The 57,671-nt window shown below is 59.8% G+C and carries 42 protein-coding genes, 2 tRNA genes and 1 pseudogene (1 of these 45 running past the window's edge); 26 read left to right on the top strand and 19 right to left on the bottom strand.

Annotation, left to right across the window (positions count from 1 at the left end; translation table 11 throughout):
- The 4 genes from hflC to CXF97_RS08010 all read left to right on the top strand — a co-directional run.
- Nucleotides 1–70 carry the 3' portion of a protease modulator HflC gene (hflC, locus tag CXF97_RS08025; protein WP_016771945.1) on the top strand. 800 nt of this gene lie to the left of the window's left edge, so 70 of the gene's 870 nt are visible here — the last part of the coding sequence; its start codon lies off the left edge, out of view; it ends in the stop codon at nt 68–70.
- Nucleotides 71–383: 313 nt separating this feature from the next.
- Complete coding sequence (locus CXF97_RS08020; RefSeq protein ID WP_016771944.1) at nt 384–1,571, top strand: ATP phosphoribosyltransferase regulatory subunit; 1,188 nt, start codon at nt 384–386, stop codon at nt 1,569–1,571.
- Between the two features lie 54 nt (nt 1,572–1,625).
- Nucleotides 1,626–2,915, top strand: coding sequence for an adenylosuccinate synthase (locus tag CXF97_RS08015; protein WP_101157743.1), 1,290 nt, complete (start codon nt 1,626–1,628; stop codon nt 2,913–2,915).
- Between the two features lie 138 nt (nt 2,916–3,053).
- Nucleotides 3,054–4,988, top strand: coding sequence for a methyl-accepting chemotaxis protein (locus CXF97_RS08010; RefSeq protein ID WP_101157741.1), 1,935 nt, complete (start codon nt 3,054–3,056; stop codon nt 4,986–4,988).
- Between the two features lie 78 nt (nt 4,989–5,066).
- On the opposite strand, the gene CXF97_RS08005 is transcribed toward CXF97_RS08010, so the two are convergent.
- The 4 genes from CXF97_RS08005 to CXF97_RS07990 form a co-directional block, all read right to left on the bottom strand.
- On the bottom strand, nt 5,067–6,632 hold the full coding sequence (locus CXF97_RS08005) for an iron ABC transporter permease (protein WP_101157739.1): 1,566 nt from the start codon (nt 6,630–6,632) through the stop codon (nt 5,067–5,069).
- Nucleotides 6,632–7,642, bottom strand: coding sequence for an extracellular solute-binding protein (locus CXF97_RS08000; RefSeq protein WP_101157737.1), 1,011 nt, complete (start codon nt 7,640–7,642; stop codon nt 6,632–6,634). Before CXF97_RS08000 ends, CXF97_RS08005 begins: the two co-directional genes overlap by 1 nt.
- A 185-nt stretch (nt 7,643–7,827) precedes the next feature.
- Nucleotides 7,828–7,914, bottom strand: a tRNA-Leu gene (locus tag CXF97_RS07995).
- Nucleotides 7,915–8,094: 180 nt separating this feature from the next.
- A tRNA-Leu gene (locus tag CXF97_RS07990) sits at nt 8,095–8,181 on the bottom strand.
- Between the two features lie 225 nt (nt 8,182–8,406).
- Between CXF97_RS07990 and rnr the strand changes: the two genes are divergently transcribed.
- The 7 genes from rnr (at nt 8,407) to dnaB (ending at nt 15,692) form a co-directional block, all read left to right on the top strand.
- Complete coding sequence (rnr, locus tag CXF97_RS07985; RefSeq protein WP_101157735.1) at nt 8,407–11,037, top strand: ribonuclease R; 2,631 nt, start codon at nt 8,407–8,409, stop codon at nt 11,035–11,037.
- On the top strand, nt 11,034–11,801 hold the full coding sequence (rlmB, locus tag CXF97_RS07980; RefSeq protein WP_095180954.1) for a 23S rRNA (guanosine(2251)-2'-O)-methyltransferase RlmB: 768 nt from the start codon (nt 11,034–11,036) through the stop codon (nt 11,799–11,801). The genes rnr and rlmB overlap by 4 nt, the downstream gene beginning before the upstream one ends.
- 296 nt (nt 11,802–12,097) lie before the next feature.
- The gene (gene rpsF / locus CXF97_RS07975; protein ID WP_016771938.1) at nt 12,098–12,520 is read left to right on the top strand and encodes a 30S ribosomal protein S6; all 423 of its coding nucleotides are present in this window, start codon (nt 12,098–12,100) and stop codon (nt 12,518–12,520) included.
- A 29-nt stretch (nt 12,521–12,549) separates the two neighbouring features.
- Nucleotides 12,550–12,780 carry a 30S ribosomal protein S18 gene (rpsR, locus tag CXF97_RS07970; RefSeq protein WP_002551829.1) on the top strand — a complete coding sequence of 77 codons (231 nt, stop codon included), beginning with the start codon at nt 12,550–12,552 and terminating at the stop codon, nt 12,778–12,780.
- Nucleotides 12,781–12,816: 36 nt separating this feature from the next.
- The gene (locus tag CXF97_RS07965) at nt 12,817–13,710 is read left to right on the top strand and encodes a hypothetical protein (protein WP_016771937.1); all 894 of its coding nucleotides are present in this window, start codon (nt 12,817–12,819) and stop codon (nt 13,708–13,710) included.
- A gap of 18 nt (nt 13,711–13,728) precedes the next feature.
- Nucleotides 13,729–14,175 carry a 50S ribosomal protein L9 gene (rplI, locus tag CXF97_RS07960; protein ID WP_003221136.1) on the top strand — a complete coding sequence of 149 codons (447 nt, stop codon included), beginning with the start codon at nt 13,729–13,731 and terminating at the stop codon, nt 14,173–14,175.
- 119 nt (nt 14,176–14,294) lie between these two features.
- On the top strand, nt 14,295–15,692 hold the full coding sequence (dnaB, locus tag CXF97_RS07955) for a replicative DNA helicase (protein ID WP_101157733.1): 1,398 nt from the start codon (nt 14,295–14,297) through the stop codon (nt 15,690–15,692).
- A 38-nt stretch (nt 15,693–15,730) separates the two neighbouring features.
- Here dnaB and CXF97_RS07950 read toward each other — a convergent pair whose 3' ends face one another.
- The 4 genes from CXF97_RS07950 to CXF97_RS07935 form a co-directional block, all read right to left on the bottom strand.
- Entirely contained in the window at nt 15,731–19,246 is a 3,516-nt protein-coding gene (locus CXF97_RS07950; protein WP_157830872.1) for an NEL-type E3 ubiquitin ligase domain-containing protein, read from the bottom strand.
- Nucleotides 19,183–20,169 carry a hypothetical protein gene (locus CXF97_RS07945; protein ID WP_157830871.1) on the bottom strand — a complete coding sequence of 329 codons (987 nt, stop codon included), beginning with the start codon at nt 20,167–20,169 and terminating at the stop codon, nt 19,183–19,185. Before CXF97_RS07945 ends, CXF97_RS07950 begins: the two co-directional genes overlap by 64 nt.
- A 281-nt stretch (nt 20,170–20,450) precedes the next feature.
- Nucleotides 20,451–23,048 carry a hypothetical protein gene (locus CXF97_RS07940; RefSeq protein ID WP_256589728.1) on the bottom strand — a complete coding sequence of 866 codons (2,598 nt, stop codon included), beginning with the start codon at nt 23,046–23,048 and terminating at the stop codon, nt 20,451–20,453.
- Nucleotides 23,049–23,215: 167 nt separating this feature from the next.
- Nucleotides 23,216–25,660, bottom strand: a complete 2,445-nt coding sequence (locus tag CXF97_RS07935; protein ID WP_178081164.1) for a hypothetical protein — start codon at nt 25,658–25,660, stop codon at nt 23,216–23,218.
- 404 nt (nt 25,661–26,064) lie between these two features.
- Between CXF97_RS07935 and CXF97_RS07930 the strand changes: the two genes are divergently transcribed.
- From CXF97_RS07930 to CXF97_RS07915, 4 genes are all read left to right on the top strand, one after another.
- Nucleotides 26,065–28,377, top strand: a complete 2,313-nt coding sequence (locus tag CXF97_RS07930; protein ID WP_101157775.1) for a YgiQ family radical SAM protein — start codon at nt 26,065–26,067, stop codon at nt 28,375–28,377.
- Nucleotides 28,378–28,714: 337 nt separating this feature from the next.
- On the top strand, nt 28,715–31,990 hold the full coding sequence (locus CXF97_RS07925) for a DUF2126 domain-containing protein (RefSeq protein ID WP_101157725.1): 3,276 nt from the start codon (nt 28,715–28,717) through the stop codon (nt 31,988–31,990).
- An 88-nt stretch (nt 31,991–32,078) separates the two neighbouring features.
- Nucleotides 32,079–34,565: a circularly permuted type 2 ATP-grasp protein gene (locus CXF97_RS07920; protein WP_101157723.1), complete on the top strand. Its 2,487-nt coding sequence runs from the start codon at nt 32,079–32,081 to the stop codon at nt 34,563–34,565.
- Nucleotides 34,565–35,455, top strand: a complete 891-nt coding sequence (locus tag CXF97_RS07915) for a transglutaminase family protein (protein WP_101157722.1) — start codon at nt 34,565–34,567, stop codon at nt 35,453–35,455. Before CXF97_RS07920 ends, CXF97_RS07915 begins: the two co-directional genes overlap by 1 nt.
- 208 nt (nt 35,456–35,663) lie before the next feature.
- Here the strand turns inward: CXF97_RS07915 and CXF97_RS07910 are convergent, their stop codons facing one another.
- Both CXF97_RS07910 and CXF97_RS07905 read right to left on the bottom strand, forming a co-directional pair.
- Nucleotides 35,664–35,861, bottom strand: a complete 198-nt coding sequence (locus CXF97_RS07910) for a hypothetical protein (protein ID WP_101157720.1) — start codon at nt 35,859–35,861, stop codon at nt 35,664–35,666.
- Nucleotides 35,862–35,929: 68 nt separating this feature from the next.
- Nucleotides 35,930–36,517, bottom strand: coding sequence for a TIGR00730 family Rossman fold protein (locus CXF97_RS07905; RefSeq protein WP_101157718.1), 588 nt, complete (start codon nt 36,515–36,517; stop codon nt 35,930–35,932).
- 342 nt (nt 36,518–36,859) lie between these two features.
- Here CXF97_RS07905 and azu point away from each other — a divergent pair, with 342 nt between their 5' ends.
- Nucleotides 36,860–37,303, top strand: coding sequence for an azurin (gene azu / locus CXF97_RS07900; RefSeq protein WP_101157716.1), 444 nt, complete (start codon nt 36,860–36,862; stop codon nt 37,301–37,303).
- 173 nt (nt 37,304–37,476) lie between these two features.
- Here azu and nadE read toward each other — a convergent pair whose 3' ends face one another.
- A complete protein-coding gene (gene nadE, locus CXF97_RS07895) occupies nt 37,477–38,304 on the bottom strand; it encodes an ammonia-dependent NAD(+) synthetase (protein ID WP_101157714.1) in 828 nt (275 codons plus the stop codon).
- Nucleotides 38,305–38,308: 4 nt separating this feature from the next.
- On the bottom strand, nt 38,309–39,532 hold the full coding sequence (gene pncB, locus CXF97_RS07890; protein ID WP_101157712.1) for a nicotinate phosphoribosyltransferase: 1,224 nt from the start codon (nt 39,530–39,532) through the stop codon (nt 38,309–38,311).
- Between the two features lie 188 nt (nt 39,533–39,720).
- On the opposite strand from pncB, the gene CXF97_RS27950 reads away from it, so the two are divergent.
- Complete coding sequence (locus CXF97_RS27950; protein ID WP_157830869.1) at nt 39,721–40,017, top strand: hypothetical protein; 297 nt, start codon at nt 39,721–39,723, stop codon at nt 40,015–40,017.
- Between the two features lie 38 nt (nt 40,018–40,055).
- Here CXF97_RS27950 and CXF97_RS07875 read toward each other — a convergent pair whose 3' ends face one another.
- Nucleotides 40,056–41,462 carry a sodium:alanine symporter family protein gene (locus CXF97_RS07875; RefSeq protein ID WP_101157706.1) on the bottom strand — a complete coding sequence of 469 codons (1,407 nt, stop codon included), beginning with the start codon at nt 41,460–41,462 and terminating at the stop codon, nt 40,056–40,058.
- 174 nt (nt 41,463–41,636) lie between these two features.
- Here CXF97_RS07875 and CXF97_RS07870 point away from each other — a divergent pair.
- A pseudogene (locus tag CXF97_RS07870) lies at nt 41,637–42,450 on the top strand (helix-turn-helix domain-containing protein).
- Between the two features lie 80 nt (nt 42,451–42,530).
- On the opposite strand, the gene CXF97_RS07865 reads toward CXF97_RS07870, so the two are convergent.
- Nucleotides 42,531–43,430, bottom strand: coding sequence for a LysR family transcriptional regulator (locus CXF97_RS07865; RefSeq protein ID WP_101157705.1), 900 nt, complete (start codon nt 43,428–43,430; stop codon nt 42,531–42,533).
- 164 nt (nt 43,431–43,594) lie between these two features.
- Between CXF97_RS07865 and CXF97_RS07860 the strand changes: the two genes are divergently transcribed.
- From CXF97_RS07860 to CXF97_RS07820, 8 genes are all read left to right on the top strand, one after another.
- Nucleotides 43,595–45,085 carry an aldehyde dehydrogenase family protein gene (locus CXF97_RS07860; protein WP_101157703.1) on the top strand — a complete coding sequence of 497 codons (1,491 nt, stop codon included), beginning with the start codon at nt 43,595–43,597 and terminating at the stop codon, nt 45,083–45,085.
- A 147-nt stretch (nt 45,086–45,232) separates the two neighbouring features.
- Nucleotides 45,233–46,516: an FAD-binding oxidoreductase gene (locus CXF97_RS07855; protein ID WP_101157701.1), complete on the top strand. Its 1,284-nt coding sequence runs from the start codon at nt 45,233–45,235 to the stop codon at nt 46,514–46,516.
- Nucleotides 46,517–46,884: 368 nt separating this feature from the next.
- Nucleotides 46,885–48,018 (top strand): ABC transporter substrate-binding protein, encoded by a 1,134-nt coding sequence (locus CXF97_RS07850; RefSeq protein WP_101157699.1) that lies wholly within the window; start codon nt 46,885–46,887, stop codon nt 48,016–48,018.
- Nucleotides 48,019–48,193: 175 nt separating this feature from the next.
- Entirely contained in the window at nt 48,194–49,108 is a 915-nt protein-coding gene (locus CXF97_RS07845) for a branched-chain amino acid ABC transporter permease (protein WP_016771918.1), read from the top strand.
- Nucleotides 49,109–49,111: 3 nt separating this feature from the next.
- A complete protein-coding gene (gene livM / locus CXF97_RS07840) occupies nt 49,112–50,413 on the top strand; it encodes a high-affinity branched-chain amino acid ABC transporter permease LivM (RefSeq protein WP_016771917.1) in 1,302 nt (433 codons plus the stop codon).
- Nucleotides 50,410–51,282, top strand: coding sequence for an ABC transporter ATP-binding protein (locus CXF97_RS07835; protein ID WP_101157697.1), 873 nt, complete (start codon nt 50,410–50,412; stop codon nt 51,280–51,282). Before livM ends, CXF97_RS07835 begins: the two co-directional genes overlap by 4 nt.
- Nucleotides 51,279–51,995: an ABC transporter ATP-binding protein gene (locus tag CXF97_RS07830; protein ID WP_101157695.1), complete on the top strand. Its 717-nt coding sequence runs from the start codon at nt 51,279–51,281 to the stop codon at nt 51,993–51,995. The genes CXF97_RS07835 and CXF97_RS07830 overlap by 4 nt, the downstream gene beginning before the upstream one ends.
- 876 nt (nt 51,996–52,871) lie before the next feature.
- Nucleotides 52,872–53,636 (top strand): SDR family oxidoreductase, encoded by a 765-nt coding sequence (locus tag CXF97_RS07820; protein WP_101157692.1) that lies wholly within the window; start codon nt 52,872–52,874, stop codon nt 53,634–53,636.
- 120 nt (nt 53,637–53,756) lie between these two features.
- On the opposite strand, the gene CXF97_RS07815 is transcribed toward CXF97_RS07820, so the two are convergent.
- The 5 genes from CXF97_RS07815 to ureE all read right to left on the bottom strand — a co-directional run bounded on the left by CXF97_RS07815 (nt 53,757) and on the right by ureE (nt 57,483).
- A complete protein-coding gene (locus CXF97_RS07815; protein ID WP_101157690.1) occupies nt 53,757–54,890 on the bottom strand; it encodes an AGE family epimerase/isomerase in 1,134 nt (377 codons plus the stop codon).
- 182 nt (nt 54,891–55,072) lie between these two features.
- Nucleotides 55,073–55,645 carry a HupE/UreJ family protein gene (locus CXF97_RS07810; protein WP_101157688.1) on the bottom strand — a complete coding sequence of 191 codons (573 nt, stop codon included), beginning with the start codon at nt 55,643–55,645 and terminating at the stop codon, nt 55,073–55,075.
- 27 nt (nt 55,646–55,672) lie between these two features.
- Nucleotides 55,673–56,287 carry an urease accessory protein UreG gene (gene ureG, locus CXF97_RS07805; RefSeq protein ID WP_101157686.1) on the bottom strand — a complete coding sequence of 205 codons (615 nt, stop codon included), beginning with the start codon at nt 56,285–56,287 and terminating at the stop codon, nt 55,673–55,675.
- Nucleotides 56,288–56,311: 24 nt separating this feature from the next.
- Entirely contained in the window at nt 56,312–56,986 is a 675-nt protein-coding gene (locus CXF97_RS07800) for an urease accessory protein UreF (protein WP_101157684.1), read from the bottom strand.
- Nucleotides 56,983–57,483 (bottom strand): urease accessory protein UreE, encoded by a 501-nt coding sequence (ureE, locus tag CXF97_RS07795; protein ID WP_101157682.1) that lies wholly within the window; start codon nt 57,481–57,483, stop codon nt 56,983–56,985. The genes CXF97_RS07800 and ureE overlap by 4 nt, the downstream gene beginning before the upstream one ends.
- Between the last annotated feature and the right edge of the window lie 188 nt (nt 57,484–57,671).

The raw sequence follows: 57,671 nt of genomic DNA, 5'->3' as shown, positions 1-57,671 counted from the left end.
CAAATCCGACGTCCTGGTCCTCGACCCAAGCAGCGACTTCTTCCGCTACCTGGAAAAAGCCAAACCTTGACACGGCGTTGACCTGAATCATTCCGCCCGGCGGCTAAAACCTCGGGCGGGGTGATCCTTTCGGAAAACGTGTGTATGATGCGGCAGCCGGGAAATTCCCGGCTTTTTTGCGTCTGCACGTTTGATTGCTGTTTTTGTTGCAGGCATCGGGTTTGAACGGCCCGAGCGTTTTTCGAGGAAAGTGATGGGCGAAGCCAGTAACAGGCCTTTCGCTGCGTCGTTCATGCGCGTGCGTTTTGAACGCCCCGGTCATTTTCTGCTTCACTCAAGGCTCGCCCTCGTGCTGGCCGCCCGGATCAAAGGGGAATGGCGTAATGGCAACGGTAGACCGCTGGCTGCTGCCAGATGGCATCGAAGAAGTACTGCCACCGGAGGCGGCGCGCATTGAAGTCGCGCGTCGTCAGGTGTTGGATCTGTTCCAGAGCTGGGGTTACGAATTCGTCGTGACTCCCCATATCGAGTACCTGGAATCCCTGCTGACCGGCGCGGGCCAGGACCTGGATCTGCGTACCTTCAAGGTCATCGACCCGCAATCGGGCCGGCAGATGGGTTTCCGTGCCGATATCACGCCGCAGGTTGCGCGCATCGATGCGCACACTCTGCGCCGCGAAGGCCCTAGCCGTCTGTGCTACGCCGGCAGCGTACTGCACGCCCAGCCACGTGCATTGTCCTCCTCGCGCAGCCCGATCCAGTTGGGCGCCGAGTTGTACGGCGACGCCAGCCCGAGCAGCGACGTCGAAGTCATCAGTCTGATGCTGGCCATGCTGCAACTGGCCGATGTACCGGACGTGCACATGGACCTCGGACATGTTGGCATCTACCGTGGTCTGGCGCGCGCCGCGGGTCTGTCCGGTGAAGTCGAGCAGCAGCTGTTCGACGCCCTGCAGCGCAAGGCCATCGATGAAGTGATTACCCTGACCGAAGGCCTGCCGGCCGATCTGTCCGGCATGCTGCGCGCATTGGTTGATCTGTGCGGTGGGCGGGAAGTGTTGAGCGCTGCCCGCGAGCGTCTGGCCAATGCGCCCGCGCCGGTTCTGGCGGCGCTGGAAGACTTGCTGGCGATCGCCGAGCGTCTGTCCGTGCGCTTCCCGCAGCTGCCGCTGTATTTCGACCTCGGCGAGTTGCGCGGCTACCACTACCACACCGGTGTGGTGTTCGCCGTGTTCGTGCCCGGCGTTGGCCAGTCCATCGCTCAGGGCGGTCGTTACGATGACATCGGCGCCGACTTCGGTCGCGCCCGTCCGGCGACTGGTTTCTCTACCGATTTGAAAACCCTGGTGACCCTGGGGCGTGCTGAGATCGAGCTACCGTCTGGCGGTATCTGGATGCCTGACAGTACGGATGCGGCACTCTGGCAGCAGGTTTGCCAGTTGCGCAGTGAGGGTCAGCGTGTCGTTCAGGCCTTGCCTGGACAACCTTTGGCCGCCGCCCGTGATGCGGACTGCGACCGGCAATTGATTCAGCAGAACGGGCTTTGGCAAGTATCGCCACTGGCTTCTTGAGTTTTCCTGCCGGCCATCGCCGGCACCAAGTTTGCGCGAATGAGGACAAGTGTTATGGGTAAGAATGTCGTAGTCCTGGGCACCCAGTGGGGTGATGAGGGCAAAGGCAAGATCGTTGATCTGCTGACCGAACATGCTGCCGCCGTAGTGCGCTACCAGGGTGGCCACAACGCGGGCCACACGCTGGTGATCGACGGCGAGAAAACCGTTTTGCACCTGATTCCGTCGGGCGTGCTGCGCGAAGGCGTGCAATGCCTGATCGGCAACGGCGTGGTGGTTGCACCTGACGCCCTGCTGCGCGAGATCACCAAGCTGGAAGAGAAAGGCGTACCGGTGCGCGAGCGCCTGCGCATCAGCCCGTCCTGCCCGCTGATCCTGTCCTTCCACGTCGCGCTGGACCAGGCTCGTGAAAAGGCCCGTGGCGAGCTGAAGATCGGCACCACCGGTCGCGGCATCGGCCCTGCTTACGAAGATAAAGTTGCCCGTCGTGGCCTGCGTGTCGGCGACCTGCTGAACATGCCGCGCTTCGAAGACAAGCTGCGTGAGCTGGTGGATTACCACAACTTCATGCTGGTCGGTTACTACAAAGAGCCAGCCATCGAGTTCGAAAAAACTCTGGCCGAGTGCAAAGAATACGCTGAGCTGCTCAAGCCGCTGATGCTCGACGTGACTGCCGAACTGCACGACCTGCGTCGCGCCGGCAAGGACATCATGTTCGAAGGCGCACAAGGTTCGTTGCTCGACATCGACCACGGCACCTACCCGTACGTGACCAGCTCCAACACCACCGCTGGTGGCGTAGCGACCGGTTCGGGCGTTGGTCCGATGTTCCTCGATTACATCCTGGGCATCACCAAGGCGTACACCACCCGCGTCGGTTCCGGCCCGTTCCCGACCGAACTGTTCGATGACGTGGGTGCGCACCTGGCCAAGCAAGGCCACGAGTTCGGCGCCACCACCGGCCGTGCCCGTCGTTGTGGCTGGTTCGACGCCGTCATCCTGCGTCGCGCGATCGACGTGAATAGCATCTCGGGCATCTGCCTGACCAAGCTGGACGTACTCGACGGTCTGCAAACCATCAACATCTGCGTTGGCTACAAAGACGCGCAGGGCAACGCAGTTGCTCCGACTGACGCAGACAGCTACGTCGGCCTGCAGCCGGTGTACGAAGAAGTGCCGGGCTGGAGCGAGTCGACCGTGGGTGCCAAGACCCTGGAAGAGCTGCCGGCCAATGCTCGCGCCTACATCAAGCGCGTCGAAGAGTTGATCGGCGCACCGATCGACATTATTTCGACGGGCCCGGACCGCAACGAAACCATCGTTCTGCGTCATCCGTTTGCTTGATAAGTCGTTGATGTAGAAAACAAAGGCCCCTTAATCGGGGCCTTTGTCGTTTATGCCTGTTGGACGGCATGACCTTTGCTGTAAATCTGGCTACAAGAGTGCCATCAAATTAATGGCGTCAACGTAGAGGGATTTAAAGTGTCAGCCGTTCTCTCACTGTTACAAAGCCGTTTGCTGCGACCGGTGTTCGTTACCCTTGGTATCGCCCTTTTGGTGCAGGTGTTGGTGGCCGTTGCCCTGACGCGGAGCACCGTCACGGCGCTGGAAGCCGATCTGGCCGTGCGCCTGGGAGCCGACAGTCAAAAGCTCTCCGGTGAGCTGGAGCAGGCCGGGCGTGAAGTCACTTCCAGTCTTGATGCTTTGTCGGCCAGCACTCGTCAGCGTCTGACCGCCGGTTTGTCTGCGCGCCTCAAAGAAGAGCAGGCGCAACTGCGTGCCACGCTGGAAAAGGATCTGAAGGATTCGGCTAACGACATGGCGCAGTTGCTTGCGTCCGTAGCGCCACGTGCCATGTGGGACAGTGACGTACCAACGCTATCGGAGTTCGCTCGCCGCGCCCAGCGCAACCCCAACGTGCTGTTCGTCGTCTATGACGACGCCACTGGCCAGCACCTGACCCGTTACCTCAATCGTGAAAACCCGATCAACAAGGCCTTGCTGGAAAAAGGTCAGGGCGAGCGTGCGCTGGACAAAGTGCTGGATGCGGCGAAAAACGATCCATCGGTCTACTACCTCGAAGCCTCGATCAATCCCAATGGCGTGGAAATCGGCAAGGTGCTGATGGGTGTTTCCACGGCCTCGGTGGAAACTGATCTGGCCGAACTCGACAAACGCTTCCTGGCGCTGATTGCCAGCAGCGATCAACTGGTCGGCGACAGCCTCAAAGGTGCGGCGGCGGACAGCGCCAAAGCGATGCAGGCGCGCCTGCAATCGGCGCAAGCCACCGCCGGCGAAATGAAAGCCAACACCGCGCAAACCGTTCAGGAGGCAGCTGCGACATTGCGCTGGCGCATCGGCCTGGGCCTGGCACTGGTCGGTTGCGGCGTGCTGCTTTTGCTGGCCGTGGTGCTCGGTCATCGGGTAGTCAATCGCCTGAAAATGCTCAACGCGGCGATGGACGATCTGGCGGCGGGCGAGGGCGATCTGACCAAGCGTGTGCAGATCAACAGCAAGGATGAAATCGGCGACATGGCTTCGGCGGTCAACCGCTTTGTGGACAAGTTGCAGCCGATCGTGCGCGAGGCGGGCGATGTTGCTCAGCGCACCGGCGTCGAGATTGGCGCAATGACGCTGCGCAATGCCGGCGCTGATGCGGCAGCCGGCATGCAGCGCGATGAAGTTGCCGAGAGCCTGCGTGCGTTGTCGCAAATGGCCGACGAGGCGCAATCGGAAAGCCATGCGATGCAGGCCGCACTCAAGCAAGTGGTGGAAATCCGTCAAGCAACCGATGAAAACACCCGCACCTCGGCCAGGGTCGGCGGCCTGATCGAAGCGCTGGCCGGGCAGGTCGACACCGGGGCGAAAGTCATCGAGCGGCTGGCACAGCAGAGTGAGCAGATCGAAGTGGTGCTGACGGTGATCCACGGTATCGCCGAGCAAACCAACCTGCTGGCCTTGAACGCAGCGATTGAGGCGGCGCGCGCGGGAGAGACCGGGCGTGGGTTCGCCGTGGTCGCCGACGAAGTGCGTGCATTGGCGAGCAAGACACAAAGCTCGACGGGCGATATTCAGGCGCACATCGTCGCGTTGCAGCAGGGCGCACGGGAGGCGGTCGAGGCGATTGGCCAGGCGGGACGGCAGGCCAGTGAAGGATTGCTGGTGCTGCGTGACAGCGCACGACTGCAGCAATCGGTACAAGCCTCGGTTGAGCAAGTGCACGCGGCGATCGGCCTGGCAACGCAGGCGGCAGCGCATCAGGCGCAGGGGGCGCAGGCTGTACGTGGGCGAGTCGAGACGATTCATGCGCAGGCCGAGAAAGCGGCGCAGGCAGTGGTGGAGACGACGGCCAGTGGCAAGGTGCTGGATGGTCTGGCGGCGCAGCTCAAGGCGAGCTTGGGGCAGTTCAGGGCTTAAGATCAGAAGATCGCAGCCTGCGGCAGCTCCTACAGGGAAACGCACCATCCTGTAGGGGCTGCCGCAGGCTGCGATCTTTTAGCGGCTCAGATACATCCGCGTCGTCAACAGATACACCGGCAACCCGGAAACCAGAATCAACAACGCCGCATAAGGCGCCGCCGCCGCAAACTCGACATTCGCCGTATGCGCCCAGACCTCGGTCGCCAGCGTATTCAGTCCGGTCGGGCTGAGTAGCAATGTTGCGGTCAATTCTTTCATCGCATCAAGGAACACCAGCGCAAACGCCGCGCCCAGTGCCGGGAAAATAATCGGCAGGGTTATCCGGCAAAATGCCGTGAATGACGACGCGCCCAGCGTCCGCGCCGCTTCTTCGAGCTGCGGTGCAGCCTTGTTCAGCGCCGTACGAATCGGCGCTTGCGCCAATGGCAGAAACAGCAGCGCATAGGCGATCAGCAGCAGTCCCGAGGTCTGATACAGCACTGGCACGTAGTGCAGGGCGAAATACACCAGCGTCAGCGCAATCACCAACCCCGGCAGCGCGTGCAGCAGATACGGCAAACGTTCGGCCCAGATCGCCAACTGCCCTTTATAGCGCACCACCAGCAGGCCGACCGGCACGGCCAGCACCAGGCACAACGCCGCGCCACCCAGCGACAATGCCAGCGATGACAGCAGCGCTTCGGTGATCGCCGCTACCGGGAACGCCGCCGATGAGCCGACCGCCAGCCAGTAGGCCAGCATTCCCAGCGGAACGCCGCTGCCGATAATCGCCAGCACCAGGCAATACAACTGACCGAGCGCTGCCCACGGCCCAAGCTTGACCTGCTCAGCCCGCCGCGCCGCGCCCTGGCCGGTGCGCACATGCCGGCCCTTGCCGCGCACGCGCAACTCCAGCCACAACAGCAGCAGACACAGCGCCAGCAATACTGCCGAAAGCATTGCCGCGTTGGCGTTGCTGAATTCCAGCTCGAATTGCTGATAAATGGCCGTGGTAAAGGTTTGCAGGCCGATGATCGACAGTGCGCCGAATTCCACCAGCATGTGTAGCGCAATCAACAGTGAACCGGCCAGCAGGGATGGCCACAGCAGTGGCAGGGTGACGCGGAAAAACACGCCCCAGCGATTCTGCCCCAGCGTGCGTGCGGACTCTTCGAGAGAGGGATCGAGATTGCGCAGGGTTGCCGCGACCGGCAGAAAAATCAGTGGGTACTTCGACAGGCTCATCACCAGAATCGCCCCGCCGAGGCCTTCGAACTGCGCACTCAGCGACACCCAGGTAAAGCTGCTGACAAACGCCGGCACCGCAAACGGCAGGCACAGAACCACGCCCCATAACCGACGGCCCGACAGATTGCTGCGTTCCAGCAGCCACGCCAGCGACAGACCTATCACGGCGCAGGTAACCGTCACGCCGACCATCAGTGCCAAGGTGTTGCGCAACAGGCCGAACACATACGGGCGCCACAGCAAATGCAGCGCCTCGGCCCAGCCGGCCTGCCAGGCTTTCAGTCCGACATAGGCCAATGGCAGCAGGCTCATGACCACCAGTAGCAATACCGGCAGCACCAGCCAGATCGACGGCCGTTTGCGTCGTGGCACGTAACCCCCGCGCGCGGCGGGGGCCGATAACGATGCTGCCATCAGTTCAGACCAACTTCGCGTTCCAGTTCCAAGGCTTCTTCTGCGTTGCCCAGATCCGCCGGAGTGACGTTCGGCGCTTCCAGTTCGCTGAACGGCTTGAGGCCGCGATCCGATTCCATGCCTTTGTGCAGCGGATATTCGGCGGTGGTCTGAGTGATCACGCGCTGTCCTTCTTCGCTGGCCATGAAGGCGAGGAATTGCTGGGCTTCTCTTGGGTGTTTACTGGATTTCAGCACGGCAGCGCTGGACACGGTGATCAGACCGCCAGCGTCGCCGCCGGTGAAATAATGCAGCTTGGAATCCAGCTTGCCCTTCTCGCGCTGCAGGGCGAACCAGTAGTAGTTGTTCACCAGCACGGTGGCGACTTCACCATTTTCCACGGCTTTGAGCGCGACCATGTTGTTGCTGTACGTCTTGCCGAACGCGCGCAGGCCGGTCAGCCATTCTTCAGCAGCGTCACGACCGTGCAGTTTGATGATCGCAACGGCCTGTTCCTGGAAGGCACCACTGGTCGGGACGAAGCCGACCTTGCCTTGCCACTGTGGCTCGGAGAATTCCATCACCGATTTCGGCAGGTCTTTTTCATCGATCAGTTTCGGGTTGAACGCGACCACGCGTACGCGAGCGGTAACGCCTATCCACGTGCCGTTGGCGGCGACGTATCTTTCCGGCAGAACTGCCAGCGTGGCGTCATCGGCCTTGGCCAACAGGCCCTGTTCGCCGAGGTTGTTCAGTGGCGGCGATTCTTCGGTGTAGATCACGTCGGCGGGGGAGCGATCGCCTTCTTCGACGATCTGGCTGGCGAGCTGGTTGCTGCTGCCTTTGCGCACGTTGACGTGAATGCCGGTCTTGGCTTCGAAAGCCTTGGCAATCGCGTCGCCGACTTCCTTGTGCTGGCCGTTGTAGAGAGTCAGGGAAACCGCATCGGCAGCCTGGGTGAGGGGAGTGGCGAGTGCCAGGCCGAGGAGGGTGAAGGTCAGGCCTCGGCGCAGGGTATTTCGAAACGTCATTCGCAGGGTTCCTCACTGTCGCATTGCAAAAACTTGCAACAATGATAAACGATATTGTTTCTCAAGTGCGCCTTGTGGGGCGACTGGTGATCCTGTAGGGATGGCAAAATTCAGGAAGCCAGAAACGCAAAAACCCGCTTTCGCGGGTTTCTGTGAAATCCAAGGTCAGAACCTTGAATTTGAATTGGTGCCCAGAAGAAGACTCGAACTTCCACGACCGTAAGGTCACCAGCACCTGAAGCTGGCGTGTCTACCAATTTCACCATCTGGGCAATCATCGCAAGCGTTGCCGCTGTTGATGTGGCGCACTATACGGAGGCGTTTTTGATCTGTAAACCCCTGATTTGGTTTTAATAAATCAGCGTGAACAAAAGCTTTCCCGCACATGCAAAAAACCCGCTTTCGCGGGTTTTGTGTGAGTCTTGAAACTGATCTAGTCTCAAACTCGAAATTGGTGCCCAGGAGAAGACTCGAACTTCCACGACCGTAAGGTCACCAGCACCTGAAGCTGGCGTGTCTACCAATTTCACCACCTGGGCATCATCGAAAGCGCTTGTGCGTCGTCGATGGCGCGCACTATACGGAGCGTCTTTTTAACTGTAAACCCCTGCCGCAGAAAAAACTGAATTTTTTTACCAGCGGCGTTCAAAACGGTATCGGAGCGTCGATACAGGGCCTTGCAAAGCCTTATAGAAGCGGAAATTTCCCGTTTCCCGGCGCCTATGCCAAACTAACCCGCATATAGACAAGGTGAAAACTCTCTAATGGCCGATTGGCAGTCCCTCGATCCCGAGGCCGCTCGTGAAGCGGAAAAATACGAAAACCCTATTCCCAGCCGCGAACTGATCCTGGCGCACCTCGCCGATCGGGGTTCGCCTGCTGCCCGCGAGCAACTGGTCGAAGAGTTTGGTCTGACCACTGAAGACCAGATCGAGGCCCTGCGCCGCCGCTTGCGCGCCATGGAGCGCGACGCTCAATTGATCTACACCCGCCGTGGCACTTATGCGCCGGTGGACAAGCTCGACCTGATTCTCGGCCGCATCAGTGGTCACCGTGACGGTTTCGGCTTCCTGGTGCCGGACGATGGCAGCGACGACCTGTTCATGAGCCCGGCGCAAATGCGTCTGGTATTCGATGGTGACCGTGCGCTGGCTCGGGTTTCCGGGCTCGACCGTCGTGGTCGCCGCGAGGGCGTGATCGTTGAAGTAGTGTCCCGCGCGCACGAAACCATTGTTGGCCGCTACTTCGAAGAAGGCGGAATCGGTTTCGTGGTTGCCGACAATCCGAAAATCCAGCAGGAAGTACTTGTTACGCCGGGCCGCAACGCCAACGCTCAGATCGGTCAGTTCGTCGAGGTGAAAATCACCCACTGGCCGACGCCTCGTTTCCAGCCGCAAGGCGATGTGGTCGAAGTGGTCGGCAATTACATGGCGCCGGGCATGGAAATCGATGTCGCCCTGCGCACCTACGACATTCCGCACGTCTGGCCTGAAGCGGTTGTGAAGGAAGCCGCCAAGCTCAAGCCGGAAGTTGAAGAAAAGGACAAAGAGAAGCGCATCGACCTGCGCCATTTGCCGTTCGTCACCATCGACGGCGAAGATGCCCGCGACTTCGACGATGCGGTCTACTGCGAAGCCAAACCGGGCAAGCTGCGTCTGTTTTCCGGTGGCTGGAAGTTGTACGTGGCGATTGCCGACGTTTCCAGCTACGTGAAGATCGGCTCGGCGCTGGACAACGAAGCTCAGGTTCGCGGCAACTCGGTGTACTTCCCCGAGCGCGTGATTCCGATGCTGCCCGAGCAACTGTCCAACGGCCTGTGCTCGCTGAACCCGCAAGTTGATCGTCTGGCCATGGTCTGCGAGATGACCATCTCCAAGTCCGGCGAAATGACCGACTACTGCTTCTATGAGGCGGTGATCCATTCCCACGCTCGTCTGACCTATAACAAGGTCAGCGCGATGCTGGAAACGCCGAAGGCTACCGAAGCGCGCAAACTGCGCGGTGAGTACACCGACGTCGTGCCGCACCTCAAACAGCTCTACGCTTTGTACAAGGTGTTGCTTGCCGCCCGTCACGTCCGTGGCGCGATCGATTTTGAAACCCAGGAAACCCGGATTATCTTCGGCTCCGAGCGCAAGATCGCCGAAATCCGCCCGACCGTGCGCAACGATGCGCACAAGCTGATCGAGGAATGCATGCTGGCCGCCAACGTGGCCACCGCCGAATTCCTCAAGAAGCACGAAATTCCTGCGCTCTATCGCGTTCACGCCGGTCCGCCACCGGAGCGTCTGGAAAAACTGCGGGCTTTCCTGGGTGAGCTCGGCCTGTCCCTGCACAAAGGCAAGGACGGTCCGTCGCCAAAGGATTACCAGGCCTTGCTCGCCAGCATCAAGGACCGTCCGGATTTCCACCTGATCCAGACCGTGATGCTGCGTTCGTTGAGCCAGGCGGTGTACAGCGCTGAAAACGACGGCCACTTCGGCCTGAATTACGAAGCGTATACCCACTTCACCTCGCCGATCCGTCGTTATCCGGACCTGCTCACGCACCGCGCGATCCGCAGCGTGATCCATTCCAAACAGGACACCCCGCACGTCCGTCGTGCCGGTGCGATGACCATTCCGAAAGCGCGCATCTATCCGTACGACGAAGCGGCGCTGGAGCAACTCGGCGAGCAATGCTCGATGAGCGAACGCCGCGCCGACGAAGCGACCCGCGACGTAGTCAATTGGCTCAAGTGCGAGTTCATGAAAGATCGCGTCGGCGAGTCGTTCCCGGGCGTGATTACCGCCGTGACCGGTTTCGGCCTGTTCGTCGAGCTGACCGATATCTACGTCGAAGGCTTGGTGCATGTCACCGCGCTGCCGGGCGATTACTACCACTTCGATCCTGTGCATCACCGCTTGGCGGGCGAGCGCACCGGTCGCAGCTTCCGTCTTGGCGACACGGTTGAAGTGCGGGTCATGCGCGTCGACCTCGACGAGCGCAAGATCGACTTCGAAATGGCGGAGAAAACCATCAGCGCGCCGATCGGCCGCAAGAAACGTGGCACCGAAACCGCTGCGCCTGCTGCCAAGGCTGCGGAAGAAAAGGCACCAGCGAAAACCGCCAGCCGTCGTCCGGCCAAGGAAAAGGGTGCCGAAGCCTATCGCCCGAGCGATGCCGTGGCGAAAAACGCCGAGCTGCGCAAAAGCCGTGAATTGAAGAAGGCCTTGCTGGCCGATGCGAAAAACGGTGGTAAAGCGGCGTCCGGGGGAAAGACCGGGCGGTCGGCGCCTGACAGGGCGACCGACGGCAAGCCGGCCAAACCGAGCAAACACCGTAAGGGCCCGCCAAAAGCGGGTTCCGCTCCAGCCAAGAGTGGCGGGGCGCGTAAACCGAAGGCGAAGTCATGAGTCAGTTGGAAAAAATCTACGGCGTTCACGCGGTAGAAGCGTTATTGCGTCACCACCCCAAGCGCGTCAAGCAGATCTGGCTGGCGGAAAGCCGCAACGATCCGCGTGTGCAGACGCTGGTCGAGCTGGCCAACGAAAACCGTGTTCAGGTCGGTCAGGCCGAGCGTCGCGAAATGGATGCCTGGGTTGAAGGCGTGCATCAGGGCGTGGTTGCGGAAGTCAGTCCGAGCCAGGTCTGGGGCGAAGCAATGCTCGACGAGTTGCTCGATCGCACCGAAGGTGCGCCGTTGCTGCTGGTGCTCGACGGCGTAACCGATCCGCACAACCTCGGCGCCTGCCTGCGTTCGGCCGATGCGGCTGGTGCGCTGGCGGTGATCGTGCCGAAGGACAAGTCAGCCACGCTGACTCCGGTTGTACGTAAAGTCGCTTGTGGCGCTGCGGAAGTGATTCCGCTGGTGGCTGTGACCAACCTGGCGCGCACTCTGGAAAAACTCCAGCAGCGCGGCTTGTGGGTAGTCGGCACCGCTGGGGAAGCCGAGGTCAGCATTTATGACCAGGACCTGACCGGCCCGACCATCCTGATCATGGGCGCCGAAGGCAAAGGCATGCGTCGCCTGACCCGCGAGCACTGCGACTATCTGGTGAACCTGCCGATGGCTGGCAGCGTCAGCAGCCTCAACGTCTCGGTCGCCACTGGCGTGTGCCTGTTCGAAGCCCAGCGCCAGCGCGGCGCAAAAGCCAAGGCTACTGCGAAGAAGTCCTGACCTGCTGCAAATCCCCTGTAGGAGCTGTCGAGTGAAACGAGGCTGCGATCTTTTGATCTTGCTTTGAAAAAATCAAAGTCAAAAGATCGCAGCCTTCGGCAGCTCCTACACAAGTCGCCCGATGGTTGTTCAAATAATCACCAATTGCCTTGCGCCCCCGCAGTCCCTTCTCTACAATTGCGCCCCTTGCTGTGACGGCAGGCACGCATGTGCCCCGCGCCAGCAAGTCCATAAGTGTCATTCACTCCTTGTCTGACCGTTTTTGAGCGGCAGGCTACAACCCGTAAGGAGCATTCATGCGTCATTACGAAATCATCTTTCTGGTCCACCCGGATCAGAGCGAGCAAGTCGGCGGCATGGTTGAGCGTTACACCAAGCTGATCGAAGAAGACGGCGGCAAAATCCACCGTCTGGAAGATTGGGGCCGTCGTCAACTGGCCTACGCAATCAACAATGTTCACAAGGCTCACTACGTGATGCTGAACGTTGAGTGCACTGGCAAGGCCCTGGCCGAGCTGGAAGACAACTTCCGCTACAACGATGCAGTGATCCGTAACCTGGTCATCCGTCGCGACGAAGCCGTTACCGGCCAGTCCGAGATGCTCAAGGCTGAAGAAAACCGCAGTGAGCGCCGTGAGCGTCGCGACCGTCCTGAGCACGAAGGCGCCGAAGGCACCGACAGTGATGACAGCGACAACAGCGATAACGCTGACGAGTAATCCACGGACCTTATTAAGGAGCCTATCAAATGGCACGTTTCTTCCGTCGTCGTAAATTCTGCCGCTTCACCGCTGAAGACGTGAAAGAGATCGATTACAAAGATCTCAACACTCTGAAAGCTTACGTATCCGAGACCGGCAAAATCGTTCCAAGCCGCATCACCGGTACCAAAGCTCGTTATCAGCGTCAGCTGGCCACCGCTATCAAGCGCGCCCGCTTCCTGGCCCTGCTGGCCTACACCGACAGCCACGGCCGCTGAGACCGGGCAGTCGACAAGTAGCAAAGGATTGAATGCATGCGCGCCTTAGCTGAGTTCATCATGCGAGGCCGAATGCAGGCCACTCTCGTGGTGGCCGGATGTGCAACATTGCCGTTGTTGTATTGGTTGGGTGCTGCCGCCGGGAGCCTTGTGCTGCTGCGGCGCGGATTGACGGACGCCCTTGGCGTTCTGTCACTGGGACTGCTGCCGGCCTTGATCTGGTGGCTGTATGCCGACGACCCACGGGCACTTCTGGTGCTGCTGGGGTCTTCGGGGCTTGCGTTGGTTTTGCGCGCAAGCGAATCCTGGGTCCGCACGCTGCTGGTCAGCGTAGTGATCGGAGTGGTGTTTTCAGTGGTGCTCGGGGTCGCGTTTGCGGCCCAGATCGAGATGCTCGCACAGGCCCTTATAAAGGTCATGCCGGCACTCCTCGGTGAGACCTACAAGCAATTGTCGGTCGATGAGCAAGCGCGTTTTGCGTCCCTGATTGCACCGGTCCTGACCGGACTGATTGCGGCCTTGTTGCAGATCGTCAGCGTGCTGAGCCTGATTGTCGGGCGGCATTGGCAGGCGTTGTTGTACAACCCGGGTGGTTTTGGTCGCGAGTTTCGCGCCATCCGCATCCCGCTGGGGCCGGCGATGTTACTGCTGGCGTTGATGCTTCTGGGCCCGAATCTCGGTGCACAGATGGCCATGTTGACGCCGTTGTGCAGTGTACCGCTGGTGTTCGCCGGGCTGGCCCTGATTCACGGGCTGGTCGGGCAGAAGCGACTGGCCGGTTTCTGGCTGGTGGGGTTGTACGTCACGCTGCTGTTGTTCATGCAGCTGATCTATCCGTTGCTCGTGGTTCTGGCCATTGTTGACAGCCTGATTGATTTTCGCGGTCGTCATGTGTCGAAAGACACCGACAGCGCGAACGGTGAAGGTTAAAAGTTAGAGGATTTTCACATGCAACTGATCCTTCTGGAAAAAATCGCCAACCTGGGCAACCTGGGCGACAAAGTAAACGTTAAGGCCGGTTACGGCCGTAACTACCTGCTGCCTTTCGGCAAGGCTACCGCTGCGACCGCTGCCAACCTGGCTGCGTTCGAAGAGCGTCGCGCCGAGCTGGAAAAAGCCGCTGCAGACCGTAAGGCATCGGCTGAAAGCCGTGCTGCCCAACTGGCCGAGCTGGAAGTGACCATCACTGCCACCGCTGGCGACGAAGGCAAGCTGTTCGGTTCGATCGGTACTCACGACATCGCTGATGCACTGACCGCTTCCGGCGTTGAAGTGCAGAAGAGCGAAGTTCGTCTGCCGAACGGCACCATCCGCAACGTGGGTGAATTCGACGTGGCTGTGCACCTGCACGCCGAAGTTGAAGCCACCGTACGCGTTGTCGTGGTAGCAGCTTAAGCAACATCGATCGGCTGGCGGCTTGTCCGTCAGACGGTTAACATCGGGCACGATCCTGTTTACAGGTCGTGCCCTTTGTCTTTCTGAATTCCCTGCTTTTCACTAATACTCAAGTGGCCATGAACGATATCTCCGCTCCCGAGCAATACGATCTGCAAACCGCTGCCCTGAAGGTGCCGCCGCATTCCATCGAGGCCGAACAGGCTGTACTCGGTGGTCTGATGCTGGACAACAACGCCTGGGAACGCGTGCTTGATCAAGTCTCCGACGGCGATTTCTATCGACATGACCACCGCCTGATCTTCCGCGCGATCGCCAAACTGGCCGACCAGAACTCGCCGATCGACGTCGTGACCCTTGCCGAGCAACTGGACAAGGAAGGTCAGACATCGCAGGTGGGCGGCCTTGGCTATCTCGGTGAACTGGCGAAAAACACGCCGTCGGTCGCCAACATCAAGGCCTATGCGCAGATTGTCCGCCAACGTGCGACCTTGCGCCAACTGATCGGCATCAGCACCGAAATTGCCGACAGCGCGTTCAACCCTGAAGGCCGCACCGCCGAAGAAATCCTCGACGAAGCCGAACGGCAGATTTTCCAGATCGCCGAAGCGCGGCCAAAAACCGGCGGGCCGGTCGGTGTCAACGACTTGCTGACCAAGGCCATCGACCGTATCGATACCCTGTTCAACACTGCAGACGCGATCACCGGCCTCTCCACCGGTTACACCGATCTCGACGAGAAGACCAGCGGCTTGCAGCCGTCCGACCTGATCATCGTTGCCGGCCGTCCGTCGATGGGTAAAACCACCTTCGCGATGAACCTGGTGGAAAATGCCGTGTTGCGCAGCGAGAAGGCTGTCCTGGTTTACTCCCTCGAGATGCCAGGCGAATCGCTCATCATGCGTATGCTGTCCTCGCTCGGCCGTATCGACCAGACCAAGGTGCGTTCCGGCCAGCTCGAAGACGATGACTGGCCGCGCCTGACTTCGGCGGTCAATCTGCTTAACGATCGCAAACTGTTCATCGATGACACCGCCGGTATCAGCCCGTCGGAAATGCGCGCGCGGACCCGGCGTCTGGTGCGTGAACATGGCGACGTCGGTCTGATCATGATCGACTATCTGCAACTGATGCAGATCCCCGGTTCCAGCGGTGACAACCGCACCAACGAAATTTCCGAGATCTCGCGGTCCCTGAAAGCCCTGGCCAAGGAATTCAACTGCCCGGTGGTCGCCCTGTCGCAGCTCAACCGTTCCCTCGAACAGCGCCCCAACAAGCGCCCGGTGAACTCCGACTTGCGTGAATCGGGCGCAATCGAGCAGGACGCCGACGTGATCATGTTCGTTTACCGCGACGAGGTGTATCACCCGGAAACCGAGCACAAGGGCATCGCCGAAATCATCATCGGCAAGCAGCGTAACGGCCCGATCGGCTTTATCCGCCTGGCGTTCATCGGCAAATACACCCGTTTCGAAAACCTTGCGCCGGGCAGCTACAACTTCGACGACGACGAGTAAAAGGCTGGCCGAAACCCGTCGGCCAGCACTCGCCTCATTCAGCTCGCACTTGTGCCGGCGGCTTGCTCGTCAGCGACACTGGCCTTGTATTGCTCCAGTTCCTGGCGACTCAGTTTTTCCATCAGGGCCGCTTCCTCGATCATCCATTCTGCCTGCATCGTTTTTGATTGCGCGTCGTAGTCGGCGAACGACAATTCATTCGCCGAAAATGACTCGTCGAGGGCTGCCTGACGATCCTGGAACGGCTGGCGTTGGGTTTCGAAGTTTTCCTGAAATTTATGGGTCAGGTATGTTTGCCAGAACTCCCTCGAGACCAATGCCTGAAACTCCTCGGCTGAGTTATCCCGCGCAATGACGGTTTGGTAAGCACTTTCCATTTGCGCTTTGGAGACGCCCGCCAGGTGGGCAAACCCCATTTCTTCCGGTTGCCCGGGCAGTTGCAGGCGGTCTTTCAGACCATGGCGATAAAACAGCCTGATTTCGATTTCTTCCGGCACGTGTGGCGCAGGCATATTCGCGGCCTCGTTGGGCGTTCGGGCAGCGGCGATGGCTGCTTCGCGTTGGGCGATATCCGCCGAGGCGATCTTGTCGACCTCGTGCAAACGGAACAACGCTCTGTTCAGTTTGAACAGCTCCGGCCCCTGCGTTTTGTCACCGGCCCGGTCCACCGCACTGTGCATCATTGACAGTACTTCGAGGTTGGCGAAGGTGAATGCCGCCCGATCACAGCAGGCCGCTTCGCCTGCGCGATCGAAGACTTCGTTGCGCAAGCGTTCGGACTGCGGCGTGTTTTCGGTGATGCTGTCGATCAACCGCCAGACACGGCCCTGAAGTGCCAGGTGGCCGGTGGGGGTATCGAGCAGACGTTCTAGTGTGTTGAACAAACCGTCCGAGCGCGACTGGTCGCGCAGGGTTTGCCATTGGCGACTGCGGTTGGCCACTTGATCATCGGAGAATCCAGAGGTCCAGCGGTCTATCGGATCATTCATGACAACGCGAAACGGCGCAGGACGTACGATGGCCGTGCCGATGATGTTCCTTGCGCCTGTCAGCGGTGTCCCGGCTGCTCTCAGGCGATTGTTGTAGCGAAACAGGCGTGCGTCCGTCGCGTCCGACAGTGGGTTGTACGAAATATCGGTGACGTTGTTGACGCGCACGCTGTCCGCCAATTGATTATTTGGCGGCGCGATGACGGCGTCGGGAATTTCCGTGATTCGGTTGTGGTTCAGATTGACCGTGTCCAGCAGCGGCTGATTCATCAATCCCGTCGGGAAGGTTTCGATTCCTGTATGGGACAAATCGATGGAACGCAGGTCGACGATCCGGCTTAGATCGGGAACGATGCCCAGCTGCGGGTTATCCTGCAGCCCCAGTGCGCGCAGGGTGGTGCGATCCCCTAGCACCCGGGCAGTATCGACGTTCAGGGAAATATGGTTACTTTCCAGAAACAGACGCGTCAGACCCTGCATTTCGCCAATGGCCGGCGGTAGTTCACGCAGTTGGTTCCGCCCCATATCCAGCCAGCGTATGTGGCGGAAACGGGTGAGAAAACCTTCCGGTGAGGTGCTCAGGTTCATGTTCCTGAGCTTGAGCGAGCCGACGTGAGTGAAATCGACGTCAATGTCCGGCAGGCTTGGCAGACGCAGATCGCTGAGGTCCAGCTCGAGACCGATAGGAGTTCCGTCATTGGCGAGTTTTTGAGGCGTTTCGCGCCGCCAGCAACTGATAATTTTGTTGCTGGCGGTAACCCGGTCAGGGCGGGTTTGCGCATTGAGCGCCAGTTGGTCGGCGCGAATGTACCCGCCCAGATTGCCGCCGCCGGAAAAAACCCAATCGTCGAGCTGGCGTTTCAGTACTTTGAATTCTCGTTCGAGACTGCGCACTTTGGTGACTACGGTGTCCGCGTCGAGGCTCCACAGGTATTCCCTGCACTGCTTCATGTTCTTGCCTGGAAACAGCCGTTGGTAACGCTGCGCAACGGAGTTGTCACTATCGAAGTTGGGGTGAGCCAGCAGATGGGGAGCGACTGTGCTGACGCGGCGCCAAAACTCATCGAACTTCTTACCGTAACCGGCCGCAAAGCGGTTGCCTTTGAGTACAGTCGCGGCGTTGATTCGGGCGATCGCCAGCAACTGCTCTGCCGGCGGATCAAGGTAAGTCGGCGGCACTTCCTTCAAACGGTTGTTGCTCAAATCAAGGATGATCAGCTCGGTCTTGTCCTGCAACCCGCTAGGCCACTGGTCGATGCCCGTGTTATTGAGCAGCACTTGCCTTACCCGCGTCAGAGCGCTGAAATCAGGCATCGAACCGAGGGCCGAATTATCGCTCAGGTTGATCGCTTCGAGCTGACTCATGGCACTGAGGGCTGTCGCGCTGTCCTCCGTCAATTGCACACGGTTGCTGGCCAGATCCAGGTTGGTCAGGTTATGCATGGCAGAGATGGGGGCGGGCAGAGCTTCCAGCCCGCAGTGATTGATGACCAGGCGTTCGAGATTGGGGAAACCAGCCAGGAAGGTCTCGGCGTCGCCCGACCACGTAGCGGCATTGATAAACAGCGATTTGACATGGCTGAAGTCGGCGCTGAGTTTCGGCAGTGGCGCCTTGATCAGCGCAAGCCTCAGCGTGTGTGTCGAATCCAGCCAACAGGCTTTGATGATATCCCCGATACGGCGCGCCTGTATTTTTGCCGGTGCGTCAGCACCGGATGCGTCGGGCTGGCTGCCGTTGACATAAGCATCGAGTTGGGATTCCAGTGAATCCAGCGCTGCGACACGGCGTGCCAGTTGCGCTTTGCCGTCGTCGTTCAGAGCGAGGAGAAACGCGCGCAGCTGCTTTGGGTTTTTATCAGGGTAGACCCGCTGCACGCTGGCGGTTTCCGGCATGTCACTGGGGAGCCTGAATGCATCGGCCGCCGCGCTGTTGCCCAGTTCCGGCTGTTCGATCGCTACCCGTTGCCAAAAGTCTTCCAGTTTCGTCCAGTAGCCGGGCGGGAACGGATTGCCCTCCAGCAGCGTGACGCTATTGATACGGGCGAGCGCTTCGAACTGAACGGCGGGTGGATTGAGGTTCGCGTCCGGGACCGCGGTCAAACGGTTGTTGCGCAGGTCCAGGTGCGTCAGCCGGGACTGCTTGTGCAGACCGGCAGGCCACTGATCCAGTTGTGCGTTGCTCAGCTTCAGGGTTTTGAGATCGGGCATGGCGGAAAAGTCCGGCGTTTGACCCAATGGGTTGTCCGACAGATCGAGATGCTTGAGTTTGCTCAGCGAACCCAGTTCAGCAGTCGTTTGTTCGTTGAGGGCGATTCGGTTCGAACTCAGATCAAGGCTGTTCAGGCCGGGCATCCGTGCAAGTGATGCGGGCAGCGTGGCCAGGGTCGAGCCGCTGATGTGCAGCCCCTCCAGGCCGGAGAAATTGCCGAGCAAAGTACTCGCCGCTTCCGACCAGGCAACCGATTGCAGCGTCAGGTGCCGGACATGGCTGAAATCTGCTTTCAGCGCCGGCAGTGTGCCGCTGCCAGCCTCAAGCCATAAATGGCTCCGGTCTGGTGGCGCCAACAGCGCTTGAGGCTTTGCGCGATCTGCTGTGCATGGGTTGGCGAAGTGCCCGGTGGCGCTGCGTTGGCGGATTGCTGCAGCCAGGCATCCAGCTCGGTCTTGAGGGATTTGTAGGCGCTTTCGCGCTGGGTCAACCCACCAGAGACGTCATTGCCCAAGGACGTGATGAAACGACTGATTTCTTCGTCGGTGTGGTCCGGAAATAATTTTCGTGCCCGCGATTGCGGGCTGCGCAGGCGGTTCAGAGCCTGCGACAGCCGCGCACGCATGCCCGGGCGCGCAGGCACTTCAGCGCCGTCGCCACGCATCATGCCGCCGACGCCAGCTACGGTGGTACCCATCCAGCCTTGTATGGCATCGAATACAATCGGCTCCGAACGTCCCGGACGTGTTGCGACGTACAGGTTAGCGCGGTCACTGGCGACCGGGTCCTCGCTGCGCACGATACGCATCACGCTGGCTACGGGTGTCGAAGCGTCTGGATCGTGCAATACCTGATAAGCATGGTTATCGATCAGCGCATACAGCTTGCCGCCGAAGCGGTGCAGTCCGTCGATGGCCGGTTCCGCGTCGCGCAAAACCAGAGCCGTTCGAAACGCTGCCAGACGGCTATCGCTCAGCGCGAAGGTTACCGGTTCGAATTCTTCCAGCGGATACCACAATCCGCTGTCCGGATCGCGCAGCAGAATCGGGCCGGAAGCTTTCGATTCGCTGGGCAACCTGGCGCGGAACAGACCGCTGTCGGCATCCTGGGCGACCTGAACGGTGCCGATCTCGGCCACATCGACATAGTGTCGTCCCTTGAATATGCGCAAGCCCTCGGCATTGATTGCTGGCAGACCGACGGCGCCCATCACCCGATAGTCCTCCAGCGGCAGAACGGTTGCGCGTGATGTTTCGTTCGGCGTATTCGCTGGATGCATGGTGATCGTGGGCGCCGGTGTGATCCCATCGAGATCAGCGTCGCCTGCAGGCCGGGAGGATTGTGTTGGCAGGCCAGGGCTGTCCAAGCCTGGTCGCAATGTCGTATCGGGACGCGGTGTAGTCACGTCCGGCGTCGGTGTCGGGCGAACGTGGGTGTTGCCTGAAATATTGCCTTTGGGTGGCGGCTTGATTGGCATGGGTAACTTCCCTGTAATACTTGCCCGCCACTGCCGCAAACGGGCAGTGGCGGGTCGGTTCGGCGTCATTGCCGGGTTGAGAATCAGCGGGTTGCTGCGGCTGCTTCGGTGGCAAGGGCAAAAATCTTTTTTGCGGTCTTGCCATCGAAGGTCTGTCGCCAGATTGCGACGTGAGGCAGGCCGGCCTGCTCGTCGCGGCGTTGCGACTCGCTGCCGCGCTTGCTCTGTTCCAGGGTTTTCAGATGGCTGCCCCTGATCGTGAAATTCATTGGCTCACTGTTGTGTTTTTCATAATGAAAATGCGCCTCCCACAACGGCGCATCGTCAGCGCGATTGCTGATTGAGTAAACGTCGAGAAAGGATTTCCCTTTGCCTTTGCCCAGCTGTTTGCGGTCAACCGTTTTCAGTGCTTTGAGCTCGCCGTGATCGATCAGCCAGTTCAGGCGCATGATGTCCAGCACCTCCTTGTTCTTGTACATCCGCACCAGCACGCTTTGGCCATGCGCGGTCAGTGTGTCGGCAGCCGTTTGCAAGCGTTCGGCCAAACTCTGGATCTCGGCGTCCTCGGCTGCTGTATCGTGGTTTTGCAGGCGGCGTGACTGCTCGTTGAGCGGATCGATGGCTTTTTCCAGCTCTTCAATTATTTCCGTCGGATTGTCTTTAGCGGTTTCTTTGCTCCGTGCCTGGGCAATGTGCTTTTCAACGTCAACCAATAAGCGGTTGGCCTCGGCGATCAGTTCCGGTCGCGGAGTGCTGACGATAGGCGGACGAACAGGCAGCCATTCACCCTGCCTTTTCTCGTATCGTTCGACCAGGCCATTTGGCTGGAACGGATTGGAAACCTTGACGATAACGCTGCCGTCTGCGGCGGTTTCCGTGTCGCCAACCATTACTCGAGAGGTGCCGTGCCGTCGGGTGCGGAACACTTTCCTCATCGACGGCGGTCGGGCTGACACGTTATCGCTTGGCTTGGGCGGAATGAAATCGAAGTCGATGTTCTGATCCAGGCTGGGCAGCTCGATATTGCGGTTGGACGAGGCAAAGATTTCTTTCAAGCGAGTTTCGATGCCGGTCTCGAATTGATCGGTCAGCGCGAGGATCTCCCTGGCGTACTCGGCTTTGACGCTGTCTGCCGACAGCTCTGCTTCAAAGCGACCTCTTTCACCTCTTATCTGATCGAGGGTCAGCATCAGCGACAATGGCTGCGCGCCTTCGGGAATGTTGTGCAGATCGCCGGTGATGAGGTCGATGGAGTACAGCGAGCGCATGGTCACGTTTGGCGAATGGTCAGGCGTGCCTGCGAACAAGTGGACGTACAGGTTCAGCTTGTTGAAGTTGATGCGCTCGGCCGTGGCCACTTCATTACGGAGTTCTGCAAGTATCGGGGCCGCTCCTCGGTCAGCTTTCAGGATCAGCCCCATCACCACCTCCCGGTCTTCGAGAAGCTTCAGCTTTTTGTTCATGAAGCTGATGACTTTTATGCAGTTGTCAGCAGACAGCGTGGTGAACAGCGACTCGCCTCTGAAGTTCATGACCTTCATCAGTCGGTTCAGGTATTCCACATGATCCAGGCGAAGGGCGTGCAGCTCTTCGGCGAAAATCCCGTTGGCTTTGAGGTGAATCAACCACGATTTGTGATCGAGTATCGACTGCAAATTGTCAGCCTGCTTTTTGATGTGCCTGAGCAGGTGAACTTCAACGGCGATCAATGCTGCCGTTCGCCCTGCGCTGCCGCTCGGCAGAGCGTCTGCCTGCGCCGCGAGCACGTTATAGCGCTCCGCGGACTGGTTAATCTCGTTCATTCTGGTGACGAAAGGCTCATACCGTTGCAGCAGAATCGGGATCGCCTCATGGCGGCGCATGCCTCCAGGCAAGCCGGTGGAGACAGAAACCCAGGTGTCGTTGGCGTTGCGTGTGACGGCCCGCGATTCTCCACTACGGCTGGCGTGATAGATGTTGTCGCTATCACTGGCCACAGGATCTTTGGCATTAACGATACGCCAGACCTTTTGCACCGGCGTAGAGCCATCCTTATCAAGCATGACCTGATAAGCATGATCGTGGATGAGCGCGTAGCGTTTGCCGTCGTGTCGAAACAAACCGTCGATGTCGGGTTCGCTCGTACTGAAGTCCAGATCCGTGCGAAACGCTTGCAGGCCGACATCGGTAAGAGGGGCAGTAATGACTTCGTCGTTGTCGTTTGCCCGCCAGAATCCGCTATCGCCATCACGGTGCAAAACAGGGCCGGAAGGTTTCGATTCGCTTGCAAGATGAGCCCGGTACTGCCCGGTGTCGGCGTCTTTGGCGATCTGCACAATCCCGACATCGACCACGTCGACATATTGGCGGCCTTTGTGAATTCTGAAGCCCTCGATATTGGCTGCCGGCAAGCTGGCAGTGGCCATCACCCGATAATGCTCCAGCGGTAGAAAGGCTGCGCGTGGTGTTTCGTTCGGCGATGTCGAAGGGTGCACAGTAACGGTGGGAGCCTGGGTGATTGCGTCGTGGTCGTTGCTGCCTGTTGTCCTGGTCGGTCGGAATTGCGGATCGAACGAGGCAGCAGTTTCGAAGCCTGGCCGCACCGGTATGCCGGGGCGAAGATCAGCTGAATCCACTGCGGTATCCGACCGCTGATGCACCTGGGCGGTAATCGTTCTTTTTGGCGGTGTTTTGATTGGCATGTCTTACCTTCCTTGTAAAGTTTGCCAGCAGCTGTCCGATGCTGCTGGAGCTCGTGGCGTCATGGCCTGAGCGGGATTGCGAAGTGCTGGGTCGGATTCGTTACCGGCGAACGGTGCATCGATTATTTCTCGGTCGGGCGGTACTACGCCCGGCCGAGGAGCAGCCATCACATGACGCGATCGGTGGTGGTCGCCGCGAGGTCGAAAATTCTCTGCGCGGTGCGTCCGTCGAAGTAATGGCGCCAGATGGCGACGTGTTGCCGTCCCGCCTGCTCCTCTCTGCGTTGCGACACACTGCCCATTGCGCTTTGCTCAAGGGTTTTCAGGTGGGCGCCGCGCACGTTGAAGTTCAGAGCGGACGTGTCGACGGCAGGATAATGAAAATGCGCGTGCCAGAGTGGCGCGCCGGTATGGGCATCCGTCAGTACGTATATGTCGAGGTATTCTCTGTCCTGGCGCTTGCCCCGTTTCAGTCGGGTGGCGGTTTTTTGCGCCCGGATGTGGCCCCTGTCGATCAGATAAATCACCCGGTCGACGCAGAGAAAATTCTTGTCCTTGTAAATCCGGACGCGTATGTCTTCACCTGTAGTTCGCAGGCGCTGACTGTCCTGCTTAAGCTTTTGGATCAATGCCCCGGCATTGGCATCGCTGCGTTCGAACCGCTGTAGCTGCAGGGCCGTGTCATCCAGCGCTTTGGCCTTTTCTTCAAGCGTTTCGACAATGTTGTCCGGGTTGATTTTCCCCCGCTCTTCCCTGAGGGCAGTCTTTACGTGCGAGTAGGATTTGTGCAGTTGTTGGTCGGCGTCCGCCAGCAGCGCCGGCAAGGGCTTTTCCCGCACCGTCTGCGCCGGGCGCCATTCGCCCTCTCTGTGTTCGTAGGTTTGAACGGTTTGCTTCGGATCGAAGGGGTTGCTGACGTCGATGACTTCTTCTCCAAGAGCGGTGCGTCGCGACGCGCCGATACTGATCTTGCTGACACCGTGTTTTTTCGCTCGAAAAAGCCGCCAGGGCTTGGGTTCGGGTCCGCTTCGGTCTTGTGGCGGGATATAGTCGAAGTCAATCGGCTGCTCGGGGGCTGGCCGTGCGGAACTGTCCGGCTGGTCCAGGTAGATACGCGTCAGGCGAGTTTCCAGGGTGTGTTCCAACGCTTGGATTTCTGCGTTGATGTCATTGCGTGAGGTGGCGTGTTCGGGGCCGGCTGGCAGGTCCAGTCGATCGTACCAGTCGCGCAGTGCTGCGCATTGCTGAGACAGGCCACTGAGTACCGATACGTGCAGCTCTTGCGGGATTTTGCCAAGTGCTGCGTAAACGAAGGTTGCCTGACCGAACTGGACGGCCAGGTCAGAGGCCTGAACAGCGTTGCCGGCCGCTTGAGGATTGTCCAGCAGTATGCTTTTGGTGAGCACCCACGAGGCGACGACGTTATGAGTATCTGCCGATGAAAGTATGTCGCTCGAATCGTCCGGCGAGACCTTCCATTTCTTCAATAGATTATCGGCAATGAGCTGACGCTCTTTGAGATGGCCCATCAATCGGTTGAGGAAGCTGACGGTCCGAGGGAGCCTGTCCGGGGTGAGGTCAAGTAGCGGACCTTCCAGCGCGCGACGACTCAGGCCGCACTCTACAAGTTGTTGATAGGCGAGCATTTGCTTTTTCTGCAGCGCGATCATTTTGGTTCTGTAACCTTCCTCCGTGATAAGGGTGCTTACGACGGATTTCTGGTCTCTGTAGTAGTTCAGAGCCTTCCCCAGACTTTTCAACTCCTTGTGGCTGTGCAGTTCGCGATTGACAAGAGCCCTTAATTCGCCAGCAACCCTCGTGGCGGGCTCACCCTCCAGGTCCTTCGCAGTCAGCCATGCAGCAATCAGCTCTTGACGTTTCTCGTGCGCTGTTTGGACCCGCAGATTTATCCGGTCAAGTTCAGAGGCCACTTCCAGACGCTGCCAGAAAACACTTGAAGGTTGCGTCACGGTTCGCGGCATTCCTGCGGCACCGTACACAATGGTGCCCTGCCAGCCATACCGGCTATCGAAAGCGACAGGCTCCGAACTGCCAGGGCGCGTAGCCACATAAAGGTTGTCAGCGTCGCTGGCGACCGCGTCCTCGGGGCGAACGATGCGCATCACCGGTCTCTGCGGCGACGAGGCATCGAGATCATGCAGGACTTGATAGGCGTGTTGCTCTATCCGCGCGTAGAGCTTGCCATTGAAGCGATACAGTCCATCACTGCCTGGATCGGCCGTGCTGAAATCCAGGTTGGTGCGAAACGCCTCCAGGCGTGCAGTCGATAACGCATAGGTCAACGGCACCGAGCGTTCAACCGGGTACCACAGCGCACTCTCGGCGTCGGGCTTTAACACCGGCCCTGTGGGTATCAATTCACTCGGTAATTTTGCGCGATAGAGGCCGCTGGCCGGATCCACTCCGATCTGGACGGTGCCGCCGTCTGGCACCTTAACGTACTGACGTCCCCTGTGGACCGAAATACCTTGGGCGTCATGTGCCGGCAGCACCGCCAGCGAAGTGATCCAGTAGTCCTTCAGGGAACGTTCGGGCAGAGCGGGGACCGGTGCCGAGTTCGCTGTCGACCTGAGCCCGACTCGCGGTGGCACGGGAGTAATGACCGGTTGAGCTGGATCGGTTGGCGTCAGCGTCGGTGTCGAAGGGAGTCGGGCAGGAGAGGGGAACACCAACGTGCCGCCGACTGAATTCCTGTTACCGGGCCTGGGCACCGAGTCGCTGACGTGCGTCCCATGAACCGATGCGATTGTTGAGCCTCTGATTGGCGGTTTGATTGGCATTGCTTGTCATCCTTTAACATTCACGCCTCGCTATCCCATATGAGATGCGCTGAGTGGTCGGCTTCCTTGCCGTGTCGTGCGTTGTGCGTTCATATGAAACGCGTAGTGCCCGGATGGGCAGCCTCTTGGAGAAACCGACCACCGTCGTCGGAATTGGTCAAAATTTGTGCTATATTCCGCGCCCGCGATTTTTCACTTCAACACCGGTCGTCGACATGCAAGCAGCCAAGCCGTTATTTGACTATCCAAAATATTGGGCCGAATGTTTCGGGCCAGCGCCATTCCTGCCGATGAGCAGGGAGGAGATGGATCAGCTTGGCTGGGATTCGTGCGACATCATCATTGTTACCGGAGATGCCTACGTCGATCATCCGTCGTTCGGCATGGCGATCATCGGCCGGCTGCTGGAGTCGCAAGGCTTTCGCGTCGGGATCATTGCGCAACCGAACTGGCAGTCCAAAGACGACTTCATGAAGCTTGGCGAGCCGAATCTGTTTTTCGGCGTCGCGGCGGGCAACATGGACTCGATGATCAACCGCTACACCGCAGACAAGAAAATCCGTTCCGACGACGCTTACACGCCAGGCGGCATGGCCGGCAAGCGTCCGGACCGCGCGAGCCTGGTTTATAGCCAGCGTTGCAAGGAAGCCTACAAGCACGTGCCGATCGTGCTCGGCGGCATCGAAGCCTCGTTGCGCCGCATCGCTCACTACGACTACTGGCAGGATCGCGTGCGCAACTCGATCCTGATCGACGCCAGCGCCGACATTCTGCTGTACGGCAACGCCGAGCGTGCGATTGTCGAAGTTGCCCAGCGCCTGTCCTGGGGCCACAAGATCGAAGACATCACCGATGTGCGCGGCACCGCGTTCATCCGTCGCGACACGCCGCAGGGCTGGTACGAAGTCGACTCCACGCGCATCGATCGGCCGGGCAAGGTCGACAAGATCATCAACCCGTACGTCAACACCCAGGACACTCAGGCCTGCGCCATCGAGCAAGAGAAAGGCCCGGTTGAAGATCCGCAGGAAGCCAAGGTCGTGCAGATCCTGGCCAGCCCGCGCATGACCCGCGACAAGACCGTTATCCGCCTGCCTTCGATGGAAAAAGTCCGCAACGACCCGGTTCTGTACGCCCACGCCAACCGCGTGCTGCACCTGGAAACCAACCCGGGCAACGCCCGCGCGCTGGTGCAGAAGCACGGCGAGATCGACGTCTGGTTCAACCCGCCGCCGATTCCGATGACCACTGAAGAAATGGACTACGTGTTCGGCATGCCTTACGCGCGTGTTCCGCACCCGGCGTACGGCAAGGAGAAAATCCCCGCCTACGACATGATCCGTTTCTCGGTGAACATCATGCGTGGCTGCTTCGGCGGCTGCACCTTCTGCTCGATCACCGAGCACGAAGGCCGGATCATCCAGAACCGTTCCGAAGAATCGATCATTCGCGAAATCGAAGAGATCCGCGACAAGGTCCCAGGCTTCACCGGCGTCATCTCCGACCTCGGCGGGCCAACCGCGAACATGTACCGCATCGCCTGCAAGAGCCCGGAAATCGAATCCGCGTGCCGCAAGCCTTCCTGCGTTTTCCCCGGTATCTGCCCGAACCTGAACACCGACCATTCGTCGTTGATTCAGCTGTACCGCAGCGCCCGTGCCTTGCCGGGTGTGAAGAAGATTCTGATCGCTTCCGGCCTGCGCTACGACCTCGCCGTCGAGTCGCCGGAGTACGTCAAGGAACTGGTGACCCACCACGTCGGCGGTTACCTGAAGATCGCCCCGGAGCACACCGAGGAAGGTCCGCTCAACCAGATGATGAAACCGGGCATCGGCAGCTATGACAAGTTCAAGCGCATGTTCGAGAAGTACACCAAGGAAGCGGGCAAGGAGCAGTACCTGATTCCGTACTTCATCGCCGCGCACCCGGGCACCACCGACGAAGACATGATGAACCTGGCGCTGTGGCTCAAGGGCAACGGCTTCCGCGCCGACCAGGTGCAGGCGTTCTACCCGTCGCCGATGGCCACTGCCACCGCGATGTACCACTCGGGCAAGAACCCGCTGCGCAAAGTGACGTACAAGAGCGACGGCGTGACCATCGTCAAGAGCGAGGATCAGCGCCGCCTGCACAAGGCGTTCTTGCGTTATCACGACCCGAAAGGCTGGCCGATGCTGCGCGAAGCATTGATCCGCATGGGCCGTGGCGATCTGATCGGGCCGGGCAAGGATCAACTGATCCCGGCGCATCAGCCAGCGACCGACAGCTACCAGAGCGCCCGTCGCAAGAACTCGACGCCGGCCGGCAGCCATAAAGTGGCGAAGGAAGGCAAAGAGAAGACCACCAAGATCCTCACCCAGCACACCGGCCTGCCGCCGCGTGCCAGTGATGGCGGTAATCCGTGGGACAAGCGTGAACAGGCCAAGGCTGCGGCGTTCGCCCGCAACCAGCAGGCGGCCAAGGAACGCAAGGATGCGGCCAAAGGCAAAGGGCCGAAGCCGACGCGCAAGCCGGTCGTGCCGCGCTAAACAGCGCTTGAGCTGAACAGAACGCCAACCTTCGGGTTGGCGTTTTGCATTTCAGGCCTCAGGAATGAGTTGTTGCCACTGGCCTCTTCGCGAGCGAGCCCGCTCCCACAGAGGAAAGCATTCCAAATGTGGGAGCGGGCTTGCTCGCGAAGGGGCCGGTACAGGCAGCCATCACCACCTGCCTGCCACAAATAGAAGCAAACTCGCCCAAGCATTTCCTCGCGTCGCCCGGTTTTGGTGCTGTACTGCCTTGAGCATTTCGCGAAAGCGCGCAAGCCTGTGCATGGCATAAGTCTTGCGCGCTTTCCTCTACGCCCAGGCTCGCAGGAGGCACGCCGTGTCGATTCATGTCGCATTGCATCACGTCACGCATTATCGCTACGACCGCGCTGTCGAACTCGGCCCGCAGATCGTCCGCCTGCGCCCGGCGCCCCACAGTCGCACGCGGATTTTGTCCTATGCGCTGAAAGTCTCGCCCGAGCAGCATTTCATCAACTGGCAGCAGGACCCGCAGGGCAACTACCTGGCGCGTCTGGTGTTCCCCGAGAAAACCGCAGAACTGCGCATCGAAGTCGATCTGGTGGCGGAAATGGCGGTGTTCAATCCGTTCGATTTCTTCCTCGAACCGTACGCCGAAAAAATCCCGTTCAGCTACGCCGCCGATGAGCGCAAGGAGCTGGCGCCGTACCTCGAAACCCTGCCACTGACGCCTACGTTCAAGGCTTACCTGGACAGCATCGACCGCACGCCGTTGCCGGCGGTGGATTTTCTGGTGGCGCTCAATCAGCGTCTCAGCGAAGACATCGGTTACCTGATCCGCATGGAGCCGGGCGTGCAGACCCCGGAGCACACGCTGCAGCACGCCTCCGGTTCCTGCCGCGATTCGGCATGGTTGCTGGTGCAGCTGTTGCGCAATCTCGGTCTGGCGGCGCGGTTTGTTTCCGGCTACCTGATTCAACTGAGCGCCGACGTAAAAAGCCTCGACGGCCCGTCCGGCACCGACGTCGACTTCACCGACCTGCACGCCTGGTGCGAGGTGTATCTGCCGGGTGCCGGCTGGATCGGCCTCGACGCGACGTCCGGGTTGTTCGCCGGGGAAGGGCATATTCCGTTGGCGTGCAGTCCCGATCCGTCCTCGGCGGCGCCGATCAGTGGTCTGGTCGAACCTTGCGAGACACAGTTCAGCCACGAAATGTCGGTCGAGCGAATCTGGGAAGCACCACGTGTCACCAAGCCCTACACCGATGAACAGTGGCGGGCGATCCAGGCGCTGGGCCGACAGATCGATGCCGATCTGCTCGAAGGCGATGTGCGCCTGACAATGGGCGGCGAACCGACCTTCGTCTCCATTGACGACCCGGACGGCGCCGAATGGAACACTGCCGCGCTGGGGCCGGACAAGCGTCGGCTGTCCGCCGAACTGTTCCAACGCATGCGCAAGCAATATGCACCGCAGGGGCTGGTGCATTTCGGTCAGGGCAAGTGGTATCCCGGCGAGCAATTACCGCGCTGGTCGCTCAATTGTTACTGGCGCCGCGACGGTCAGGCGATCTGGCACAACGACGCATTGATCGCCGACGAACAGCAGGACTATGGCGCCGACGGCGAACTGGCCGGACGCTTTCTCGGCAGCGTCGCCGAGCGCTTGAAGTTGCCAGCACGCTTCGTTTTCCCGGCTTACGAGGATCATCTCTATTACCTCTGGCGTGAGGGCGCGTTGCCCGGCAACGTCAGCGCCGAAGATTCGCGTCTGGAGGAACCGCTGGAGCGCGCCCGGTTGCGCAAGGTCTTCAGTCAGGGCCTGAACAAGGTGATCGGCCAAGTGCTGCCGCTGGCACGCACGGCCAAGGGCGATCAATGGCAGAGCGGGCGTTGGTATCTGCGCGATGAGCACTGTCGCTTGGTGCCGGGGGATTCGCCGTTGGGTTATCGCTTGCCGCTGGCCTCGCAGCCGTGGGTGAAAGCGGCGGAATATCCGTTCATCCATCCCAACGATCCGAATCAGGACTTCGCTGAACTGCCGGGTGCCGCGCAGCTCGGTGTGCACGGCGAACCGGCTGCGCTGGATGAGCGGGTGCCGAAAATCGATGAGTCCGCTGACTGGCTGACCCGTACCGCATTCTGCGCCGAGGCCCGCGAAGGGCGGCTGTATCTGTTCATGCCGCCGCTGGAGCGGGTCGAGGATTATCTGGAACTGGTCTCGGCCATTGAGGCCACCGCCGAAGAACTGCATTGCCCGGTACTGCTGGAAGGCTATGAACCGCCGAGTGATCCGCGCCTGAGCAATTACCGTGTCACTCCGGACCCGGGCGTGATCGAGGTCAACGTGCAGCCATCGGCGAGCTGGGACGAGTTGGTCGAGCGCACCGAGTTTCTCTACGAACAGGCACGGCAAACCCGCCTGACCACCGAGAAGTTCATGATCGACGGGCGCCACACCGGCACCGGCGGCGGCAACCATTTCGTCCTTGGCGGCGCGACACCGGCGGACTCACCGTTTCTGCGGCGGCCGGATCTGCTGCGCAGCCTGATCAGCTACTGGCACAACCATCCTTCGCTGTCGTACCTGTTTTCCGGCCTCTTCATCGGCCCGACGTCCCAGGCGCCACGCGTCGACGAGGCGCGTAATGACGCCTTGTACGAACTGGAAATCGCTTTCGCGCAGATGCCGGAACCGGGCGAGGAATGTGCGCCGTGGCTGGTCGATCGACTGTTGCGCAATCTGCTGATCGACGTCACCGGCAATACCCATCGCGCCGAATTCTGCATCGACAAACTGTATTCACCGGACGGCGCCACCGGGCGTCTCGGCTTGCTGGAACTGCGCGCTTTTGAAATGCCGCCCCATGCGCGCATGAGTCTGGCTCAGCAGTTGCTGCTGCGGGCGCTGGTCGCGCGCTTTTGGCGCGAGCCTTATGCGCCGGCGAAACTGGCACGCTGGGGCACCGAGCTGCACGATCGCTTTTTGCTGCCGCACTTTATCGAAGAGGATTTCGCCGACGTCATCGTCGAACTCAACAACGCCGGCTATCCGTTGCGTGCGGAGTGGTTCGCGGCGCATCTGGAGTTTCGTTTTCCCAAGGTCGGCGACTACGTCGTCAATGGCATCGAGCTGGAGCTGCGTCAGGCGCTCGAACCCTGGCACGTGCTGGGCGAGGAGGGCTCGGCGGGCGGCACGGTGCGCTACGTCGATTCATCGCTGGAGCGCTTGCAGGTCAAGCTTAATGGATTGCCGCCGCAGCGCTATCTGCTGACTTGCAATGGCGTCGCGGTGCCGTTGCACCCGACCGGGCGGGTGGGTGAGTTTGTCGCCGGGGTGCGCTTTCGAGCCTGGCAACCAGCCAACTGCTTGCATCCGACCATACCGGTGCACGCGCCGTTGGTATTCGACCTGCTCGATACCTGGATGGGGCGTTCGCTGGGTGGTTGCCAGTACCACGTCGCCCATCCCGGCGGGCGCAATTACGAGACCTTGCCGGTCAATGCCAATGAAGCGGAGAGCCGGCGCATGGCGCGGTTTTTCCGCCTCGGACACACGCCGGGGAAACTTCCCGTACCCAAGGTAGAAATCAATGACGAGCTACCGATGACCATCGACCTGCGCCGTTACTAGAGCCTACGCAACACGCGGATTTTTCGTATATCCGCGTGTCATGTGCCTGCGTTAGTCTGACCGTTCCCTGCTGTCTGCCGAGCTTTCCATGCCTGACCTGTTAGACCGCTACCCGCTGACTGCGGGCACCTATCACGAACTGCTCGACGGCAGCGGCGCAGTGCGTGCGCATTGGCAGCGCCTGTTCGATCAGTTGCAACGCAGCAGTCCAGCACAACTGGTGCAGCGTCAGGCCTTGCTGGCGCGGCAGATTCAGGAAAACGGCGTCACCTATAACGTCTATGCCGATCCCAAGGGCGCTGACCGGCCGTGGGAACTGGATCTGCTGCCCCATGTGATCGCGGCTGATGAATGGCAGCAATTGTCCGCCGGCATCGCTCAGCGTGCGCGCTTGCTCAACGCAGTGCTGGCGGATCTGTACGGTCCGCAGCGGTTGATCAGTGAAGGCCTGCTGCCGGCAGAGCTGGTGTTCGGGCACAACAATTTTCTTTGGCCCTGTCAGGGCATTGCCCCGCCCGAGTCAGCTTTTTTGCATTTGTATGCCGTGGATCTGGCGCGCACGCCGGATGGTCGCTGGTGGGTGACCGCCGATCGCACTCAGGCGCCATCCGGTGCCGGCTATGCCCTGGAAAACCGCACCATCGTCTCTCGCGCTTTCCCCGATCTGTACCGCGATCTGAAGGTCCAGCATCTGGCTGGATTCTTCCGCACGTTGCAGGAAACTTTGGCCCGTCAGGCACCGCAGGGCGATGACGCACCGCTGGTGGTGCTGCTGACCCCGGGCCGGTTCAACGAAAGTTATTTCGAACATCTGTATCTGGCTCGTCAGCTCGGCTATCCGCTGGTCGAGGGCGGCGATCTGACTGTGCGCAATGCCACGGTGTACCTGAAAACCCTCAGCGGCCTGCGCCGGGTGCACGCGATCATGCGCCGCCTCGACGATGATTTCTGCGACCCGCTGGAACTGCGTACCGATTCGGCGCTCGGCGTGCCCGGTCTGCTTGAGGCGGTGCGTCAGGGGCGGGTACTGGTGGCCAATGCGCTGGGCAGCGGCGTGCTGGAATCGCCGGGGCTGTTGGGGTTTCTGCCGAAGATCAATCAATACCTGTTCGGCGAAGACCTGATTCTGCCGTCGATCGCTACCTGGTGGTGCGGCGAGGCGCCGGTGCTGGCGCAAGCGCTGGAGAAACTTGCGCAGCTGTTGATCAAACCGGCGTTCCCGTCGCAGAGCTTCGCCCCGGTATTCGGGCGTGACTTGAGTGAAGGCCAGCGTCTCGAGTTGGCGCAGCGCATGCAGGCGCGGCCTTATGCCTATGTTGCGCAAGAACTCGCGCAGCTGTCGCAGGCGCCGGTCTGGCAGGCCGAAGACGGTCACCTGCAACCTCGCGCGATTGGCATGCGCATGTATGCAGTCGCCAGCCACGACGGCTACCGCGTGTTGCCGGGAGGTCTGACCCGGGTGGCGGCCGACGCCGATGCCGAGGTGGTGTCGATGCAGCGCGGCGGCGCAAGCAAGGACACCTGGGTGCTCGGCGACCTTGCGCCGAGCGGCGAGCAATGGAAGGCACAGCGCAATGTCGGCGTGCACGATCTGGTGCGGCGCGATCCGTATCTGCCGTCGCGCGTAGTGGAAAACCTGTTCTGGTTTGGCCGCTACTGCGAGCGCTGTGACGACAGCGCGCGGCTGCTGCGCATCATGCTCACGCGCTACGTCGACGGCGATGATCCGCAGGCGTTGCAGGCAGCGGTTGATTTGGGCGAACGTCTGGCGTTGCTGCCGGATGAGGGTGAACTGCCGGAACGCTTGCTCGCTGCGCTGCTGGGCGAAGATTGGTCGTTCAGCCTGCGTTCCAATTTGCAGCGCCTGCAATGGGCCGCCTCGCAAGTGCGCGGCAAGCTGTCCCGGGAGAACTGGCAAGCGCTGGTCGAGTTGCAGCGCGAAGCGCTGGAGCTGGAAGTCGATGAACCGGACTTCGCCGAACTGCTGGATTTCCTCAACCGTCTGGTGATGTCGCTGGCGGCGCTGTCGGGGTTTGCGCTGGATGACATGACCCGCGATGAAGGCTGGCGGTTTCTGATGATCGGCCGCCGCATCGAACGCCTGCAATTTCTCAGCAGCAGTCTGGCGGCGTTTCTGCGCGGCGCGGGCGCGTTCGATCAGGCGGGGCTGGAGTGGCTGCTGGAACTGGGTAACAGCAGCATTACTTATCGCTCGCGGTATCTGGCGGTGGCGCAATTGATTCCGGTGCTTGATTTGCTGCTGCTGGATGAGCAGAACCCCCACGCGGTGCTGTTTCAGCTGAAACTGGTCACCCGTACCTTGAAACGCCTGAACGAGGATTTCGCCGTGCCTCGCGAGACCGGGCTGCCGCAATTGGTCGAGCGCCTCTCGCGGTTCGATCTCGGTTGCCTGGAAAACCCCTTGTTCGGCAAATCCAGCGTACGTGCCGCGCTGGAGGGTCTGGCTGATCTGTTGCAGGAAATCGCCGAAGCCAGCGGCCAGGTATCGGATCGTCTGGCGCTGCGCCATTTCGCCCATGTCGATGATGTCAGCCAGCGAACGGTGTCCGTGTGATGAGCGCTCAGTACCAGATCTTTCACGACACCTGTTATCACTACGACAGCCCGGTGTCCCTCGCGCAGCAACTGGCGCACCTGTGGCCGCGCGAATGCAGCTGGCAGCGCTGCACCGAGCAGCAATTGCTGATCAGCCCCGAGCCGACGATGCGCCGCGATGAATTGGACGTGTTCGGCAATCCACTGACGCGCTTGGCCTTTGAGCGGCCCCATGACCAATTGCAGGTCAACGCCCGGCTGGCGGTTGAGGTGCTGGTGCGGCCGGCGCTGGATTTCAGTCAGTCGCCGCCGTGGGAGCAGACCCGCGATGCGCTGACCTACAGCAGCCAGCCGTTGTGCGACGACTTGCTCGAAGCCTGCCGCTACCGGTTCCAGTCGCCTTATGTGCATTTGAAGCGCAGCTTCGTCGACTTCTCGCAAAGCTGTTTTCCGCCGGGGCAACCGTTGCTGCTCGGCGTGCAGGCGCTGATGCAGAAGATATTCAGCGAGTTCACCTTCGATGCCGAGGCCACCCAGGTGGCGACACCGCTGGTGGAGGTGCTGGAGCGCCGGCGTGGGGTCTGTCAGGACTTCGCGCATCTGATGCTGGCCTGTGTGCGCTCGCGTGGTCTGGCGGCGCGTTATGTCAGCGGCTACCTGCTGACCCAACCACCGCCGGGGCAGCCACGACTGATTGGCGCCGACGCCTCGCATGCGTGGGTATCGGTGTTCTGCCCGGTACTGGGTTGGGTGGATTTCGATCCGACCAACAACGTGCGGCCGGCGCTGGAACACATCACGCTGGCGTGGGGAAGGGATTTCTGCGATGTGTCGCCGCTGCGGGGGGTGATTCTCGGGGGCGGTAACCATGACCCGGAGGTGCGGGTTACGGTGATGCCTGAGAATTGATGAGTTTTCAGATGTGGGAGCGAGCCTGCTCGCGAAAGCGTCAGGTCAGCCAATAGATTTGTAACAGATACACCGCTTTCGCGAGCAGGCTCGCTCCCACAGGGATTTTGGTGTGTCAGGGAAAGCAGGGCTGTGAGGGCCGGCAGCAAAACCGCCAGCCCCGTCACAAATCCGCAGGGTCTGATTCGATCATCAAACCCGGTGGGGCTCAGGCGTCGGGCGTCTGATCTTTCGGTGCATCGGTTACATCGGGTGCATCAACATCATCATCGGTCGCCACTTCCCCGTCAGGGTTCAGTGCCGCTTCTTCAGCGGTTTGCTTCTTGCGCTGAAGCTTTTCCTCTTTCTTCTGTTCCTTTGCCAGGTCTCGTTGACGTTTGGCGAAGGAGTAATTGGGTTTGGCCATGGGCGATCCTCTTGGGTCGAAGGTGAGGTTGAGCGGCGCGTATTCTGCCCTGTATCGGTGCCGGGGGGTTAACCGGGTTTTTGGTCGACCCACTTGGGCGTGACGGTCGGCTGCCACTGATCGAGGGCGTCGAGCAGGGAATCTGGCGATTCGCTCACTTGCAGCATGTCACGGTGTGGCGCGCGAACGAAGCCTTCGCCGACGATATGATCGAGAAAGTCCGTGAGTTTGCTGTAGAAACCGTTCACTTCCAGCAGCCCCAAAGGCTTGCCGTGGTAACCGAGCTGGCCCCAGGTCCAGACTTCGAACAACTCTTCCAGCGTGCCGAGGCCGCCGGGCAGGGCGATGAAGGCATCGCTGAGTTCGGCCATCCGCGCCTTGCGCGCATGCATGCCGTCGACCACTTCCAGGCGTGTCAGGCTTTTATGGCCGATCTCCTTGTCCATCAGGCTTTGCGGGATGATGCCGATCACTTCGCCGCCAGCGGCCAGTGCTGCGTCAGCGACAATGCCCATCAAACCGACGGCGCCACCGCCGTAGACCAGCGTCAACTTGCGCTTTGCCAGAGCCCGGCCAAGGGCCACGGCGGCTTCGGTATAAGCCGGCACGGTACCGGCGTTGGCACCGCAAAACACACAAACGGATTTCAGCGACATGCGTTACTCCTGAATCGATCAGTCGCACAGGGTAACGGCTGGCACGCCGCGCTCCAAGGACTAGACTTCGCGTTCGGGCGATTCAAATGTACCGCTGGCGCCACAGGCGTAGGCGGCAAGCAAACTGCACAACAGACCGTTGAAGAACATGACAGGCACTCCGTTTCAGTAGATGCACCGATCATAGGGCTGGCCGAACGCAATGGCCGTTAGATTGTGTCGATGAGTGTCATAGCCTGAAAGTTGTATACAATTTTTGACACAAGTCATAGGAACTTGCGAAGATTTCAGGCAGTCTTTCCACCACTAGTGTTTTTGTTAACCCTGCCTTGGAGATTCACCATGTTTTCCAAAGTTGTTGCGGTATCCCTGCTGGCGCTGGCCAGCAGCCAATTGATGGCTGCCGAGTGCAAAACCACCGTAGATTCCACCGATCAGATGTCCTTCAACACCAAGGAAATCGTGATCGACAAAAGCTGCAAAACCTTCACCGTCGAACTGACCCACTCCGGCAACCTGCCGAAAAACGTCATGGGCCACAACCTGGTGATCAGCAAAGAAGCTGACATGCAGCCGATCGCTACCGACGGTCTGGCAGCCGGTATCGACAAGAACTACCTGAAGGATGGCGACGCGCGCATTGTGGCGCACACCAAGATCATCGGCGCCAAGGAAACCGATTCGGTGACCTTCGACGTGGCCAAGGTGGCTGACGGTGGCTACGGCTTCTTCTGCTCGTTCCCGGGCCACATCTCGATGATGAAAGGCACTATCGTCGTCAAGTGATTCAGGCACAAAAAAAGCGTCCTCCGGGACGCTTTTTTTGTGTTGGAGCTGCCGAAGGCTGCGATCTTCTGATCTTGATCTTCAAAGCAAGATTCAAGATCAGAAGATCGCAGCCTCGTTGCACTCGTCGGCTCCTACAGGCTCCTACAGGCCTCTACAGGCTCCTCAATACTTCAAGGTGCGAAAGGCATGACCCGCTTGTGATGGGTCTTGTTGTACGTATCGACGATGATCTTCGCCGCCTCGTCCCGCACGGTTTCACCGTGCAGAAAAGCATCGATCTCGGCATAGGTCACGCCATGCGCAGCTTCGTCCGGCTTGCCCGGCGACAGGTCTTCGAGGTCGGCTGTCGGCACTTTCTCGACCAAAGACTCTGGCGCGCCAAAGCTGCGGGCAATGGCGCGCACCTGATTTTTCACCAGGCCGCTGAGCGGGGCGAGGTCGCAGGCGCCGTCACCGAATTTGGTGAAGAAGCCCATCACCGCTTCTGCCGCGTGGTCGGTGCCGATCACCAGACCGCCAGCCACCCCGGCAATCGTGTACTGCGCAACCATGCGCATGCGCGCCTTGGTATTGCCCAGCACGAAGTCCACCGACGCTGCCGGTTTGCCTTCGAACGCCGAGACCTGAGCAGCCAGCGCCTTGACCGCCGGGCCGATGTTCACGGTGTGGATTTCGTCAGGGGCAATGCAGTCGAGCGAGGCCTTGGCGTCATGCTCGTCAAACTGGGTTTCATACGGCAGGCGCACGGCGATGAATTTGTAGCGGTCATCGCCGGTTTTTTCGCGCAGTTCACGTACTGCGCGCTGAGCCAAGAGGCCTGCGGTCAGTGAGTCGACGCCGCCGCTGATGCCCAGCACCAGGGCCTTGAGCCCGGAATTGACCAGACAATCCTGGATGAAACGCAGGCGCCGGGCGATTTCCGCCTGCAGGGCCTGATCGTCGGCGAACGGTGGTTGCACCTTGAGCTGCTCAGCAATCTCACGCTGTACGGCTTGCATGAATTCACTCCTTGCTAGATAGACTGGATTCGGCAGGAACCTGAAACACATGTCGCAAATAGGCGACGAAATTCGGATCTTTGCAGTGGGTCTTGCCGGGCTCGTCGGAGATCTTCGCCACCGGCTGGCCGTTGCAGGCGGTCATTTTAAGCACGATGCTCATCGGCTCGACACCCGGGATATCACAGGTGAGGTTGGTACCGATGCCGAAGCTCACATTGATGCGACCGTGCAGCGCGCGGAAAATCTCCAACGATTTTGGCAGGGTCAGACTGTCGGAAAACACCAGGGTCTTGCTCATCGGGTCGATGCCGAGCTTGTGATAGTGCGCGATGCACTTTTCACCCCACGCCACCGGGTCCCCCGAGTCATGGCGCAGGCCGTCGAAGAGCTTGGCGAAGAACAGATCGAAATCGCCAAGGAATGCGTCGGTGGTGATGCAGTCGGTGAGGGCGATGCCAAGCAGGCCGCGGTACTCGCGGACCCAGCAGTCGAGCGCGGCGATCTGGCTGTCGATCAGTCGTGGGCCGAGTTGCTGGTGAGCCATGATCCATTCGTGGGCCATGGTGCCCAGCGGTTTCATGTCCAGCTCGCGGGACAGATGCACGTTGCTGGTACCGACGAAGCGCCCGGGGAAATCATGCTTGAGCACGTTGACCACTTCCGCCTGCACGCCAAAGGAAAAGCGCCGGCGCGTGCCGAAATCAGCGACCTGCAGTTGCGCCAGTTCATCGGCAGAGGCGTTGGCGGTGAGCCAGTCGAACTTGCGATAGAGCTGTTCGCGCGCCTGCTCCAGCGAGGTCTCCCGGTAGCGATAGCGATTGCGCACTTCGCTGACGATCGCCAGCAGCGGCACTTCGTAAAGGATTACGTGCAGCCATGGCCCGCGCAGGCGGATGAACAATTCGCCGTTCTCGATACCGGTGTGCAGGTAGCGCAGGTTGAAGCGAAACAGGCCGAGGAAACGCAGGAAATCCGGTTTGAGGAACGTGATGCGCTCGAGAAAACTCAATTGATCAGGGCTCAGACTCAGCTCGGCAAGGCGCTCGATCTGATGACGGATTTCGGCCAGATACGGGCGCAGATCCTCGGCGTTGCGGCAGCGGAACTCCCATTCGACTTCGACGTTGGGGTAGTTGTGCAGCACCGCCTGCATCATCGTCAGCTTGTAGAAGTCGGTGTCGAGCAGGTTCTGCACGATGCGATCGGCAAACACACTCTCGCTCATAAACGGGTCTCCAGTTGCGCCGCGCCTGGCGCGGTCCATATCGATGGCGCTAGTGGCGCATATCAGCGGTGGGGATTGCCAGCGCTTTTTTGCTTTCAGGTGACAGATCCTCTGAGGTGATACACCTCAAACCGCAGAAATTGCTCATTTTCGGTTGCACCTCAAGCGCGGCATGAAGTACTTGCTCGATGCACTTCCAGCTTTTCAAATACTCGGCGAGTAACGAATGCCTCGGTATCAGGTTTGTTTCCACTGCCTTGAACATCGCTGCTCTGATCATTTCATCGGTTGTTATCTTAGGCGTGCAGGTCGTCTCCCTTGAACGAAATCTGTTCCAACGTATCCACACCGTCCTGGAGCAACAAATAGGCAGGAAGTATGAGTTGATAAAAGTCGGAGTCATTGGTGCCTTTGATAGTGATGGACGTGAACGCTTCAAGAAGGCTCGTGGCAGCGCGGATTCTGAAACAGGCGTCTTCGAATAACCGATCACGTGCGGCATATGAGTCTATGAAACGTTTCGTTATGTTTTGGGCACTGGCGCCGGTGGCCATGCAATTGGGTCAAGGTCTAGCTCGAGAAACAGTTTCGAATCAAAAACGGGTGTCTTGATTCCACTGCGACGTTGAGCTTCATAATCATTCAAGAGACGCAGGCATATTTTGAAAAGAAGCGCCATCGCAATCAAATTTACGAGCGCCAGTAAAGTCATGGTGATATCGGCAAAAGCCAGAACTGTGGATAAATCCTCATTGGCCCCCCAGAACACCATGACTAATACCACGAGCCGATAGATGATCAGCATTTTCTTCGGCTCACCAAACATGAACCGTAAGCTGTTTTCTCCGAGGTAGTAGTTGTAGAGCATCGCCGTGAATACGAACAATGCCAGCACGATACTTATAAACGACCGTCCCCAGTCCCCGACCACGGCGGCCAACGAGTTCTGGGCCAGGGCAATTGCGTCGCCTTCAAATCCCGGACTGTAGATGCCGGACAACAAGATCATCAGTGCGGTGCAGGTGCAGACTACAAACGTGTCGATGAAAACGCTCAATGCCTGGACCGCACCTTGTGCAATCGGATGACTCACCTTCGCTACCGACGCGACATTTGGGGCGCTGCCCAGTCCGGCTTCGTTGGAAAAGACTCCTCGTCGGACGCCCATGATAATCGCGCTGCCGATCAAGCCGCCGAACGCTTGATCCAGACCGAATGCGCTTCTGATAATGGTCATCAGCATTGTCGGTACTTGTTCAAACTGCAGCACCAGTACGTACGCCGTCACGCCGATATAGGCGAGAACCTTCAGAGGAACCAACAGGTCGGCGACTGCTGCAATACGCGTGATACCACCGATGAATACGATGCCCAGCATCAGGGAAAGCGCGAGGCCCGACCACAAGGGCGGCAAGCCGAATGCGTCTTTCAGGGAGTGCGATACTGCATGGGATTCGAGACCATTGATGGCAAATCCGAATGTCACCAGCATCAGCATGGCTACGATCAACCCGAGCCAGCGCTTGTTCAGACCATACTGAATGTACCAGGACGGGCCCCCTCGATAGAGGCCGTTGCCATCGCTGCGTTTGTAGAGCTGGCCTAGCGTGCATTCGAAGAAGCTGCTCGACATGCCCAAAAGCGCAGTCATCCACATCCAGAACACAGCGCCTGGCCCACCCAAACCTACTGCAATTCCGACCCCGACGATGTTTCCGGTACCCACGCGCCCGGCAAGGCTGAGTGTCAGCGCCTGGAGTGAACTCAAATGCTGACCGTTTGCGCGCCAGCTACCCCGTAAGACGCCGAACATATGAGGAAAGTATCGTAGTTGAACAAATCCTGATCGGATCGTGAAATACGCTCCTAATCCGAGAACAAAAGGTATTAACACCCTGCTCGAAAGAAAATCGTTGATGACATCAAGCATTCAAAGCTCCTTGCTATATAGAGTGCTGGCAAATCAATGGTGTCGTCAGTCCTGAATTCCTTCAGACGGCGTAATATCCCGCCATATTTGATTCGATGCAATTTCGCAAGTTGCTTAAATGTGATGCGAGTTGCTGCTATGGTTGCGCCTTTCTGGTCTTTGCTGGGTTATTGAATGTCTGATTTTCTTTCGGCGAACTTGAGGTTGCTATGTAGCCATTACAGATCTGTCGCGGAGGTTTGTAGGAAAGTTCGCATCAATCGTGGGCAATTCAATAAATACCTGTGTGGAAAAAGCATTCCAACGCCTTTTAACCTAAAGCGCATCTGCGAATTTTTTGGAGTCGAAGAGTCTGAAATTATTCAACCTACAGAGCAGTTCATCGCCCTGACAGGCCTCAAAGCAGGTCAGCGTCACACGCCAAGTGAAAGGGGCGCGCCACAATTGATGCATGAACATCTGCGTCAGCAATCTTCACCGGAATTAAGAGCGCATATTGGTTATTACTACGAGTAATAATCACGCAATGACTGAACCTGGCTCCATTCTGTGCTCGCTGGTACATGTGCGAGCGGAGGGCGATGACATCGTATATGAGCGAAACGAGCGCTTACAGATCTCTGGCACTGCAGAGGACTTTGAACGGTATCAATATCTGGGCATCGCCTATCACCTTCGGGATCGCTTGTTTTTTATCGATTATGAATCGCTGACCTCCAACGAAATATGCCAGACCATTCTTATTCCAAGCTTCAAAAGCTGCATAACGCGGCTCAATGGGTTGAAGATGGGTGTTTCTGCTGCGGATCATCGCGCTCCCGCGTGCTCAAGGGTCGTATGGGAATATCTGGGGCAGGAAATCAATCACGTCGACGCGTACCGCCGTGTTCGTTTGTATAAGCCTGATGATCGCGCCATTGATGATGATTTGCGCGCGCGCCTGGCCCAATCCCGGATTGTCGAGGGCCTGTTTGTTATCGCCGGATAACCTCTGTTAAAAATCCCAATGGAGCGAGGCTGTTGATTTTGAAGATCAACAGATCGCAGCCTCGTTGCACTCGACAGCCCCTACAGGGGATTGTCGATTTGTTCGAGCATCCACTTAACAAAATCGCGCACCTTTGGCACTTCCGCCGCGTGCTCCGGGTAAGCGAGGTAATAGGCATCGCTGCTGGGCATCGCATGCTGCCAGGGAATGACCAGCTTGCCCTCGGCCAATTCCTCTTCCACCAGAAACCGTGGCAGCAGCGCCACGCCACAGCCGACCTGGGCGGCGCGGATGCACATATAAAAGGTTTCGAAACGCGGCCCGTGATAGCTGTGTTCGGTGTGGTAGCCCTGACTGTCGAACCAGTCGTGCCAGGCCTGCGGTCGCGAGGCATTCTGCAGCAGCACCAGATCGGTCAGTTGCGTCGGGTCAGTCAATGGCGCGTCGGGCAGGCTGCCCGGGGCGCAGACCGGCACCAGTTCTTCGCCGAACAATTTCAGGCATTCCGTGCCCGGGCGTGAGGCCTGGCCGAAATAGAAGGCCAGATCGCTGCGCCCCTGCAGCAGATCATCCGCTTCCTGCTCATTGCACAAATCAAGATGAATCGACGGGTGACGCAGGCGCCAGCCTTTCAGCCGTGGCACCAGCCAGCGCGCGCCGAAGGTCGAAGGGGTGGAGACGCGCAGGACTTCGGTCTCTCCGCCGTAGGAACGCAGGTAATGCGTCGACATCTCCACTTGGCTGAGGATTTTTCTGACTTCGACCAGATACAAATCGCCGGCCGGTGTCATCTGCAAGCGGCGGCGCACGCGGCGGAACAACAAGTGCTGCAACAGTTCTTCAAGCTGCGCGACCTGTTTGCTTACCGCACTCTGGGTCAGGTTCAGCTCTTCGGCGGCGCGGGTAAAACTCAAGTGCCGGGTCACCGCCTCGAAGCATTGCAACGCGGTGATCGAGGGCAAGTGGCGTTTGTTCAGCATGGCCAGTCCTTTTTCTTGTCTTTCTGTACGCAGCATGAATAAACGGAATGATATCTGGCGTAAAGGTCGTTTGTTGCATCGCCGCAGTGAGGCTACAACTAAAGGCCTGCCCGGCCATGCGAAGGATGGCCGCACACATTCTGTTTTTGTTTGAGGAGAGACCGATGGTTGCCGCATTGCTTGATCGTCTGGGAGTCAACCCGGCCCTGTACCAGAACGGCAAAGTGCCGGTGCATTCACCCATCGACGGCAGCGAAATTGCCTCGGTGAACTGGGAGGGCGCTGCCGAAGTCGAGCAACACATCAGTCGCGCAGATCATGCATTCGATCACTGGCGCAAGGTGCCGGCGCCGCGTCGCGGTGAGCTGGTGCGCCAGTTCGGCGAAGTGTTGCGCGAGTACAAGGCCGATCTTGGCGAATTGGTGTCGTGGGAGGCTGGCAAGATCACTCAGGAAGGTCTGGGTGAAGTGCAGGAGATGATCGACATCTGCGACTTCGCCGTGGGCCTGTCGCGCCAGTTGTACGGTTTGACCATCGCCTCCGAGCGCCCGGGCCACCACATGCGCGAAACCTGGCATCCGCTTGGCGTGGTCGGGGTGATCAGCGCGTTCAACTTCCCGGTCGCGGTGTGGGCGTGGAACACCACGCTGGCGCTGGTCTGCGGCAACCCGGTGGTGTGGAAGCCATCAGAGAAAACCCCGCTGACCGCGCTGGCCTGTCAGGCGCTGTTCGATCGCGTAGTGAAAAATTTCAGTGATGCCCCAGCGAGCCTGTGCCAGGTGGTGATTGGCGGTCGCGATGCCGGCGAAGCGCTGGTCGATGATCCGCGTGTTGCGCTGATCAGCGCCACCGGCAGCACGCGCATGGGCCGCGAAGTGGCGCCGAAAGTCGCCGCGCGTTTCGCCCGCAGCATTCTTGAACTGGGTGGCAACAACGCGATGATCCTTGGCCCGAGCGCCGATCTGGACATGGCGGTGCGCGCGATTCTGTTCAGCGCCGTCGGCACCGCCGGGCAACGCTGCACGACTTTGCGCCGTCTGATCGCCCACGAATCGGTCAAGGAAGAAATCGTCACCCGTCTCAAGGCTGCCTATTCGAAAGTACGCATCGGCCATCCGCTGCAAGGCAATCTGATCGGTCCGCTGATCGACAAGCACAGCTTCGAAAACATGCAGGACGCGCTGGAGCAGGCGCTCAGCGAAGGCGGTCGGGTGTTCGGCGGTCAGCGCCAACTTGAAGATCAGTTCCCCAACGCCTACTACGTGTCGCCGGCCATCGTCGAAATGCCCGAACAGAGCGACGTGGTTTGCAGCGAAACCTTCGCGCCGATCCTTTACGTGGTTGGCTACAGCGATTTCGAGCAAGCGCTGCGCTTGAACAACGCTGTGCCGCAAGGACTGTCGTCGTGCATCTTCACCACCGATGTGCGTGAGGCTGAGCGGTTCATGTCGGCTGTGGGCAGTGACTGCGGCATCGCCAACGTCAACATCGGCCCGAGCGGTGCGGAAATCGGCGGCGCCTTCGGTGGCGAAAAAGAGACCGGCGGCGGCCGTGAGTCCGGCTCCGACGCGTGGCGAGCTTACATGCGCCGGCAGACCAATACCGTCAACTACTCGCTGGAATTGCCGTTGGCGCAGGGCATCACATTCGACTGACAGGTCGAGATCGCCTTTGTGGGAGCGAGCTTGCTCGCGAATGCGGTGTGTCAGCCGGTATGGATATTGGCTGATTTACCGCTTTCGCGAGCAAGACCGCTCCCACAGGGTAGCCAGTGTTTGTTGGGTTTCTGTTGGAGTCTGGCAATGCCGTTACGCGAAGAATGTCTGTGGGAAAAGCTCACGCCACAACGGCCGGAGAATTCGGCGCTCAAGGGTGAGGTCAAGGTCGATATCTGCGTGATCGGCGCCGGGTTCACCGGGTTGTCGGCGGCGCTGCATCTGTTGGAAAAAGGCAAAAGCGTCTGCGTGCTGGAAGCGCATCGTGCAGGGCATGGTGGCTCCGGGCGCAATGTCGGGCTGGTCAATGCCGGCCTGTGGATTCCTCCAGACGAGATCGAGGCTGGCTTTGGTGAGGCGGTCGGCAGTCAGCTCAACCGCATGCTCGGCGCAGCGCCAGCGCTGGTGTTCAGCCTTGTGGACAAATACAACATCGATTGCCAGTTGCGCCGCGAAGGCACTTTGCACATGGCGCATAACGCCAAGGGCGAGGCCGACCTGCGCAGTCGCGAGCAGCAGTGGAAGCGCCGTGGCGCGCCGGTCGAACTGCTGACAGGCAAGGCCTGCGAGCAAGCCACCGGCACGCAGAAAATCGCCGCCGCGTTGCTTGACCGCCGTGCCGGCACGCTCAACCCGATGGCGTATGTGACCGGGCTGGCCAATGCCGTGCGCGGGCTCGGTGGGCAGATGTTCGATCATTCGTCGGTGACGCGCCTCGAACGCGTCGGGCCGAAGTGGTCGGTGCAGACCGCACAGGGTTCGGTGCTGGCCGAGCAAGTGGTCATCGCCTCCAATGCCTACACCGAAGGCGACTGGACCGAACTCAAGCGCAATTTCTTTCCAGGCTATTACTATCAGGTCGCCTCGGTGCCGCTCACTGAGGACGCTGCGCAGGCAATTCTTCCGGGCGGGCAGGGCTCGTGGGACACCCGTCAGGTGCTGAGCAGCATCCGCCGCGACAAGGAAGGGCGGTTGCTACTCGGCAGCCTCGGCAATGGCAATCAGAAACCGACCTGGTTTCTCAAGGCCTGGGCCGACCGGGTGCAGCAGCATTATTTCCCCAATCTGAAGCCGGTCGAGTGGGAATGCACCTGGACCGGGCGCATTGCGTTCACGCCGGATCACTTGATGCGCCTGTTCGAACCGGCGCCGGGTCTGTTAGCAGTCACCGGCTACAACGGACGCGGCGTGACCACTGGCACTGTGGTCGGCAAGGCCTTCGCCGATTACCTGTGCAACGGCGATTCGCAGGCGCTGCCGATTCCTTTCGCACCGATGCAGCCCCTGGCGGGCGTCGGCTTGCGCAGTTGCCTGTATGAGGCCGGTTTCTCGCTGTATCACGCGGGCCAGTGCTTGCGCATCGTCATTTGAGTGTTGAAATTTGTTGCCGGAAGCGGCGCTTTTGCATCCAGCGACTAGCCTGTAATGGTGCGGGTTGTAGCAGTCCCGCACCAGCAGTGTGCAGTTCGGTGACGCGCGCTGTTACAGGCTGGTTGCACGTACTTTGCCGCTGCGGTTGCAATGATGGCGCGTGCGGGTTGCGCCTGAATAAATATACGGTTTCACCTTCCGCGGTTTAGACGGTTGCACGCCCAATGAAAATGGGAACGAAACAGTCGAAATAACAACAATGCAGCGACTTTTTGAAGAATAAAAAACCGATGGCACGGGCCTTGCTCTGAGCTTTGAGTGAAGTGAAGTCGCAGTGCCAACTAAAAAAAACCTTGGAGCACCACCTCATGTCCCAGACGTTTTACAAGAAAGGCTTTCTTGCCCTCGCAGTGGCTACTGCGCTGGGTGTTTCTGCGTTTGCTCAAGCTGATATCAAGATCGGTGTAGCGGGTCCGATGACCGGTGCCAACGCGGCATTTGGTGAGCAGTACATGAAGGGTGCACAGGCGGCGGCCGACGCGATCAACGCGGCGGGCGGTGTCAATGGGGAAAAAATCGTCCTGGTCAAAGGCGATGACGCGTGCGAGCCGAAGCAGGCGGTGACGGTCGCCAAGGACCTCACCAACCAGAAAGTCGCCGGCGTGGTTGGCCACTTCTGCTCCTCTTCGACCATTCCAGCCTCGGAAATCTACGACGAAGCCGGGATCATCGCGATCACGCCGGGTTCGACCAACCCACAAGTTACCGAGCGCGGCCTGAGTGCCATGTTCCGTATGTGCGGACGTGACGACCAGCAGGGCATCGTTGCTGGCGACTACATCGTCGACATGCTCAAGGGCAAGAAGGTTGTCGTGCTGCACGACAAGGACACCTACGGCCAGGGCCTGGCAGATGCCACCAAGGCTCAGCTGGAAAAGCGCGGCGTCAAGCCTGTGCTGTACGAAGGCCTGACCCGTGGCGAGAAAGATTTCAGCACCATCGTCACCAAGATCCGTGGCGCCGGCGCCGATGTCGTCTATTTCGGCGGCCTGCACCCGGAAGCCGGTCCGCTGGTGCGTCAGCTGCGTGAACAAGGTCTGAAAGACGTCAAGTTCATGTCCGACGACGGCATCGTGACCGACGAACTGGTGACCACCGCTGGTGGCCCGCAATTCACCGATGGCGTGCTGATGACCTTCGGCGCCGACCCGCGCCTGTTGCCGGAAAGCAAGACCGTAGTGGACGCGTTCCGCAAGGCCGGTACCGAGCCCGAGGGCTACACCCTGTACGCCTACGCCTCGGTTCAGACCCTGGCGGCAGCGTTCAACGGCGCGAAGAAAAACGACGGCGAAGCCGCTGCCAAGTGGCTGAAGGCCAACCCGGTGAAAACCGTGATGGGCGAGAAGACCTGGGACGCCAAAGGCGACCTGAAAGTCTCCGACTACGTGGTTTACCAGTGGGACAAGGACGGCAAATACCACCAGCTGGAAAAGCAGAAGTAAGGGCTGAAGCGATCAACTGATCACCATAAATCCCTGTGGGAGCAGGCCCGCTCCCACAGGGGGTGGTGGTGAACACATCGGTCGCGCTCCGACATTGCTCCGACGTACATCTGTATTTTTCCTAGAAGAACCGCGCGCCATTGGCGCGCAGGTTCTCACTGCGTGAGATTGCGTTATGGATGGTATTTTCCTGCAGCAACTGGTCAATGGCCTGACCCTCGGGTCGGTCTATGGCCTGATCGCCATCGGCTACACAATGGTCTATGGCATCATCGGCATGATCAACTTCGCCCACGGCGAGGTTTACATGATTTCCGCTTACCTGGCGGCAATCAGTCTGGCTCTGCTGGCTTACTTCGGTATCGAATCCTTCCCGCTGCTGATGCTTGGCACGCTCATCTTCACCATCGTCGTCACTGCGGTGTATGGCTGGGTCATCGAGCGTGTCGCCTACAAACCCCTGCGTAACTCGACCCGCCTGGCGCCGCTGATCAGCGCCATCGGTATTTCGCTGATTCTGCAGAACTACGCACAGATCGCCCAAGGCGCCAAACAACAGGGCGTGCCTACGCTGCTGACCGGTGCCTGGCGTGTCGAAGTCGGCACCGGCTTCGTGCAATTGACCTACACCAAAGTCTTCATCCTGATCGCCGCATTCGTCGGCATGGGGCTGCTGACCTACGTCATCAAATACACCAAGCTCGGCCGCATGTGCCGTGCGACCCAGCAAGACCGCAAGATGGCCTCGATTCTGGGGATCAACACCGACCGGGTGATTTCCTACGTGTTCATTATCGGTGCAGCCATGGCGGCACTCGCTGGCGTGCTGATCACCATGAACTACGGCACGTTCGACTTCTATGCCGGCTTCATCATCGGCATCAAGGCGTTCACCGCAGCGGTGCTTGGCGGCATCGGTTCACTGCCCGGCGCGATGCTCGGCGGGATCATCCTCGGCATCTCCGAGTCGCTGTTCTCCGGTCTGGTCAACTCCGACTACAAAGACGTGTTCAGTTTCTCGCTGCTCGTCCTCGTACTGGTCTTCCGGCCGCAGGGCCTGTTGGGCCGTCCTCTTGTGTCGAAGGTGTAAGCGATGTCTGCAACCACTGAAAAATCCATCGATATCAAAAAAAGCCTGGTCGAAGCGATTCTTGCCGGCCTGATTGCGCTGATCGTGTTCGGGCCGATTGTCGGCGTGGTCCTCGACGGCTACAGCTTCAACCTCGAAGCGACCCGCGTGGCGTGGATCATTGCCATCGTCATGGCCGGTCGCTTTGCGCTCAGCCTGTTCCTGCAAACGCCCAAGGGCCTGAAGATCCTCGACGGGTTCGAGAGCAGCGGTTCCGGCGTGCACGTGCTGCCGGCAGATTACAAATCGCGGCTGCGCTGGATCATCCCGCTGATCATTGTGCTGGCGATCATCGTGCCGTTTGTTTCCAACTCCTACCTGCTCGGCGTGGTCATCCTCGGTTTGATCTACGTGCTGCTGGGGCTGGGGCTGAACATTGTGGTCGGTCTGGCCGGGCTGCTCGACCTTGGTTACGTGGCGTTTTACGCCATTGGTGCCTACGGTCTGGCGCTGGGTTACCAATATCTCGGTCTGGGTTTCTGGACCGTGCTGCCGCTGGCGGCGATCACCGCAGGCCTGGCCGGTTGCATTCTCGGTTTCCCGGTGCTGCGTCTGCACGGTGACTATCTGGCGATCGTGACCCTGGGCTTCGGCGAAATCATTCGTCTGGTACTGAACAACTGGCTGTCGCTGACTGGCGGCCCGAACGGCATGCCTGCGCCACTGCCGACGTTCTTCGGTCTGGAGTTCGGCAAGCGTGCGAAGGATGGCGGGGTGCCGTTTCATGAGTTCTTCGGCCTGACCTACAACCCCGACGTGAAGTATTACTTCATCTACGCAGTGCTGTTCCTGGTGGTGCTGGCGGTGCTGTACGTCAAGCATCGGCTGGTGAAGATGCCGGTCGGTCGCGCCTGGGAAGCCCTGCGTGAAGATGAAATCGCCTGCCGTTCGATGGGCCTGAACCACGTACTGGTCAAACTCTCGGCGTTCACCATCGGTGCGTCGACGGCGGGTCTGGCCGGGGTGTTCTTCGCCACTTATCAAGGCTTCGTCAACCCGACCTCGTTCACCTTCTTCGAATCGGCGCTGATCCTCGCCATCGTCGTGCTCGGCGGCATGGGCTCGACCATTGGCGTGGTCATCGCCGCGTTCGTGCTCACCGTCGCTCCGGAACTGCTGCGCGGCTTCGCTGAATACCGCGTTCTGCTGTTCGGCATCCTGATGGTGTTGATGATGATCTGGCGACCGCGCGGGCTGATTCGCATCAGTCGCACCGGGGTCAAACCACGCAAAGGGGCCATTCACTACGAGAGGACTGCGCCATGAGTGAAGTCGTACTCTCTGTTGAAAAACTGATGATGCATTTCGGCGGCATCAAGGCCTTGAGCGATGTCAGCCTGAAGGTCAAACGCAATTCTATCTTCGCCTTGATCGGCCCCAATGGCGCCGGCAAGACCACGGTGTTCAACTGCCTGACCGGTTTCTACAAGGCCACGGGCGGCAAGATCGAACTCAACGTGCGCGGCCAGCAGACCAACGTCATCCAGTTGCTTGGCGAGTCGTTCAAACCGACCGATTTCGTTTCGCCGAAATCCTTCCTGAGCCGCCTGTACTACAAAATGTTTGGCGGTACTCACTTGGTCAACCGTGCAGGTCTTGCCCGTACCTTCCAGAACATTCGCCTGTTCAAGGAAATGTCGGTACTGGAAAACCTGCTGGTGGCGCAGCACATGTGGGTCAACCGCAACATGCTCGCCGGCATCCTCAACACCAAGGGCTATCGCAAGGCCGAGAGCGACGCGCTGGATGTCGCGTTCTACTGGCTGGAAGTGGTTGATCTGGTCGACTGCGCCAACCGTCTCGCCGGCGAGTTGTCCTACGGCCAGCAACGGCGTCTGGAGATCGCCCGGGCGATGTGCACGCGACCGCAGATCATTTGCCTCGACGAACCGGCCGCCGGCCTCAACCCTCAGGAAACCGAAGCGCTCAGCGCGATGATCCGGCTGCTGCGCGACGAGCACGATCTGACCGTGGTGCTGATCGAACACGACATGGGCATGGTCATGAGCATTTCCGATCACATCGTGGTTCTCGACCACGGCATTGTCATCGCCGAGGGCGGGCCGGAAGCGATCCGCAACGACCCGAAAGTGATCGCAGCCTACCTGGGCGCCGACGAAGAGGAGCTGGTATGAGCCAACCGATCCTCGAACTGCGCAATCTGGACGTGTTCTACGGCCCGATCCAGGCCCTCAAAGGTGTTTCACTGCAGATCAACGAAGGCGAGACCGTCAGCCTCATCGGTTCCAACGGCGCGGGCAAGTCGACCTTGCTGATGTCGATCTTCGGCCAGCCGAGAGCTGCGGGCGGGCAGATCCTTTATCAAGGTGTCGACATCACGCACAAGTCATCCCACTACATTGCCTCCAACGGCATTGCGCAGTCGCCGGAAGGGCGGCGGGTGTTCCCCGACATGACCGTCGAGGAAAACCTGCTGATGGGCACGATCCCGATTGGCGACAAGTACGCCAAAGAGGACATGCAGCGCATGTTCGAGCTGTTTCCCCGGCTTGAAGAGCGGCGCAGTCAGCGGGCGATGACCATGTCTGGCGGTGAACAGCAGATGCTCGCCATCGCCCGTGCGCTGATGAGTCGGCCGAAGCTGTTGCTACTCGATGAACCAAGCCTGGGGCTGGCGCCGATCGTGGTGAAGCAGATTTTCGCCACCCTGCGTGAACTGGCGAAAACCGGGATGACGATTTTTTTGGTCGAGCAGAATGCCAACCATGCGCTCAAGCTGTCGGATCGCGCGTATGTGATGGTCAACGGCGAAATCCGTTTATCCGGCACAGGTAAAGAGTTGCTGGTGAATGAGGAGGTACGTAACGCCTATCTGGGCGGGCACTGATTTTCTCGCGGTTGTACACAGCCCTGGCGACGAGAGTCCCGGGGCTTTTCTTTTCCAGATCCTCCACAAATCCCTGTGGGAGCGGGCTTGCTCGCGAAAGAAGTGTGTCAAAAAACCACCGTGTTAATTGACTCACCGCTTTCGCGAGCAAGCCCGCCCCACAGTGGATCTGCGCGGGCCTCGCAATTGTGGAAAACAAATTCCCCAAGCTGCCAAAGCGCGACATATAGACGCTGCAAATGGCTGTTTTTCCACAGTTTTGACTTGTCCCCGGTTACTGTGGAACCGGCTGTGAATAACGTGGGTGTATATGGCTGCAGGCCATATAAAACGTGGCCTTCAAGGCTATGATTGTTTTTTGATCAGGCTTTTTTACAGGAGCGGCAGACGTCGTTGTCAACCTTTTTTTGGCAACCGGGGCGACAGCCATTTACTTTGATCAGGCCTGTGGATAAGTCTGTGACTAAACTCTGGAAAGACTTCGCTGAGGGCCGTAGTTGCTGGCCTCGCGCAATCACCCGGTGGCACCGTCCGTCGTGCAAAATGCCCTGTCCCGCACATCCATCGTCTCAGGGTCAAGCAAAAAACTTTCCATTTCGCCCGCAACGCCTTGTGTGGCGCGGCTTTGCGCCTTTGTACTTGCCCCCGAAAACTGTGGAGCAGACTGTGGATAACATGCGTGCACATGGCTACAGGCCACGCCTGGCAAGGGATAGCGGCCGTTGATCAAATTTTGATCTGAAACTCGTCCCATGTAGGCGCAGCCGTCGGCCCCCTGCATGGGGCAATGGTTGCTCGAGAATGCGAGGGCGGGCATGCTGCCTGCTGATTTTCTATTCCAAGGGCTGCCGTGGCAGCCGAAGCAAGGAGAACACGATGTCCAACACCCTGTTTATCACCGGCGCTACGTCCGGTTTTGGTGAAGCCTGTGCCCGTCGTTTTGCCGAAGCTGGCTGGAAACTGGTGCTGACCGGCCGTCGTGAAGAACGCCTCAATGCCCTGTGCGCGGAACTGTCGAAGCAGACTGAAGTGCACGGCCTTGTCCTCGATGTGCGTGATCGCAAGGCGATGGAGGAGGCAATCGCTGACCTGCCGCCTTCGTTCGCCACACTTCGTGGCTTGATCAACAACGCCGGCCTGGCGCTCGGCGTCGACCCGGCGCCGAAGTGCGATCTGGATGACTGGGACACCATGGTCGACACCAATGTCAAAGGCCTGATGTACGCCACCCGCCTCCTGCTGCCACGGCTGATCGCCCACGGCCGTGGCGCCGGCATCGTCAACCTCGGCTCTATCGCCGGCAACTACCCGTACCCGGGCAGCCACGTGTATGGCGCAACCAAGGCGTTCGTCAAACAGTTCTCGCTGAACCTGCGTTGCGACCTGCAGGGCACCGGCGTACGAGTAAGCAACATCGAACCCGGCCTGTGCGAAAGCGAGTTCTCGCTGGTGCGTTTCGCCGGCGATCAGGAGCGCTACAACGCGACCTACGCCGGCGCCGAGCCGATCCAGCCGCAGGACATCGCCGAGACGATTTTCTGGGTGATGAACACCCCGGCGCACATCAACATCAACAGCCTGGAGCTGATGCCGGTAAGCCAGACCTGGGCCGGGTTTGCCATCGAGCGCAACAAGGCCTGAGACCGCGCTGAGGCCATTCGCGAGCAGGCTCGCTCCCACAATGAAAGTGCGCCGGACACACTATCGGTGAACAGCACAATCAAGGTGGGGGCGAGCTTGCTCGCAAAAGCGATCTGTAAGTCAGCGCAGATATTCAGCTAGACCGCTGTAACAAGTCGCCAAATGATAAGGCGTGGTCGAAGGCATGTCCTTGCGACTGACTTCACCGTTTTCATCGCGGCACTCATGCCAACCCCCGGCATGCAGAAACCGCTGCTGCAACGCCTGCAACTGGCGCAGCACTGACGCTTCACTTTCCGGGCGCAGTGTCAGCGCGCGCAGGTATTCGGCCTGAGCCCAAATCCGCTGCGTCGAATCCCTTGGCCTTCCGTTACCTTCCAGATCAAGCATCGCCCGTACGGCGCCGCAAGATTCCAGCACGCCATATTGTTCGGTAAAGACGAATGCCCGATCCAACGCCCGGTGCAGTTTCGAATCGCGTAACAGCGGCGACGATTCGAGCAGGAAATACCATTCAAACTGATGCCCCGGCTCATACCAGTTATCCACAGTCCCCAGCGGCTTTTCCATCAACACGCCGTATTGCGGATCGACGAATTGCTTGTGCATGGCTGTGCATAACTCAAGCAGGGCTTGTTGCGTGTGCGCATCTTCGCGTACGGCGAGAGTGGCGAGGAAGGCTTCGGCCAGATGCATCAACGGGTTTTGCAGTGGGCCGGTCTGCAGGGTGAGCCAGTCGCGCTCCAGGCAGGCTTCGTACAAGCCGTCACCGGTGGCGAAACGGCGGCCGATGATTTCCAGCGCGGCGTTCAATGTCGATTCCGCTAGCGAGTCGCGAGACTTGCCCCAGTAATGCGCGCAGGCGAACAGGATGAAGGCGTGGGTGTAGAGATCCTTGCGCTGGTCCAGCGGCTTGCCTTGCGCATCAATGCTGTAGAACCAGCCGCCGTGCTCGGCATCATGGAAATGCCGTTGTAGAGAACGAAACAGCGCCGCCGCACGGACTTCGGCGTTATCCACAACCCCGATCAGGCTGGAGAACACATACAGCTGCCGTGCGCAGGCCATCGCCCGATAACGTTGTGCTGGCAGCGGTTGATGCGCGGCGTCCAGCGCCTCATACGGTAACGCCATGTCGGCGTTCCAGCCCGGGCCTTGCCACAGCGGCACGATCACGTCGAGGAAGTGCTGCTGCACTTGGCCAAACAGGGCGGTCAATTCGGGCAGGGCGGTGGAGCGGGAAGCGTGGGGCATGGGCGGAGGTCGTCACGGGCTGGGGCGATTGCGCGACATGGTAGCAGAGAGGCAGCCTTTAGAGGCCGGGTGTCTGATGGGCCGCTTTCGCGAGCAAGCCCGCTCCCGCAGGTTTTGTGCTCGCCACAAATCCAGTGTGGGAGCGGGCTTGCTCGCGAAGGGGACAGTTCAGGCGAAACCAATCAGCCCGCCAACAACCACACCCCAGTCGCCGCCGATGCAGCCCCAGCCAGTCGCACCAATGGCGCCGCTGCCTGCGGCAACACGCGCACCACGCCATAACCGAGCGCATGCAAAACAGCTGTCGCCGCGACAAACCCGGCCGCATACGCCCAAGGACTGCTCATCTCCGGCAGTTCCAAGCCATGCGCCACGCCGTGGAACAGCGCAAACGGTGCCGTCGCTGCCACCGCCATCACCAGCGGCGGACGCACCGCCAGGGCTACCGCCAGGCCCAGCGCCAATACCGAAGCGGCAATCCCGCTTTCCAGCGCCGGCAACTCAAGCCCTTCAAAACCGAGCAAACCGCCCAGCAGCATGGTGCCGACAAACGTGCACGGCAGCGCCCAACGCGCCGCGCCTTGCTGCTGCGCCGCCCACAAGCCGACGGCGAGCATTGCCAGCAAATGGTCGAGACCGCCGATCGGGTGGCTGATACCCGCGACGAGGCCGCTGTCGCCATGCCCCGGGTGAGCGAAGGCCAGTGCCGGTGTCAGCAGCAGCGCCACGGCGCCAAGAATGCGTTTGAGTGTCATGGATAAGCTTCCTTGTTGATAAGTGAATCAGGCAGCGGTCAGCAGGCCCTGACGTTCGATGAAGGCGATGATTTGCTCAAGGCCCTGACCGGTTTTCTGGTTGCTGAACACGAACGGCTTGCCGTTGCGCATGCGTTTGGTGTCGCTGTCCATCATTTCCAGCGAGGCGCCCACCAGCGGTGCGAGGTCGATCTTGTTGATCACCAGCAGGTCGGACTTGCAGATCCCCGGGCCGCCCTTGCGCGGCAGCTTGTCGCCGGCGGAAACGTCGATCACGTAGATGGTCAGGTCGGACAGCTCCGGGCTGAAGGTCGCTGAGAGGTTGTCGCCACCGGATTCGACCAGAATCAGATCCAGGCCCGCAAAGCGCCGGTTCAATTGATCGACCGCTTCAAGGTTGATCGAGGCGTCTTCGCGGATCGCCGTGTGCGGGCAGCCGCCGGTTTCCACGCCGATGATGCGCTCCGGCGCGAGGGCTTCGTTGCGCACCAGGAAATCGGCGTCTTCGCGGGTGTAGATATCGTTGGTGACCACGGCGAGGTTGTAGCGCTCGCGCAGGGCCAGGCACAGGGCCAGGGTCAACGCGGTCTTGCCGGACCCGACCGGGCCGCCGATGCCGACGCGCAGAGGTTGTGTATCCATTTCATTCTCCAAAAATAAACAGGCCTAAGAGCGGAAGAGGCGGCTGTACTGGCGTTCATGGGCCATGCACGCCAGGGACAGACCAAAAGCGGCACTGCCGATGTGTTCGGGATTGATTCGGCTTGCGTCGTGCTGCGCCTGTTGCAGCAGCGGCAGCAGTTCGCTGGTCAGACGCTGGGCCGCTTGCTGGCCCAACGGCAGGGTTTTCATCAACACGGCGAGCTGGTTTTCCAGCCAGCTCCACAGCCATGCGGCAAGCGCGTCCTGTGGGCTGATGCCCCAGGCGCGTGCTGCCACTGCCCAGCACAAGGCCAGGTGCGGTTCTGCGGTCTGGTCAAGAAAGTCGCGGGCGGGCGCATCGAGTTCCGGCAGACCGTTCAGCAGCTGCTGCAAGGAGTAACCCATCTGCCGGCTCTCCAGATGCAGCTCGCGGGTTTCGCGGCTGGCGCGATGGCTCTCGCAGAGCTGCCGTAGTTCGGCCCAGTTTTCATCTGCTGCGGCTTGGCAATGCGCCAACAACAGCGGCGCTTCGAAGCGGGCGAGATTGAGCAGCAGTTGATCGCTGATCCAGCGGCGGGCGGCGTCAGGGGTGTGGACCCGGCCGTTATCCACCGCCATTTCCAGACCCTGGGAATAGCTGTAGCCACCAATCGGCAATTGCGGACTGGCCAGACGCAGCAGCGCCCAGGCCGGATTCACAGGCGCACGCCGAACTGGTGAAGTTTTGGCGCGTAGTTGAAGTCTTCGTCGCCGTGGCGGGAATGATGGTGGCCGCCCCCATATGCGCCGTGTTCCGGCTGGAACGGCGCTTCGATAGCCTCGACCTGGGCGCCGAGCTGTTCGAGCATGGCCTTGAGTACGTAATCGTCGAGCAGGCGCAGCCAGCCGTCGCCAACTTGCAGGGCGACATGGCGGTTGCCGAGGTGATAAGCCGCGCGCGTCAGTTCGAACGCATTGGCGCACGTGACATGCAGCAGTTGTTCGGGACGGGCGTAGACGCGCACGACACGGCCGTCTTCGGCCTGCAAACATTCGCCGTCATACAGCGGTGGCTGGCCGCGCTCCAAAAACAACCCGACGTCTTCGCCTTCGGCACTGAAACAGCGCAAACGGCTTTTGCTGCGCGCTTCGAAGGTCAGGTGCAACTCGGCGGCCCAGACGGGTTGAGGGTCGATTCTGCGATGAATCACCAGCATCGGAAAGCTTCCAGCAATGAACGTTGAATGGGCTAGAGCAAGCGTCGCGCCAACCGGCCCATCTGTAGGAAATGGCTGACGGCGCGTGGCTGATCTTTCAACAGGTGCGGGGATTCTGGAAGGTTTTGGTGCATGAAGGATTTGTCATGCACCAAAGCGAGGCTGCGACGCATGACCCTTGTGGGAGC

Origin of the sequence: Pseudomonas sp. Choline-02u-1 (assembly GCF_002836515.1) — a bacterium.
Classification (GTDB): domain Bacteria; phylum Pseudomonadota; class Gammaproteobacteria; order Pseudomonadales; family Pseudomonadaceae; genus Aquipseudomonas.
Note: the sequence above shows the minus strand (reverse complement) of the source record. Positions and strands in the feature narration are given on the sequence as shown.

Coding starts and splice junctions, on each gene's coding strand:
- CXF97_RS08020 (WP_016771944.1), top strand. CDS start 384: ATGGCAACGGTAGACCGCTGGCTGCTGCCAGATGGCATCGAAGAAGTA.
- CXF97_RS08015 (WP_101157743.1), top strand. CDS start 1,626: ATGGGTAAGAATGTCGTAGTCCTGGGCACCCAGTGGGGTGATGAGGGC.
- CXF97_RS08005 (WP_101157739.1), bottom strand. CDS start 6,632: ATGGCAGCATCGTTATCGGCCCCCGCCGCGCGCGGGGGTTACGTGCCA.
- CXF97_RS08000 (WP_101157737.1), bottom strand. CDS start 7,642: ATGACGTTTCGAAATACCCTGCGCCGAGGCCTGACCTTCACCCTCCTC.
- rnr (WP_101157735.1), top strand. CDS start 8,407: ATGGCCGATTGGCAGTCCCTCGATCCCGAGGCCGCTCGTGAAGCGGAA.
- rlmB (WP_095180954.1), top strand. CDS start 11,034: ATGAGTCAGTTGGAAAAAATCTACGGCGTTCACGCGGTAGAAGCGTTA.
- rpsF (WP_016771938.1), top strand. CDS start 12,098: ATGCGTCATTACGAAATCATCTTTCTGGTCCACCCGGATCAGAGCGAG.
- rpsR (WP_002551829.1), top strand. CDS start 12,550: ATGGCACGTTTCTTCCGTCGTCGTAAATTCTGCCGCTTCACCGCTGAA.
- CXF97_RS07965 (WP_016771937.1), top strand. CDS start 12,817: ATGCGCGCCTTAGCTGAGTTCATCATGCGAGGCCGAATGCAGGCCACT.
- rplI (WP_003221136.1), top strand. CDS start 13,729: ATGCAACTGATCCTTCTGGAAAAAATCGCCAACCTGGGCAACCTGGGC.
- dnaB (WP_101157733.1), top strand. CDS start 14,295: ATGAACGATATCTCCGCTCCCGAGCAATACGATCTGCAAACCGCTGCC.
- CXF97_RS07945 (WP_157830871.1), bottom strand. CDS start 20,169: ATGCATCCAGCGAATACGCCGAACGAAACATCACGCGCAACCGTTCTG.
- CXF97_RS07940 (WP_256589728.1), bottom strand. CDS start 23,048: ATGCCAATCAAAACACCGCCAAAAAGAACGATTACCGCCCAGGTGCAT.
- CXF97_RS07930 (WP_101157775.1), top strand. CDS start 26,065: ATGCAAGCAGCCAAGCCGTTATTTGACTATCCAAAATATTGGGCCGAA.
- CXF97_RS07920 (WP_101157723.1), top strand. CDS start 32,079: ATGCCTGACCTGTTAGACCGCTACCCGCTGACTGCGGGCACCTATCAC.
- CXF97_RS07915 (WP_101157722.1), top strand. CDS start 34,565: ATGAGCGCTCAGTACCAGATCTTTCACGACACCTGTTATCACTACGAC.
- CXF97_RS07910 (WP_101157720.1), bottom strand. CDS start 35,861: ATGGCCAAACCCAATTACTCCTTCGCCAAACGTCAACGAGACCTGGCA.
- CXF97_RS07905 (WP_101157718.1), bottom strand. CDS start 36,517: ATGTCGCTGAAATCCGTTTGTGTGTTTTGCGGTGCCAACGCCGGTACC.
- azu (WP_101157716.1), top strand. CDS start 36,860: ATGTTTTCCAAAGTTGTTGCGGTATCCCTGCTGGCGCTGGCCAGCAGC.
- nadE (WP_101157714.1), bottom strand. CDS start 38,304: ATGCAAGCCGTACAGCGTGAGATTGCTGAGCAGCTCAAGGTGCAACCA.
- pncB (WP_101157712.1), bottom strand. CDS start 39,532: ATGAGCGAGAGTGTGTTTGCCGATCGCATCGTGCAGAACCTGCTCGAC.
- CXF97_RS27950 (WP_157830869.1), top strand. CDS start 39,721: ATGCACTTCCAGCTTTTCAAATACTCGGCGAGTAACGAATGCCTCGGT.
- CXF97_RS07875 (WP_101157706.1), bottom strand. CDS start 41,462: ATGCTTGATGTCATCAACGATTTTCTTTCGAGCAGGGTGTTAATACCT.
- CXF97_RS07865 (WP_101157705.1), bottom strand. CDS start 43,430: ATGCTGAACAAACGCCACTTGCCCTCGATCACCGCGTTGCAATGCTTC.
- CXF97_RS07860 (WP_101157703.1), top strand. CDS start 43,595: ATGGTTGCCGCATTGCTTGATCGTCTGGGAGTCAACCCGGCCCTGTAC.
- CXF97_RS07855 (WP_101157701.1), top strand. CDS start 45,233: ATGCCGTTACGCGAAGAATGTCTGTGGGAAAAGCTCACGCCACAACGG.
- CXF97_RS07850 (WP_101157699.1), top strand. CDS start 46,885: ATGTCCCAGACGTTTTACAAGAAAGGCTTTCTTGCCCTCGCAGTGGCT.
- CXF97_RS07845 (WP_016771918.1), top strand. CDS start 48,194: ATGGATGGTATTTTCCTGCAGCAACTGGTCAATGGCCTGACCCTCGGG.
- livM (WP_016771917.1), top strand. CDS start 49,112: ATGTCTGCAACCACTGAAAAATCCATCGATATCAAAAAAAGCCTGGTC.
- CXF97_RS07835 (WP_101157697.1), top strand. CDS start 50,410: ATGAGTGAAGTCGTACTCTCTGTTGAAAAACTGATGATGCATTTCGGC.
- CXF97_RS07830 (WP_101157695.1), top strand. CDS start 51,279: ATGAGCCAACCGATCCTCGAACTGCGCAATCTGGACGTGTTCTACGGC.
- CXF97_RS07820 (WP_101157692.1), top strand. CDS start 52,872: ATGTCCAACACCCTGTTTATCACCGGCGCTACGTCCGGTTTTGGTGAA.
- CXF97_RS07815 (WP_101157690.1), bottom strand. CDS start 54,890: ATGCCCCACGCTTCCCGCTCCACCGCCCTGCCCGAATTGACCGCCCTG.
- CXF97_RS07810 (WP_101157688.1), bottom strand. CDS start 55,645: ATGACACTCAAACGCATTCTTGGCGCCGTGGCGCTGCTGCTGACACCG.
- ureG (WP_101157686.1), bottom strand. CDS start 56,287: ATGGATACACAACCTCTGCGCGTCGGCATCGGCGGCCCGGTCGGGTCC.
- ureE (WP_101157682.1), bottom strand. CDS start 57,483: ATGCTGGTGATTCATCGCAGAATCGACCCTCAACCCGTCTGGGCCGCC.